54 protein-coding genes and 2 pseudogenes (1 of these 56 cut by a window edge) are annotated in these 55,927 nt (G+C 61.6%); 30 read left to right on the forward strand and 26 right to left on the reverse strand.

What is annotated here, in order from left to right; genetic code table 11:
* Positions 1–51 precede the first annotated feature (51 nt).
* From rocD to CDA63_RS01840, 4 genes are all read left to right on the forward strand, one after another.
* Positions 52–1,314, forward strand: a complete 1,263-nt coding sequence (rocD, locus tag CDA63_RS01825) for an ornithine--oxo-acid transaminase (RefSeq protein WP_088462728.1) — start codon at positions 52–54, stop codon at positions 1,312–1,314.
* Positions 1,315–1,558: 244 nt separating this feature from the next.
* Positions 1,559–1,786, forward strand: a complete 228-nt coding sequence (locus CDA63_RS01830) for a hypothetical protein (protein WP_126546688.1) — start codon at positions 1,559–1,561, stop codon at positions 1,784–1,786.
* A 159-nt stretch (positions 1,787–1,945) separates the two neighbouring features.
* Positions 1,946–2,341 carry a DUF2147 domain-containing protein gene (locus CDA63_RS21190; RefSeq protein WP_242434513.1) on the forward strand — a complete coding sequence of 132 codons (396 nt, stop codon included), beginning with the start codon at positions 1,946–1,948 and terminating at the stop codon, positions 2,339–2,341.
* 207 nt (positions 2,342–2,548) lie between these two features.
* Positions 2,549–3,160, forward strand: coding sequence for a hypothetical protein (locus tag CDA63_RS01840; RefSeq protein ID WP_088462730.1), 612 nt, complete (start codon positions 2,549–2,551; stop codon positions 3,158–3,160).
* Between the two features lie 98 nt (positions 3,161–3,258).
* Here the strand turns inward: CDA63_RS01840 and CDA63_RS01845 are convergent, their stop codons facing one another.
* On the reverse strand, positions 3,259–5,298 hold the full coding sequence (locus tag CDA63_RS01845; protein ID WP_088462731.1) for a M1 family aminopeptidase: 2,040 nt from the start codon (positions 5,296–5,298) through the stop codon (positions 3,259–3,261).
* 149 nt (positions 5,299–5,447) lie between these two features.
* Here CDA63_RS01845 and CDA63_RS01850 point away from each other — a divergent pair, with 149 nt between their 5' ends.
* A complete protein-coding gene (locus CDA63_RS01850) occupies positions 5,448–6,965 on the forward strand; it encodes a hypothetical protein (RefSeq protein WP_126546689.1) in 1,518 nt (505 codons plus the stop codon).
* Positions 6,947–7,693, forward strand: a complete 747-nt coding sequence (locus CDA63_RS01855) for a gliding motility-associated C-terminal domain-containing protein (RefSeq protein ID WP_126546690.1) — start codon at positions 6,947–6,949, stop codon at positions 7,691–7,693. Before CDA63_RS01850 ends, CDA63_RS01855 begins: the two co-directional genes overlap by 19 nt.
* A gap of 116 nt (positions 7,694–7,809) precedes the next feature.
* Here the strand turns inward: CDA63_RS01855 and CDA63_RS01860 are convergent, their stop codons facing one another.
* The 3 genes from CDA63_RS01860 to CDA63_RS01870 all read right to left on the reverse strand — a co-directional run bounded on the left by CDA63_RS01860 (position 7,810) and on the right by CDA63_RS01870 (position 9,217).
* Positions 7,810–8,454: a cytochrome c oxidase subunit 3 gene (locus CDA63_RS01860; RefSeq protein ID WP_088462734.1), complete on the reverse strand. Its 645-nt coding sequence runs from the start codon at positions 8,452–8,454 to the stop codon at positions 7,810–7,812.
* A 184-nt stretch (positions 8,455–8,638) separates the two neighbouring features.
* Complete coding sequence (locus CDA63_RS01865; protein WP_088462735.1) at positions 8,639–8,923, reverse strand: hypothetical protein; 285 nt, start codon at positions 8,921–8,923, stop codon at positions 8,639–8,641.
* Between the two features lie 54 nt (positions 8,924–8,977).
* Complete coding sequence (locus CDA63_RS01870) at positions 8,978–9,217, reverse strand: hypothetical protein (RefSeq protein ID WP_088462736.1); 240 nt, start codon at positions 9,215–9,217, stop codon at positions 8,978–8,980.
* A 299-nt stretch (positions 9,218–9,516) separates the two neighbouring features.
* Between CDA63_RS01870 and CDA63_RS01875 the strand changes: the two genes are divergently transcribed.
* From CDA63_RS01875 to CDA63_RS01890, 4 genes are all read left to right on the forward strand, one after another.
* Positions 9,517–10,191 (forward strand): TapB family protein, encoded by a 675-nt coding sequence (locus CDA63_RS01875; protein WP_088462737.1) that lies wholly within the window; start codon positions 9,517–9,519, stop codon positions 10,189–10,191.
* 35 nt (positions 10,192–10,226) lie between these two features.
* A complete protein-coding gene (locus CDA63_RS01880; protein ID WP_088462738.1) occupies positions 10,227–10,733 on the forward strand; it encodes a DUF4920 domain-containing protein in 507 nt (168 codons plus the stop codon).
* A gap of 141 nt (positions 10,734–10,874) precedes the next feature.
* On the forward strand, positions 10,875–12,989 hold the full coding sequence (gene ligA / locus CDA63_RS01885; protein WP_088462739.1) for an NAD-dependent DNA ligase LigA: 2,115 nt from the start codon (positions 10,875–10,877) through the stop codon (positions 12,987–12,989).
* A gap of 71 nt (positions 12,990–13,060) precedes the next feature.
* Positions 13,061–13,492, forward strand: a complete 432-nt coding sequence (locus CDA63_RS01890; protein ID WP_199797477.1) for a rhodanese-like domain-containing protein — start codon at positions 13,061–13,063, stop codon at positions 13,490–13,492.
* Between the two features lie 92 nt (positions 13,493–13,584).
* On the opposite strand, the gene CDA63_RS01895 is transcribed toward CDA63_RS01890, so the two are convergent.
* The gene (locus tag CDA63_RS01895; RefSeq protein WP_088462740.1) at positions 13,585–14,520 is read right to left on the reverse strand and encodes a polysaccharide deacetylase family protein; all 936 of its coding nucleotides are present in this window, start codon (positions 14,518–14,520) and stop codon (positions 13,585–13,587) included.
* Between the two features lie 127 nt (positions 14,521–14,647).
* Here CDA63_RS01895 and dapA point away from each other — a divergent pair.
* Together dapA and CDA63_RS01905 are read left to right on the forward strand one after the other, a co-directional pair.
* A pseudogene (dapA, locus tag CDA63_RS01900) lies at positions 14,648–15,516 on the forward strand (4-hydroxy-tetrahydrodipicolinate synthase).
* A gap of 11 nt (positions 15,517–15,527) precedes the next feature.
* Entirely contained in the window at positions 15,528–16,079 is a 552-nt protein-coding gene (locus tag CDA63_RS01905; RefSeq protein WP_088462741.1) for a prolyl hydroxylase family protein, read from the forward strand.
* Between the two features lie 8 nt (positions 16,080–16,087).
* On the opposite strand, the gene CDA63_RS01910 is transcribed toward CDA63_RS01905, so the two are convergent.
* The gene (locus CDA63_RS01910; RefSeq protein ID WP_242434514.1) at positions 16,088–16,888 is read right to left on the reverse strand and encodes a (Fe-S)-binding protein; all 801 of its coding nucleotides are present in this window, start codon (positions 16,886–16,888) and stop codon (positions 16,088–16,090) included.
* 73 nt (positions 16,889–16,961) lie between these two features.
* Entirely contained in the window at positions 16,962–17,816 is an 855-nt protein-coding gene (locus tag CDA63_RS01915) for a hydroxymethylglutaryl-CoA lyase (protein ID WP_088462743.1), read from the reverse strand.
* A 126-nt stretch (positions 17,817–17,942) separates the two neighbouring features.
* Between CDA63_RS01915 and CDA63_RS01920 the strand changes: the two genes are divergently transcribed.
* From CDA63_RS01920 to CDA63_RS01945, 5 genes and pseudogenes are all read left to right on the forward strand, one after another.
* The gene (locus CDA63_RS01920; RefSeq protein WP_088462744.1) at positions 17,943–19,280 is read left to right on the forward strand and encodes a M23 family metallopeptidase; all 1,338 of its coding nucleotides are present in this window, start codon (positions 17,943–17,945) and stop codon (positions 19,278–19,280) included.
* 256 nt (positions 19,281–19,536) lie between these two features.
* Entirely contained in the window at positions 19,537–19,989 is a 453-nt protein-coding gene (locus CDA63_RS01925) for a thioredoxin family protein (RefSeq protein ID WP_088462745.1), read from the forward strand.
* 190 nt (positions 19,990–20,179) lie between these two features.
* A pseudogene (locus CDA63_RS01935) lies at positions 20,180–21,123 on the forward strand (FAD:protein FMN transferase).
* A 47-nt stretch (positions 21,124–21,170) separates the two neighbouring features.
* On the forward strand, positions 21,171–21,419 hold the full coding sequence (locus tag CDA63_RS01940; protein WP_088462748.1) for a DUF4266 domain-containing protein: 249 nt from the start codon (positions 21,171–21,173) through the stop codon (positions 21,417–21,419).
* A gap of 101 nt (positions 21,420–21,520) precedes the next feature.
* Positions 21,521–22,813 carry a DUF3570 domain-containing protein gene (locus CDA63_RS01945; RefSeq protein ID WP_088462749.1) on the forward strand — a complete coding sequence of 431 codons (1,293 nt, stop codon included), beginning with the start codon at positions 21,521–21,523 and terminating at the stop codon, positions 22,811–22,813.
* 206 nt (positions 22,814–23,019) lie between these two features.
* On the opposite strand, the gene CDA63_RS01950 is transcribed toward CDA63_RS01945, so the two are convergent.
* From CDA63_RS01950 to CDA63_RS01965, 4 genes are all read right to left on the reverse strand, one after another.
* Positions 23,020–23,562, reverse strand: a complete 543-nt coding sequence (locus tag CDA63_RS01950) for a hypothetical protein (protein WP_088462750.1) — start codon at positions 23,560–23,562, stop codon at positions 23,020–23,022.
* A gap of 329 nt (positions 23,563–23,891) precedes the next feature.
* The gene (locus CDA63_RS01955; RefSeq protein ID WP_088462751.1) at positions 23,892–24,347 is read right to left on the reverse strand and encodes a hypothetical protein; all 456 of its coding nucleotides are present in this window, start codon (positions 24,345–24,347) and stop codon (positions 23,892–23,894) included.
* Positions 24,348–24,352: 5 nt separating this feature from the next.
* Entirely contained in the window at positions 24,353–24,616 is a 264-nt protein-coding gene (locus CDA63_RS01960; RefSeq protein WP_088462752.1) for a hypothetical protein, read from the reverse strand.
* Positions 24,613–26,304 carry a S8 family serine peptidase gene (locus CDA63_RS01965; RefSeq protein ID WP_088462753.1) on the reverse strand — a complete coding sequence of 564 codons (1,692 nt, stop codon included), beginning with the start codon at positions 26,302–26,304 and terminating at the stop codon, positions 24,613–24,615. Before CDA63_RS01965 ends, CDA63_RS01960 begins: the two co-directional genes overlap by 4 nt.
* Before the next feature lie 1,003 nt (positions 26,305–27,307).
* Between CDA63_RS01965 and CDA63_RS01970 the strand changes: the two genes are divergently transcribed.
* Positions 27,308–27,541: a hypothetical protein gene (locus CDA63_RS01970; RefSeq protein ID WP_088462754.1), complete on the forward strand. Its 234-nt coding sequence runs from the start codon at positions 27,308–27,310 to the stop codon at positions 27,539–27,541.
* Between the two features lie 203 nt (positions 27,542–27,744).
* Here CDA63_RS01970 and CDA63_RS01975 read toward each other — a convergent pair whose 3' ends face one another.
* The 3 genes from CDA63_RS01975 to CDA63_RS01985 form a co-directional block, all read right to left on the reverse strand.
* Positions 27,745–29,136, reverse strand: a complete 1,392-nt coding sequence (locus CDA63_RS01975; protein ID WP_088462755.1) for a M20/M25/M40 family metallo-hydrolase — start codon at positions 29,134–29,136, stop codon at positions 27,745–27,747.
* A 67-nt stretch (positions 29,137–29,203) separates the two neighbouring features.
* A complete protein-coding gene (locus tag CDA63_RS01980) occupies positions 29,204–29,776 on the reverse strand; it encodes a SixA phosphatase family protein (protein ID WP_165768153.1) in 573 nt (190 codons plus the stop codon).
* A gap of 105 nt (positions 29,777–29,881) precedes the next feature.
* On the reverse strand, positions 29,882–30,877 hold the full coding sequence (locus CDA63_RS01985) for a DUF1028 domain-containing protein (protein ID WP_088462757.1): 996 nt from the start codon (positions 30,875–30,877) through the stop codon (positions 29,882–29,884).
* 199 nt (positions 30,878–31,076) lie between these two features.
* Between CDA63_RS01985 and CDA63_RS01990 the strand changes: the two genes are divergently transcribed.
* Together CDA63_RS01990 and CDA63_RS01995 are read left to right on the forward strand one after the other, a co-directional pair.
* A complete protein-coding gene (locus CDA63_RS01990; RefSeq protein WP_088462758.1) occupies positions 31,077–32,123 on the forward strand; it encodes an ABC transporter ATP-binding protein in 1,047 nt (348 codons plus the stop codon).
* A 70-nt stretch (positions 32,124–32,193) separates the two neighbouring features.
* The gene (locus CDA63_RS01995; RefSeq protein ID WP_088462759.1) at positions 32,194–33,753 is read left to right on the forward strand and encodes an ABC transporter permease/substrate-binding protein; all 1,560 of its coding nucleotides are present in this window, start codon (positions 32,194–32,196) and stop codon (positions 33,751–33,753) included.
* 15 nt (positions 33,754–33,768) lie between these two features.
* Here CDA63_RS01995 and CDA63_RS02000 read toward each other — a convergent pair whose 3' ends face one another.
* Positions 33,769–34,497, reverse strand: a complete 729-nt coding sequence (locus CDA63_RS02000) for a TIGR04283 family arsenosugar biosynthesis glycosyltransferase (RefSeq protein ID WP_088462760.1) — start codon at positions 34,495–34,497, stop codon at positions 33,769–33,771.
* 163 nt (positions 34,498–34,660) lie between these two features.
* Here CDA63_RS02000 and CDA63_RS02005 point away from each other — a divergent pair, with 163 nt between their 5' ends.
* The 3 genes from CDA63_RS02005 to CDA63_RS20730 all read left to right on the forward strand — a co-directional run bounded on the left by CDA63_RS02005 (position 34,661) and on the right by CDA63_RS20730 (position 37,174).
* Positions 34,661–35,341, forward strand: coding sequence for a response regulator transcription factor (locus CDA63_RS02005; protein WP_088462761.1), 681 nt, complete (start codon positions 34,661–34,663; stop codon positions 35,339–35,341).
* Between the two features lie 259 nt (positions 35,342–35,600).
* Positions 35,601–36,932, forward strand: a complete 1,332-nt coding sequence (locus CDA63_RS02010; RefSeq protein WP_165768154.1) for a sensor histidine kinase — start codon at positions 35,601–35,603, stop codon at positions 36,930–36,932.
* Positions 36,933–37,003: 71 nt separating this feature from the next.
* Positions 37,004–37,174 carry a hypothetical protein gene (locus CDA63_RS20730; RefSeq protein WP_165768155.1) on the forward strand — a complete coding sequence of 57 codons (171 nt, stop codon included), beginning with the start codon at positions 37,004–37,006 and terminating at the stop codon, positions 37,172–37,174.
* 75 nt (positions 37,175–37,249) lie between these two features.
* On the opposite strand, the gene surE is transcribed toward CDA63_RS20730, so the two are convergent.
* Positions 37,250–38,131, reverse strand: a complete 882-nt coding sequence (gene surE / locus CDA63_RS02015; RefSeq protein WP_088462763.1) for a 5'/3'-nucleotidase SurE — start codon at positions 38,129–38,131, stop codon at positions 37,250–37,252.
* Between the two features lie 127 nt (positions 38,132–38,258).
* Between surE and CDA63_RS02020 the strand changes: the two genes are divergently transcribed.
* From CDA63_RS02020 to CDA63_RS02030, 3 genes are all read left to right on the forward strand, one after another.
* Positions 38,259–38,957: a hypothetical protein gene (locus CDA63_RS02020; RefSeq protein WP_088462764.1), complete on the forward strand. Its 699-nt coding sequence runs from the start codon at positions 38,259–38,261 to the stop codon at positions 38,955–38,957.
* A gap of 146 nt (positions 38,958–39,103) precedes the next feature.
* A complete protein-coding gene (locus tag CDA63_RS02025; RefSeq protein WP_242434515.1) occupies positions 39,104–39,544 on the forward strand; it encodes a DoxX family protein in 441 nt (146 codons plus the stop codon).
* A 156-nt stretch (positions 39,545–39,700) separates the two neighbouring features.
* Entirely contained in the window at positions 39,701–41,434 is a 1,734-nt protein-coding gene (locus CDA63_RS02030) for a M14 family metallopeptidase (protein WP_088462765.1), read from the forward strand.
* Between the two features lie 144 nt (positions 41,435–41,578).
* On the opposite strand, the gene CDA63_RS02035 is transcribed toward CDA63_RS02030, so the two are convergent.
* The 7 genes from CDA63_RS02035 to CDA63_RS02065 all read right to left on the reverse strand — a co-directional run bounded on the left by CDA63_RS02035 (position 41,579) and on the right by CDA63_RS02065 (position 51,272).
* Positions 41,579–42,370, reverse strand: a complete 792-nt coding sequence (locus CDA63_RS02035) for a hypothetical protein (RefSeq protein WP_088462766.1) — start codon at positions 42,368–42,370, stop codon at positions 41,579–41,581.
* 139 nt (positions 42,371–42,509) lie between these two features.
* The gene (locus CDA63_RS02040; protein ID WP_088462767.1) at positions 42,510–43,754 is read right to left on the reverse strand and encodes a bifunctional 3,4-dihydroxy-2-butanone-4-phosphate synthase/GTP cyclohydrolase II; all 1,245 of its coding nucleotides are present in this window, start codon (positions 43,752–43,754) and stop codon (positions 42,510–42,512) included.
* 279 nt (positions 43,755–44,033) lie between these two features.
* Positions 44,034–45,245: a glycosyltransferase gene (locus tag CDA63_RS02045; protein ID WP_165768156.1), complete on the reverse strand. Its 1,212-nt coding sequence runs from the start codon at positions 45,243–45,245 to the stop codon at positions 44,034–44,036.
* Positions 45,229–46,452, reverse strand: coding sequence for a glycosyltransferase family 4 protein (locus tag CDA63_RS02050; protein WP_126546691.1), 1,224 nt, complete (start codon positions 46,450–46,452; stop codon positions 45,229–45,231). The genes CDA63_RS02045 and CDA63_RS02050 overlap by 17 nt, the downstream gene beginning before the upstream one ends.
* Positions 46,453–46,644: 192 nt before the next feature.
* A complete protein-coding gene (locus CDA63_RS02055; RefSeq protein ID WP_088462770.1) occupies positions 46,645–47,727 on the reverse strand; it encodes a potassium channel family protein in 1,083 nt (360 codons plus the stop codon).
* A 165-nt stretch (positions 47,728–47,892) separates the two neighbouring features.
* Positions 47,893–49,959, reverse strand: coding sequence for a DNA primase (dnaG, locus tag CDA63_RS02060; protein WP_088462771.1), 2,067 nt, complete (start codon positions 49,957–49,959; stop codon positions 47,893–47,895).
* A gap of 50 nt (positions 49,960–50,009) precedes the next feature.
* Entirely contained in the window at positions 50,010–51,272 is a 1,263-nt protein-coding gene (locus tag CDA63_RS02065; protein WP_088462772.1) for a hypothetical protein, read from the reverse strand.
* 149 nt (positions 51,273–51,421) lie between these two features.
* Between CDA63_RS02065 and CDA63_RS02070 the strand changes: the two genes are divergently transcribed.
* The gene (locus tag CDA63_RS02070) at positions 51,422–52,525 is read left to right on the forward strand and encodes an Mrp/NBP35 family ATP-binding protein (RefSeq protein WP_088462773.1); all 1,104 of its coding nucleotides are present in this window, start codon (positions 51,422–51,424) and stop codon (positions 52,523–52,525) included.
* Between the two features lie 148 nt (positions 52,526–52,673).
* Positions 52,674–52,973, forward strand: coding sequence for a NifU family protein (locus CDA63_RS02075; protein ID WP_088462774.1), 300 nt, complete (start codon positions 52,674–52,676; stop codon positions 52,971–52,973).
* A gap of 254 nt (positions 52,974–53,227) precedes the next feature.
* Here the strand turns inward: CDA63_RS02075 and CDA63_RS20270 are convergent, their stop codons facing one another.
* Both CDA63_RS20270 and CDA63_RS02080 read right to left on the reverse strand, forming a co-directional pair.
* Positions 53,228–53,719: a hypothetical protein gene (locus CDA63_RS20270; RefSeq protein ID WP_206780447.1), complete on the reverse strand. Its 492-nt coding sequence runs from the start codon at positions 53,717–53,719 to the stop codon at positions 53,228–53,230.
* A gap of 212 nt (positions 53,720–53,931) precedes the next feature.
* Positions 53,932–54,705: an oxygenase MpaB family protein gene (locus CDA63_RS02080; protein ID WP_088462775.1), complete on the reverse strand. Its 774-nt coding sequence runs from the start codon at positions 54,703–54,705 to the stop codon at positions 53,932–53,934.
* 159 nt (positions 54,706–54,864) lie between these two features.
* Here CDA63_RS02080 and CDA63_RS20735 point away from each other — a divergent pair, with 159 nt between their 5' ends.
* Positions 54,865–55,023, forward strand: coding sequence for a hypothetical protein (locus CDA63_RS20735; protein WP_165768157.1), 159 nt, complete (start codon positions 54,865–54,867; stop codon positions 55,021–55,023).
* A 35-nt stretch (positions 55,024–55,058) separates the two neighbouring features.
* Here the strand turns inward: CDA63_RS20735 and CDA63_RS02085 are convergent, their stop codons facing one another.
* The gene (locus tag CDA63_RS02085) at positions 55,059–55,556 is read right to left on the reverse strand and encodes a hypothetical protein (RefSeq protein ID WP_088462776.1); all 498 of its coding nucleotides are present in this window, start codon (positions 55,554–55,556) and stop codon (positions 55,059–55,061) included.
* Between the two features lie 273 nt (positions 55,557–55,829).
* Here CDA63_RS02085 and fahA point away from each other — a divergent pair, with 273 nt between their 5' ends.
* Positions 55,830–55,927, forward strand: partial view of a fumarylacetoacetase gene (fahA, locus tag CDA63_RS02090; protein ID WP_088462777.1) — the beginning only. The gene runs 1,195 nt beyond the window's last position; only the first 98 of its 1,293 coding nucleotides appear in the window; it begins with the start codon at positions 55,830–55,832; its stop codon lies off the right edge, out of view.

The raw sequence follows: 55,927 nt of genomic DNA on the forward strand, positions 1-55,927 counted from the left end.
GGCGGGTTTTGCGTAACTTTGGGTATATCACTTTCTAACCCCGCCCTACTTATGTCTACCACCGCCCAGCCCACCACCAACGCCACCACCCGCACCCGCAGCCAGGAAATAATGGCACTGGAAGACCAGTACGGGGCCCACAACTACCACCCGCTGCCCGTGGTGCTGAGCCGGGGCGAGGGTGTGCATCTTTGGGACGTGGAAGGCAAACATTACTTCGATTTCCTGTCGGCCTACTCGGCCGTGAACCAGGGCCACTGCCACCCCCGCATCATCGGGGCCCTTACCGAGCAGGCTCAGAAGCTCACGCTCACGAGCCGGGCCTTTTACAACGACCAGCTGGCGGGGGCCGAAAAGCAGCTCTGCGACCTGTTCCGCTACGACAAGGCCCTGCTAATGAACTCCGGAGCCGAGGCCGTGGAAACGGCCCTTAAGCTGGCCCGCAAGTGGGGTTACCAGGAGAAGGGCATTGCGCCCAACCAAGCCCGCATTCTGGTGGCCGAAAGCAACTTCCACGGCCGCACCACCGGTATCATTTCCTTCAGCACTGACCCCGACTCGACCACCGGCTTCGGCCCCTACGTGCCCGGCTACGAGGTAGTGCCCTATGACGACCTGGAGGCGCTGGCCGAAGCTTTAAAAGACCCGCACGTGTGCGCTTTCATGGTCGAGCCCATCCAGGGCGAGGCCGGCGTGATGGTGCCTTCCGAGGGCTACCTGTTCAAGGCCGCCGCCCTGTGCCGCGAGCATAACGTGCTGTTTATTGCCGACGAAATCCAGACGGGCCTCGGCCGCACTGGCCAGTTGCTAGCCGTGTGTTACGAGGGCGTCCACGCCGATATCCTGATTCTGGGCAAGGCCCTGAGCGGAGGCGTGCTGCCAGTGTCGGCGGTACTGGCCCGCGACGAAATCATGCTCACCATTCAGCCCGGCCAGCACGGCTCCACTTTCGGCGGCAACCCGATGGCCGCCGTGGTGCTGCGCGCGGCGCTTGATGTGCTGCTTGACGAGAAGCTGATTGACAACGCCCGCGTGTTGGGCGAAGTGTTCCGCGAGCGGATGCGCCAGGTGCAGGCCAAGCGCCCCGAAGTAGTGCAGCTCGTACGCGGTAAGGGCTTGCTGAACGCCGTCGTGATCAAGCCCAGCGCCGACGGCCGCACGGCCTGGGACGTGTGCGTGAGCCTGATGGAGCGCGGCGTGCTGGCCAAGCCCACCCACGGCGACATCATCCGCTTTGCCCCCCCACTGGTCATCACCGAGGAGCAGATTCATGAGGCCTGCGACGTGATTGAAGAAGTAATTATGGCCTTCTAAGTAGGGTCTGGGCCACTGGCTGGAGCTGCCCGCTAGCCAGCCTCCATATTTCCCCCGCTAAGCGGTTCGCCTTTTTGGTGAGCCATTCGGCGAGGGCAATGTGCTTTTTGCCGGTCAGCCATTACCGTCGCCGATGATTTAAAGGAACTCACAGCGTAAGGCCCGGGGTTGGGCGAGGAAGCTGGCGCGGCGGTTGGTCGCAGCGCTACTTTTGTCCTGTTACCTCCCTCCAAAACCTGTCCCGATGCGTGCTCTCCGAATTCTGTTGCTCTGCGGTATTGTTGCTTCGATGGCCAGCTGCCAGACCAGCCGTTTGGCCGTAGCAGCTCGTTCGGCCGGTTCGCTCATAACCTACCCCACCGCTGCTGCCGATTCGGCCGGCACGGTGGTACTACTCCACGACTCGCAGGGTCCCCAGGGCACGCGGGCCGTACTCTCGGCGGCGGAGGCGGTGCCGTTCCAGCAGCAGTAACCACATCGATTCGGCGCGTTTTATTTCTTGATTTTCTGTCTGCGGCGTGCTTCCCATAACTAGGAAGCCGCCGCCGCAGTGGTTTTTTAGGCAAGCGGAAGCACGCCAATTAAGGAGCGGCCGTTGCGGGTAGGTAGGGTTTGTTTCTACCTTGCCGCCATGCAAGCACTTTTCCGGCTCCGTTGGTGGACCGCTGCGCTGCTGCTGGCCGGCGGCTGCCGCAGCGAGCAAGCGGCTTTTTCGTTTCGTCCGGCCCCGGCCCTCAGCAACCCGGCCCTAGTTATCGGCAACCTGGCTGCGGCTACTACGGCCCCAGCGGATACCCAGAACCCTAACCCCAAGTTGCGCAGCCGGCCCCGCCTGGGTATGGTATTTATGCAGGGCTTCGAGTACGACGAAGACAACAAGTGGGATGATGGCAAAATCTACGACCCCGAGACTGGTAAAACCTACTCCTGCTACATCAAGATGGAGAATGCCAACACCATGGAAGTGAAAGGCTACATCGGTTTCTCGCTCATCGGTAAGTCGCAGACCTGGACGCGGGTTAAATAGGCAACCTGCTACTGTCGCTTCGGCGGGGTTTCCGGCAACGGGAACCCCGCTTTTTTTGCGCGGCTCCGGCTACTCGTTAGGCTATGGCCAGCGGGTTGTTCGGCACGGCTTTGGCAGTCGGCCGCCGCCGTTGGGCCGGAAACCATTTGCTGGAGCCCTTGTTACCTCTGAAAGACCCAATCTATTTTGCTCGACCTACTTAAACGGATGTTATCCGGCTCTCCTCCCGTTTCGGCCGACTGGCAGCCGCTGCACCGTTCCCCGGCGCAGGAACGGGTACGACAGCACTGGCTGAGCGAGCAGGTGTACCTGAACTGGGCCGGTCCTTACTTCAAAGCGTATCATTACCAGAAGGCTGGCCTGCCCGGAGCCCGGTTCCGGGTGCAGTTGGCCCGCAAGGAAGGCCAACGCGGAGCCGTGTTCCTCTACGACCCAAGTATGGGCCCCGGCAACTTTCAGCATTTCTTCGATTTTATCCGCGACCGGGTGCTGGCTTTGGGTTACCAGCAGGGCGCGGCCGACCAGCGCACCATTGAGCACGAGCAGTACGCCGAATCGACCCAAAAGTATTTCCTTAAGCCCCAGCCCCACGACTGCACCGCTACCGGCCGCTGTAACCAGCGCTTCGGCAACGTGACGGTGGACTTGGTGAGTATCAATGGGCAGCCTGGCTTTATCCGGCTGGTCAACAACCCTTTCGTTGATACTATTTTTACCCCCGCCGGTACCTTCGACGAGCTGGTTGATTCTGTATTCAACTTCCCGCTGGCCCCGCCCGAGGTAGAGGCGTTGATTGGGAAGTATAAGAAAGGCGTTTAAACACGCAGATTGAGCAAGAAGAAATGGCCGCTGAATGCCCCGCTCGGGAGTTGTTCAGCGGCCATTTCTCCTTGCTCAATCTGCGTGTTTAAACGCCCCTACTCTGCTCGCACGAATCTGACGCGGGCCACGGAGCCATCGGGACTGAGCAGGCGCAAGTGGTAAAGGCCAGGGGCCAGGCTGACGGTTACCAGCACCGGGTTGGCGGCCAGCACCATTTGACGCAGCACCACGCGGCCGGTGGCATCCACGATTTCGGCTTGGGCACGGGCGCCGCTGAAATCGGCCAAACGAAGCTGGTCGTGACAGGGGTTAGGGTACACGCTGAGTTGGGCCAACGTGGCGGGCGCGGTGGTGGCCGTTATCAGCCCGCCGTCGCGCACAACGGGGTTAGCGGTATTGAGCAGCCACTGGTCGGGGTCCACTTCCACCTTGGTAACTGAACGCGACTCGGGCACGGCGGCCGAGACTACCGGCTGGTATTGGGCCAGGCGTAGCGTACGGGTGGTACCATCGGCGAAGGTCAGGCGGTAGTCGATTTCGGTATTGAAGAAGGGCGTAACCATGGGCATGGAGGTGGTTTCGGTGTTCTTGAGGTACACCAACCCGTTGGCCTGGTTCCAGCTCACATCAAAAATTGGGTAGCCTTCGCCCCGAAACCACTGGTCGAAGAAGTACTGCAACGAGCGGCCGGCTTCGGCCTCGAAAATCCGCTGTAGGTCGCGGGTGCGGGCGGTGCGGCCGCCGTAAGTGGTTTGGTAGGTGCGCAGGGCCCGGAAGAACTTCGCATCGTCGTTGAGCAAATAGCGCAACATATGGATGACGGTCGCGCCCTTTTTATAGCTAAGCCGGGAGCTGAAAATGCGGCTGGTGCTGGTGGTATCGGTTACGAACACGCTACCGCCGGGCTGGCTCAGGGCGCTGGCATGGGCCTCGTCGAGCCAGGCGCGGGTGAAAGCGGGGGTGGAGAATTTATTGAGCGAGAGGTATTCGCCGTAGGAAGCAAAGCTCTCATTGAGCCAGATGTCTTGCCAAGCCCCGCAGGTTACGTTGTCGCCGAACCACTGATGGAACAGCTCGTGGGCCGTGAGCGTGAAGCCAAAGCTGTCTTGGGTCGTCATGGTCTGGTGCTCCATGCCGCTGCCAACCCGCTCCCCTCCGAGAGGGGCCATGCTATGACCGTACTTCTCGTCGGCGAAGGGATAGAGGCCGACCAGGTCGGAGTAGTATTCGAGGAAGCCGGGCGTGCGGTCGATGGCGACGCGGTAATCAGCGAGGGCCGCCTCGTTGTACACGTAGTTCACGATCGGGATGCGGGGGCCGCCGGCGGGGTTGGCGTAGTTCACGTACTCGACGTATGGAGCGACGGCCACAGAAATCAGGTAGTAATCGATGGGGTAGCGAGACTTCCACTCGTAGCGCACCTCGTTGCCCGGCAGCGGCACCACCCGCCGCAGCACGCCGTTGGAGCCCACCTTATTGGAGCTGGCCGTGGTTACCCACACCTCCGACGAGTCGGCTTTATCGGTGAGCACCTGCTTGCAAGGCCACCACTCGTAGGCGTTGTAGGGCTCGGAGAGGCTCCAGGTAGTGCTCACGTTGTAAGTGGGGGCCACGCGGGTGTTGAGGGCGTTGCCGATGGCGGCCGCGTTGCTGTTGGGCGCGGTGCCACGGTAATAAATCAGGGCCCGAAACAGGGTATTCGGACTCACGGCCTGCCCCAGGCCCACCGTCACGTCGCCGGGGCCGCGGCGGGTAAGCCCCGGGCTGCGGCGCCCATCTACCACTACCGAGTCGATGGTGTAGGTGCTGTAGAGCTCGAAGGCCAGCGAGTCGAGGGCCTGGGTGCCGGTGCGGGCCTGCAGGGTTACTACTCCGCTCACGTCGCGGGTGGTGTTGGTCAGGCGCAGGTCGAGCTTGTAGTAGCGCACGTCGTAGTGGTCCATTTTCTGGCGGTGGCCGGGGCTGGCGTAGGCCGGGCGGGCCGCGCCCGGGCTGCTGTGTACCCGGGCACAGGCCTCGGCGGCCGAGCCATCGAGGTCGGCGGAAACGGCCTGGTAGGTGGGTAGCTGGGCCACGGCGGGCGGGCCGAAGGCGAGTAGGGCGGCCACAGTCAGGACAGAGAAAAACAGGCGCATAGCGGGGCAGTAGGTAAGCAGGCGGGAACTCCGCTTTAAGGTACGACGGCGGCGGCAGAAAATCGGGCAAACCGGGGGCGGTTTAGGCGGCTGGTTTCCGTATCTTGGTAGCGGTGTTCTTTTGCCGCTTGCTTCCTAACTGCTTCTGCATGGCTCTTTCTACTTTCCGGTTTTTTATGCGCGGCGGCGGCCTGGTGTTGCTGCTATGGCTGTTGGGGCTGAGCCCGGCCCGGGCTACGCACATCGTGGGCGGCGAAATGGACCTGCAGTACCTGCGCGACGACCAATACCAACTCACGCTCACGCTCTACTTCGATGCCGTGAACGGCAGCCCTGGCGCCCTCGACAACGACCTGATGGCCAGCATTTTTGAGAAGGGCAGCAACCTGCGCAAGTTCGACATCCTCCTGCCTCTCACCACCAACACGCTGGTGCAGTACACCAACCCGGCCTGCTCCTCGCCCTCGCTCATCACCCGCAAGCTCATCTATACCCGCACCATCACGCTCACGGCCCAGAGCTACGCCAACCCCAGCGGCTACTACGCGGCCGTGGAGCGGTGCTGCCGCAACCAGGGCATCAGCAACATCGTGAACCCCGGCGGGGCGGGCCAGGCGTTTTACCTGGAGTTTCCGCCCGTGGTGCGCAACGGCCAAGCATTGCGTAACTCCACACCCCGCATCTTCCCGCCCCTCAGCGACTATGCCTGCCGGGGCGAGCTGTTTTACTACAGCTTTGGGGGCGCCGATGCCGATGGCGATTCGCTGGTTTATGATTTAGTAACACCTTACAATGGCTCCTCCAGCACGGCTGTGCCTAAGCCCGGGGTGGCCTCGGCGGCCCCTTACAATCTGGTGCAGTGGATGCCCGGCCTGAGTGCGACCAACCAGATTCCGGGCAACCCCACGCTCAGCATCGGGCGCCAGTCGGGCCGGCTCGAAGTGCGGCCCACCCAACTCGGGCTATTCGTGTTCGGGGTGCGCTGCACCGAGTACCGCAAGGGCGTGCGGCTGGGCGAAACCCGGCGCGACTTCCAGCTCAAGGTCATCCCCTGCCCCACCAACGCCAGGCCCAAAGCCCTGCTCCAACTACCGGGCGGCGGCAAAAAACTCTACCAGCCCGGCCGCGATACGCTCCGGCTCACGCCCACCGGCAACCGTTGCGTTACGCTGGCATTCACTGACCCCGACCCTGCCTCGGCCCTTACGTTTTCGCTGAGCCCGGTCAACTTCACCGGCCCACTGCCTACCCTGAGCGTGGTGCAGGGCACGGTGCGCACGCCCGGCCAGCCCGATACGGTGGTGTCGCAGCTCTGTTTTCCGGCCTGCCTGAACACCAAGGGCAAGGTGTACCTGCTCGATGTGATTGTGGCCGACAACGGGTGCAGCCTGCCCCAGCGCGATACGGTGCGGGTAGCCTTCACGGCCGCACCCCTGCCCAACGGCCCGCCCCAACTGCTGAGCACGGCCGCCCTGCCCCTGCGGGCGCGGGTAGGCGACGTTATCACGTTCGATCTAACGGCCACCGACCCCGACAACGACCCGCTCACGCTCACCATGACTGGCCGGGGCTTCGCACCCGCCAGCCTCGGGGCACCTTTGCGGTGGGCGCCAACGGCAACCAGCTGCGCGGCCGTTTCAGCTGGACCGTGGATTGCCGGGCCGTAGACAAGCCGTTGTATGAGTTCGAGTTTCGGACTGCATCTTCGTCTTGCGGCGAGGAGCAGGCCGTGAGCATCGTGGTTCCCATCCAGATTGACTACAGCAACGCGCCCCCGGCCCTGACTACCACCTTCCCGCCGCTGGTTAGCACCGACTCGGTTACGGTTATTCGACTGCCCCTGGGCGGCATTTATGAGGCTGCCCTCAGCGGCCTCGATACCGACAATGACCCGCTGGCCCTAATGGCCGAGGGCAGGGGCTTCGAGCTGGCGGCCGCCGGCATGAGCTTCGTGCCCCGCAACGGTACGGGCACCGCCACCGCCACTTTCCGCTGGGTGGCCGATTGCCAAGCCGTGCGCCCGGAGGCCCTGAGCGTGGTATTCACACTGCGCGAAACCACCTGCCGCCCCCAGCCCCGCCGCCGCGTTGTGCGCTTCGAGGTGATGGCCCCCGAGGAGCGGCCGTTTCAGCCGGTCAACATCATCACGCCCAACGGCGACTCGCGCAACGATGTGTTCACGCTCGATAACACGAAAAGCAACCTGCCGCCCGACTTCTGCGACTTCCGCTTCGCCAACCTCCAGATTTTCACCCGCTGGGGCAACCGCATCTACCAAACCACCAACCGCACCTTTAGCTGGGACGGTGGCGGCCAGCCCGCGGGGGCTTATTTCTACCTCATCGAATTCACTAATGGCAAAAAGTACCGCGGGGCCGTTACCATCGCCCGGTAAGTACCCGCGCTGCTAGTAGTAGGCAACGTCTTTTTAACCAGGAAGCTCCTAATGCCGGTTGGCGTTAGGAGCTTCCTGGTTAAAAAAGACGTTGCCTACTGAGTGCGCAGAGCCAGCTAATAGAGGAACAGAAACGCCGCGAACAGGGCAATCCAGAGGCCATCGATGAAGTGCCAATAAATGGTAATTATGCGCAACTGGAGCCGGCGGTAGGGGTTGCGGATGAACACGAGGCTGCGCACGGCGTCGCGTTCGGCGTAGTGCGTGCGGAGTAGCAGCGTGAGCAGAAACAGCATGCCCCCCAGCAAGTGAGCTACGTGCAGGGCCGAAATCAGGTACACGAACGTACCGCTGGCCATGCCGTCGAAGAAGACGCCTTGCGCCATTAGTTCGCGCCAGCCCAGCACTTGCAGGCCGGCAAAAATGCTACTCAGCAGCAGCGTAGCCCCCAGGCAGCGGCGCAGCGTGGCCAGGTCGTCCTGGTCATAAAGGCGGCGGGCCTGAGAAATAACGTAACTGCTGATGAGCAGCACAATGGTGCTCAAAGAAAAGAAGCGCGGTAGCGGATACACATTGCCGGGCAGGCCCGACCGGAGACGCGTGAAAACGTAGGCCCCCACCAGCACCGCAAACAGCACCGTAGTACCCACCAGCCCCACGTACAACAGCATGAGCATGGGCGGCACCCGCTCCATGCGCTGCAGGGAAGAAATCGGGCGGTTAGACCCCACTTTTTTGGAACGGTCGTGGTCGGAACTCATGGGCGGGAAAACGGAGTAGCGTGCGTAGTAGCAAACCAATTAACCAGCCTTTAGTTCAGGCGGGTGGGCGGGCCGGAAGCGAGTGAACCCTCCGAACAAGATACGCAAAAAGCCCTGCGGGGCCGGTACGAATTTCGGGCAATTCGAGCCGGCCCCGCAGGGCTTAGGGATGAGAAACTGAGGGTCAGTCTTTACGGAAAAAGGAGCCAATTTTGCCGAATACCGCATTAATAGTGATTTTCGGGCTTCGGCCCGTACCGAACGTGACGTGCGTTTTGCCTGCCACCCGCAGGTCCAGCACCAGACTCAGCTGCCGGGCCAGGTCGTGGAGTTGCTGCATGGGGTCGGGGGCGTTGGGGTTCTTGGGTTTGGGCGGGGCGTGGGGGTCCTTGGGCGGGCCGCTGGTAAGCTTATCGAAGACGCGCTGACTAGGGAAATTTACGATCAGGTAGCCCCCCGACCCCGCCACCTGAATCTCGTCGCCATCGAACGTAACGACCAGCCGCGCTCGATATCGAGGCCGCTAGCCAAGAGGATCGGGGTTGGGGCTGGCGGGGGGCAGCATGCCCGAGGGCGGGTTCTCGCCCCGGGTGCGGATGCGCAACGAGCCGTTCAACCGCCAGGTAGTGGGCGTGGCCGGGCTTTGCGGGTTGGGCACTTGGAGCTCCATCTGCTCGAAATTAAGCGCCAGCTCGACGCCGCCCGAAAGCTTGGAGAGCAGCGAGGCGGCCGTATCGGCCCAGGAGGTAGGTTGGTCAGGCATGTGTAGGAAGTGAGAAGTGAGAAGTGAGAAGTGAGAAGTGAGAAAGTAAACGCCACTGGCGGCCCCAAGTTACATTTTCGGGCTGGCAAGGCTTTTGCCTAACTGGGTTTACCAGCGGTAAAATCCTAAATTGTGGCGGCTGCGTATGCTGGCTTCCTTGCTGGCTTCCCTTTTTTTCTCTTTTCCATGTCCCGACTTCTGCTTGCCGCTGCTGTTTCAGCCGGCCTATTGGCTGCCGCGCCCCTGCGGGCCCAGACCCCGACTGCCCCCGCCCCGCCCCTTTCGGGCTCACCGATAATATGGAGCGGGTGTTTGAACTCCGCGACGCGAAGGGCAAAACCACTGGCCATATCCGGCAACGGGTTGTGAGCCTGGGCACCGAACAGAATAAAAAGGAAACGCTCACTACCGCGACAGCCCTGCTCAAAAGCGGGTCCTACGATGAGCGCAACCGGCTGCTCTTCCTGCGCGACCTCACCTTCCGCTGCCGCCGCGACACAGCCTTCACCGATGGTCTCGCGCAACTCAACCCCGACCAGCTCAGCTCGTTCCGAGACCGGATTTTCACGTATTCTCCTACTCCCCTGGCTTGGCCCAACCAACCTGCCGTGGGCTCCGAACTACCCCAGGGTGGCATTTCGGTAGACGTCCGCAGCTCGGCCGTGGATATTGCGCAGGTGTACACCACTGTACGCAAGCGCCGCGTAACGGGCCAGGAGCCGGTTACAACGCCCGCTGGCACCTTCGAGTGCTATAAGGTAGAAGCCGAGCGCGAAAGCGGCACCATTGCCCGCGCCGACATCAAGCTGCGCACGACCGTGCGGGTAATCGATTACTACGTGCCGGGCATGGGCATCGTCAGGTCGGAGGTGTACGATAAGAAAGGCAAGCTGGAACAGGTTCAACTCCTGACGGCCGTGCACACGGCGGGGGGCGAGGTAGAGAAGGCGAAGTACAAAGTCAAAAAGTCGTAAATTAGGGGCTTCCACCGCCCTAACCTGCTCTTACGATGCGCTTTCTGTTTTTGGCATCCATCCTGTTGCTGGGCGTGTCCTCCTGCCAACAGAATGCCCAACCCGCTGCTACTGGCGCTACCGCCACCCCAACGGCCCCGGCCACACCCACTGGCCAGACCTACGGGGCGGCCATCAGTGCTGAGGGAGCACAGCCCATTTCGGCCCTTAGCACATTGCTCGGCACCCAGGATTCGGCCCAGGTGAAGCTGGTGGGTACCGCCCACGAGGTGTGCCAGGCCAAGGGCTGCTGGATGACCATGAAGCTGGCCGACGGCCGCGACATGCGCATCAGGTTTAAGGAGTATGCGTTTTTCGTACCCAAAGATATCAGCGGCAAAACCGTAGTTATTAATGGCTGGGCCCACCGCGAAACCGTGCCCGTTTCCGATTTACGCCACTTTGCTCAGGATGCCGGCAAGTCGGCCACTGAAGTAGCCGCCATTACGGAGCCCCAGCAGCAACTCAATTTTGAGGCCGACGGGGTGCTGGTGAAAGAGTAAGGATTACCGTTCATTAGCGAGCAACAATAAGAAGCTAAAGCCGTGCGACTAGCCCCAACGGGAAGTTGAACGGCTTTGGCTTTTTACTTTTTCTCTTTGACCTGACTCCCGTAGCTTGCAGCCTTAACCTGCCCCGCCCCCATGAGTTCCGACATTCAGCAGCGCATCAACGCCCTCACCGAGCAGCTTCACCACCTCAACTACCAGTACTACCAGCGCGACGAATCGGAGGTATCGGACCAGGAGTTTGACGCTTTGCTGGCCGAGCTGGCCCGGCTGGAGGCCGAGTATCCGCAGTTCGCGCAGCCCAACTCGCCCACCCAGCGGGTGGGGGGCACCATTACCAAGCAATTCCCCTCGGCCGAGCACCGCTACCCTATGCTCAGCCTGGGCAACACCTATTCCGAAGCCGACCTGCGCGAGTTCGACGAACGGGTGCGCAAGGGCCTGGAGGGCGCGGAAATGCAGTACGTCTGCGAGCTAAAGTTCGACGGCGTGGCCATGAGCCTGAGCTACGAAAACGGCCAGCTGACCCAGGGCGTCACGCGGGGCGACAGTACCCGCGGCGACGTGGTGACCAGCAACGTGCGCACCATCCGCAACCTGCCGCTGCACCTGCGGCCCGCCGGCCCGGCCCAGCCCACTGAGTTTGAGGTGCGGGGCGAAATTTTCATGCCCCTGCCCGTTTTTGAAGAGCTCAATGAGGAGCGCGAGGCCAACGGCGAGGCCCTGCTGGCCAACCCGCGCAACGCTGCCAGCGGAGCCCTCAAGCTCCAAGACTCGGCTCAGGTGGCGGCCCGCAAGCTGCGCTTTTACGCCTACGCCTTTCTCATGCCCGGCCGCAGTCAGTTTGCCACCCACAGCGCCTCGCTGGAAGCGCTAAGCACCTGGGGCCTGCCCGTATCGGATACCTGGCGGCGGTGCGCCACCATCGAGCAGGTGCTGGATTTCGTGCACGAGTGGGACAAGAAGCGGTTCGGGCTGCCGGTAGCCACCGATGGCATTGTGATTAAGGTGGACGATTTCCGCCAGCAGGAGCTGTTGGGCTACACCTCCAAAAGCCCCCGCTGGGCCATTGCCTACAAGTACCCCGCCGAGGCCGGCCGTACCCGCCTACAGGCCATTCAGTACCAGGTGGGCCGCACCGGGGCCGTAACGCCGGTGGCGTTGCTGGAGCCCGTACCGCTGGCCGGCACCGTGGTAAAGCGCGCCTCCCTACACAACGCCAACCAGATTGCCGCCCTCGATTTGCGCCTCGGCGACATGGTGTTCGTGGAAAAAGGCGGCGAAATAATTCCGAAAATAACGGGCGTCGATCTGGAAGCCCGGCCTACGGGCAGCCAGCCCATCGTGTACCCCACCGAGTGTCCGGCCTGCGGTACGCCGCTCATCCGGCCCGAGGGCGAGGCTCATTTCCGCTGCCCCAACGACCGGGGCTGTCCGCCCCAACGCAAAGCCAAGCTCGAACACTTCATCTCGCGCAAGGCCCTGGATATCGACGGACTGGGCGCCGAAACGGTGGGCCGGCTCTTCGACCTGGACTTCGTGACGGACGCGGCCTCACTCTACGAGCTACCGGCCAAAGCCGCCGAGCTGGCCCAGCTGGAGCGCATGGGCGAGAAGTCGGTGCAACGGTTGGTGGCGGGCCTCGAAGCCAGTAAGCAGGTACCGTTTGATCGGGTGTTGTTCGGGCTGGGCATTCGCTACGTGGGCGAAACGGTGGCCGATAAGCTGGCTACCCACTACCGCACCGTGGAGGCGCTGGCCGCCGCCACAGCCCCCGAGCTGGCCGCTGTGCCCGAGGTGGGCGGCGTTATTGCCGAATCGGCGGCGGCGTGGTTCCAGGAGCCCGCCAACCAGGATTTACTGGAACGCCTGCGGGCGGCCGGCGTGCAGCTGGCCCTGACCGGCGAAGCGCCCCAGCCCCAGAGCGACCGGCTGGCCGGCCTCACATTCGTGCTTTCGGGCGTGTTCGAGCAGCATAGCCGCGATGAACTCCAGCACCTGATTGAGCAGCACGGCGGTAAAATCACGGGCAGCATCAGCAAGAAGCTCAGCTACCTGGTGGCCGGCGACAAGATGGGCCCTGCCAAACGCGAGAAGGCCACCAGCCTGAAAGTGCCCATCATTGGCGAAACCGACTTGATGGCTATGCTCCCAGCAGCTAGCGAGTCGTTGGCGCCACCCACCAGCGAGGCCAGCGCCGCTCCCGCCCACCCGGCTCCGGGCACTCTCACGCAGGGCTCGTTGTTCTAAGGTTGGCGGCCCGGCCGCGTACCGTACCTGAACAGTTACATCTCCCTGTATTCCTCCCTAAACTCTTTTCTATGCTTCGCCATTTGCTGCTGATTACCCTGGCCTTCGCGCCGCTAACCCTGATGGCTCAGACGTCGGCGTTGCCGGCTGCACCGGCCGCTGCGCCCAAGCCGCCCGTTGTCGGTGCTATTTCCGTGGCGGCGGTGCCCGTAACGCCGGTAATGCAGGTAAAGAAAACCCTGGCTCAGTCCAATGTCGTGCTGCTCGATGTGCGCACGCCTGAAGAATTCGCCACTGGCCACCTGCCCGGGGCCGGCAACCTCGATTTCCGTGCCCCCGACGTAGCTGAGCAACTCCAGAAGCTCGACCCCAACAAAACGTATGTAGTGTACTGCGCCAGCGGTAACCGCAGCAATAAAACTGCTCTCCTTATGCAGGAAAAAGGCTTCAAGCACGTCGTAAATGCCGGGGCCTATAAGGATCTGAAGGACGACATCAAGTAGACGCCTGACGCGTCGTAAAAGGCAACGCCGTTCGACTAGCCCTAATGGGAAGTCGAACGGCGTTGCCTTTTACGACGCGTCAGGCGTCTACTTTAGAAGCTCTGTACCATGCTGTTGTGCAGGGTGCGCGGGCTCCAGTAGCCGCTGGCAATGATGCGGCGGATGGTGAACAGTGGGTCCTGCTGGTCGCGCTTTTCGGCCAGGATGAAGGCCGCATCCATGCCGCGCTTCTTGAGCTCAGGAATGGCTTCCTGATTCCAGAGGCCGAAGGGGAAGGCAAAGTAGTTGATTTTCTTGCCCGTGATTTCTTCGAGCTGCTTGGTCGGCTTCTCGATTTGCGTTACCCAATCCTGGCCCTGGTATTTTTTCACGTTGTGGTGGTCCCAGGTGTGGGAACCGATGACGTTGCCCTCGTCGGAGAGCTGCTTCACCTGCGCCTTGCTCATGTAGTTGGGGCGGCCCAGGCTCACGGTCATGATGAAATACACGGCCTTGAAACCGTACTTATCGAGCGTGGGGCGGGCCACGGTGAACTGATCGAGGTCGGTGTCGTCGAAGGTGAGCATGACGGGCTTGCTGGGCAGCGCCGCGCCGGTGATCAGGTAGGCGTAGAGCTGATCGGGCAGAATGCTGTGGTAGCCCGAGTCGGCCAGCATCTTCATGTGAGCCTTGAACTGATCGACGGGAATGATATAGTCCTTAGCGTTTTTAGAGTCCTTGGCCCGCCAGTCGCGGATCTGGTGGTAGCACAGAATCGGCACCTGGGGGCGGGCCGTAATGGTGGCGGCATCGGCCCGCTGGCCGGCCGGAATGCTGGCCGGGCTGCCGGCGCTGTTCATGGTGGCGGCCGTGGCGTTGCCGGTGGTGGTGGTTTCGGCGGTTTCGGCCGAATCGGCGGTCATGGCCGCGGTGGCGGCGTTAACGGCGGTATTTTCGGTGGCGGCGGCGGTTTTAGCGTCGTTGCAGGCGGGTAGCACGGCCAGGGTTGCCAGCGCGGCGGCCAGCAGGGGGTACTTGGGAAAGCTCATGGAAAGAAATAACACGGCCCGGATGGCAGCGGACCGAACTTTGAAAAAATGACGGGCCGACCTTCCTGCCGGCGTCTGTATCTTCGCCGCGGGTCTTCCCTTCACAAAGCAACCGCTTATTTCCCGCATGGACAAATTCCGTGGCACCGGCGTCGCCCTGGTTACGCCCTTCCTCCCCTCCCCCGACCGCGCCGTAGATTATCCGGCCCTACGCCGCCTCATAGATTTTCAGCTCGACGGCGGCGTGGAATACTTGGTCATCAACGGCACCACTGCCGAGTCGCCGACCCTTGCCACCGACGAGCGGGCCGAGATTATGCGCCTGGCCCGCGAGCACACTGCCGGCCGCGTTCCGTTGGTATACGGCTTGGGCGGCAACGATACGGCCGCCCTGGTGCGCACCATCGAAAGCACCGATTTCAGCGGCTACGACGCCCTGCTTTCGGCCTCGCCCTACTATAACAAGCCCAGCCAGCGCGGCATCATCGCCCACTACCAGCGCGTGGCCGACGCCAGCCCGGTGCCCGTGATTCTCTACAACGTACCCGGCCGCACCAGCTCCAACCTGACGGCCGCCACGACTCTGGAGCTGGCCCAGCACCCCAACATCATCGGCATCAAGGAAGCCAGCGGCAACCTGGAGCAATGCATTGCCATTGCCGCCGCCAAGCCCGCCGATTTTCTGCTGATTTCGGGTGATGACATGATGACGACCTCCCTCATCAGCTTCGGTGGCGCGGGCATCATCTCGGTGTTGGCTAACGCCTTCCCCCGCCGTTTCTCCGACATGACCCGCGCGCCCTCAATGGTCAGTTTGCCGAGGCCAGTGAGTTGCTATTCGGCTTCGTGCCCCTCAACCCACTCATGTATGAGGAGAGCAACCCCGTGGGCGTGAAAGCCGCCCTGGCCGCCCAGGGCTTGTGCGCCGACGCCGTACGGTTGCCATTGGTGGAGGTAAGTGCAGAGCTCAAACAACGGATTCAAAACGCCATGTAAACTAGCTACCGATGAAACTCACGCAGATTGCCGATTCCATATTTACCATTGAAGAGCTGATGACTCGCAAGGAGTGTCTGGAAAATATTGCGTTGAGTGAGGGCATTGGCTACGAACTGGCCAAGGTAAATACCTCGGCTGGTAGCAGGGTGCGGACGGATATACGCAATAATAACCGGGCTTTTTACAACAACGAGGAGCTAGCCCAGAATCTATGGAATAAAGCCGCCCCATTTGTACCTAGCCAACTCGGCAACAGCACGGCCATTGGCCTAAACGAGCTATTCCGCTTCTACCGCTACCAGCGCGGCCATCAGTTTAAAGGGCATTACGACGAAAGCTACATTCGCAACGAGCATGAGGCCAGCTATTACACCTTCATGGTGTACCTGAATGACAACTTCCAAGGCGGTGATACCACCTTTCGAGGTTTGCGCATTGTCCCTCGGCAAGGTATGGCGCTTATCTTCCTTCACAGCCTATACCACGAAGGTAGCGAGGTAACGCAAGGCGTCAAATACGTACTGCGTTCGGATGTCATGTACCGGACGGCTCTTGAGTAACCCGCACGTTACCAACCACTAGCCAGCACATCGGCCACGTGCAGCGTCTTGATGGGCTTTTTCTCGCGGCGGATGTAGGCATCGAGGTGCATGAGGCAGCTCGTGTCGGTGCTGATGAGGTAGTCGGCGCCGGTGGCCAGGGCGTGCTCCACTTTCTGCTCGGCCATGGCTACCGATATGGCTTCGAATTTCACGGCGAAGGTGCCGCCGAAGCCGCAGCAGGTTTCGGTTTCGGCCATTTCGAGGCGCTCCAGGCCGGGCACGGCATCCAGAAGCTGGCGCGGGGCCTCGCGGATGCCGCACTCGCGCAGGGCCGCGCAAGAGTCGTGGTAGGTATACTTGCCCGTTAGCTTCGCCTGCGGGACGCTGGCAATGCCCAGCACGTCCACCAGAAACTCGGTTAGCTCGAAGGCCCGGCGCTGCACGCCGTGGTAGCGGCCGGCATCGGGGGTGTTCTCGAACAGCTCGGCGTAGGTGTTGCGCACCATGCCAATGCAGGAGGCCGAGGGGCTCACGATATAGCGTTCCTGCTCGGTCGGAAAGTCAGCCAGAAACTTGCGGGCCACCTCGCAACTCTCGGTTTTGTAGCCCGCGTTGTAGGCCGGCTGCCCGCAACAGGTTTGGTTGGTGTTGTAGTGCACCTCGCAGCCCACGGCCTCCAGCACCTTCACCATATTCATGGCCGTGTGCGGGAAAAGCTGGTCTACGAAGCAGGGAATGAAGATATCGACGGCGGTGGGCATGGGGCAGAGGATAATTGGAAGGATAAAATCGTCTGTCATGCTGAGCAGCGCGAAGGACCCTATCATGCCTGAATGAGTTGACTGTGTCAAGGTCTTCAATCGTGATAAGGTCCTTCGCGCTGCTCAGGATGTCAGACAACTAATGCCCTGCAAAGATGCGCTGATTCAACCGCATGGCTTCGTTCAGCGCCTCTAGGTTCACGCCCGGCTCCAGCCCAACCTGGGTCGAAAACTCCAGGAGCCGCTCGCTGGGCATGTTGCCGGTGAGTTCGTCGGTGGCCATTGGGCAGCCGCCGTAGCCGCCCAGCGCCCCGTCGAAGTGGCGGCAGCCAGCCTCGTAGGCGGCCTGCACTTTCTCATGCCAGGTGTCGGGCGTGGTGTGCAGGTGGGCCCCGAAACGGATGTGCGGGTAAGCGGCCGTCAGCTCGCGGAAGGCAGGGCTGATGGTGGCCGGTGTGCTGGCCCCGATAGTATCGGACAGCGCCACGATGCCCACACCCAACCCATCCAGCTTCTGGGTGAACTCGCCCAGCACGGCCGGGCTCCACGGGTCGCCGTAGGGGTTGCCGAAACCCATGCTCAGGTACACCACCTGCTGCTGGCCGGTGCGGGCGCAGATGTCCTGCATCCGGGCCACATCGTCGAGGGCCTGGGCAATGCTTTTGTTGGTGTTACGCTGCTGAAACGTTTCCGACACCGATAGCGGGAAGCCGATGTAACGGATTTGCGGATGGCTGGCGGCCGTTTTGGCCCCGCGCAGGTTGGCTACAATGGCCAGCAGCATGGTGCCCGACTGGCTGAGGTCGAGGCCGTCGAGCACTTCGGCCGTGTCGGCGAGCTGCGGAATAGCCTTGGGCGAGACGAAGGAGCCGAAGTCGAGCACGTTGAAGCCCACTTTGAGCAGGGCGTTGAGGTAGTCGATTTTGTCGGCCGTCGGGATGAACTCGGGCCAGCCCTGCATGGCGTCGCGCGGGCATTCGGTGAGGTAGAGCATGGGGTAAAGATAAGCGGGGAGGCGATGAATGAGTGGCTGGCTCGTGCATTCCCCCATTCAGCCCGTCGAACTACTCGACCCCGGCCGGGGTTTACCTGGCTCCGCTATTTCTGCTGACGTTGTCCTATGCCGCACCGCCTTCGCGCCCTGCCCGTTCTTGTTGTTGTTCTACTGCTGAGTGCCTGTAGCCAGACCAAAACCCTGCGGGGCTTGTTCCAGCAAGCCACTCCCCACGAAACCTACGCCCGCCGCCTTGGCCAAGCCGGGCTGGCCGAAACGGCTCTGGGCCGCGACTGGCTCCGGGCCGCCGACCAGGCCCTGCGCGATTCGCTGACCGTAAAGTTGCCCTACCAGGAATCGGGCTTTTTCCCTACTGACCGGGCCGTGGCGCTGGGCCTGCGCTACGGCGTGCGCACCGGCGAAACCATCCACGTCAGCCTTACGCTGGCCCCCGGTACGGCCCCGCCCAAGGTTTTTCTGGATGCATTTGAGCTAAGCCCCGACCGGGTCACCGCGCCCCGCCACCTGCTGGCCGCCGACACCGCCGACCTTTCCTTTCGGTACGTGGTGGAGGCCGACCGCCAGCACCTGCTGCGGGTGCAGCCCGAGCTGTTGCGCGGGGGCCGCTACACGCTCAGCATCCGCCGCGAGCCCAGCCTGAGCTTTCCGGTGCAGGGCAAGTCCGATAAGGCTATCGGCTCGTTCTGGGGCGCGGGCCGCGACGGCGGGGTCCGCCGCCACGAGGGCGTGGATATTTTTGCGCCCCGGGGCACGCCCGCCCTGGCGGCTGCGGCCGGCATCGTTACCCGCGTGAACGAAACCAACCTGGGCGGCCGGGTGGTGTGGCTGGCCGATGCCGCCCACGGCCAGCACCTCTACTACGCCCACCTCGATAAGCAGCAAGTGCAGCCTGGCCAACGCGTGCGTATTGGCGACACGCTGGGCCTGGTGGGCAACACTGGCAACGCGAAAACCACCCCGCCCCACCTGCACTTCGGCGTGTACCGCAACGGCGCCCTCGATCCGCTACCGTTCGTGCGGGCGGCCGACGTGCTGCCCACCCCACCCCGCAAGCTACCCGCCGAGCTGGGCCAGTACGTACGGGCCCGCGAAACCCGCCTAGTATTGCGTCGCACCCCCGCCACCAAGGCGGCTACCGCCGCCACTACCGAGCGCCCGACGCCGCTACTGGTGCTGGGCACGGCGGCGGGTTGGCTGCGAGTGCAACTGCCGGGGGGCCGGAGCGGCTTCGTACTGGCCACCGCCGTGCGCCCCGCCGCCCCATTGCGACGCGAGAAGCTAGCGGCCGAGGCCGAATTGCAATCCTTTCCGCTGCCCGGGGCACCCGCCGTGGCCGAGCTGCCAGCCCAAACGGCCGTGGCGGTGCTGGGCGAGTTCGGGGGCTACCGGCTTGTGCGCCAGGCCAACGGCCGCACGGGCTGGGTGCTGGTAAAGCCCGCTTAGACTTCAGTTTTCAGTTGCCAGTAAAAGGTACGCCGCATGAGTGGCCTGCATGGCTGGTTTGCACAGCCTTTTGTCCTTGTGTTTTCTTCACGGGGCCTTCATGCAGCAACGCGTACGTTTGAACCGGTGATTGGAGTAAAAACGCGGGGCAGCTTTTTCGGAAGCTGTTCCGCGTTTCCTTTTCCCCGGCCCGGTAGTTGCCTCGTATACAGTTCAGGTTGACTATTTTTCTTTTCCCTTCTGACTCTTACATTCCATGCGAACCATACTTTTTTCCGCTGCTTTTTCGCTGACTTTACTTGCCACCGCTCCTGCTACGGCCGCCACTTGGAACAGCACCCTCGATGCGGCCATGGCGCAGGCCAAAGCTACCAACCGGCCCGTGTTGGCCGTTTTCTCGGGGTCCGACTGGTGCAAGCCCTGCATCATGCTCAAGCAGGAAGTATTCGACAAGCCCGAGTTTGAGCGCTTTGCCCAGAACAAGTTCGTACTGGCCCGTTTCGATTTTCCGCGGGGCAAGAAAAACAAACTCCCCGCCGACCAGACCAAGCAAAACGAGTTGGCCGCCTCCAAGCTAAACCAGGAAGGCTCCTTCCCGCTGGTCGTCCTAATTTCGCCCGAAGGCAAAGTGTTGGCCAAAACCGGCTACCGCCCCGGCGGCGAGGCTGCCTACGAGGCCCACCTCAACTCCCTGTTGGCCCGCAAATAAGCCGTTTCTTCGCACCGGCTGGTACGGCATTTCCGCCATACCAGCCGTTTTTTTGGGTCAGCTTCCCTCCCATCCTATGTCTGTTGCCCGGTTACTCTGCTTTTTTGGGTTGCTGCTTCTAATGCTGCCGTTGCTGCCAGCACAGGGAGCGGCCACCCACCCACGCAATTTCAGCAAGGAAGCACACCTGATGGGCTCCCACTTCACCTATACGGTGGTGGCCAACAACGACACGTTGGGCTGGACTGCCCTAAATGCGGCCATTGCCGAAACCCGCCGCATCGACCGGCTCATGTCGTTCTGGGATTCAACTTCCCAGATTACCCAGGTAAACCGCGCCGCCGGCCTGCGCCCGGTCGTCGTCGATCAGGAAGTATATGACCTAATTGAGCGGACGCTGCGCATTTCGGCCCTGAGCGGCGGGGCGTTCGACATCACGTTTGCTTCGGCTGATAAGATTTACAAGTTTGACCGCCAGGAACACCCGCTGCCCGCCCCTGCTGTGATGCAGCGGCCGTGGCCCGCATCAACTACCGCAACGTCGTCCTCGACCCAGCCCGGCACACGGTTATGCTCAAGGATAAGGGTATGCGCATGAACCTGGCCGGGGTGCTGCAGGGCTACGGTATCCGGCGGGCCCGGCAGGTGCTCGACAAGCTCGGCATCAAGGGCGGCCTGCTCAACGGCTCGGGCGACATCCTGTGCTGGGGCCGCCAAGCTGACGGCTCGCTCTGGCGCGTGGCCATCGGCGACCCCGACCACCCCAACAGCATTTCCAGCTGGGTGCAGGTAACCGATGTGGCCGTGGTAACGGCCGGCAACTACGAGCAGTACTTCACTTCCGGCGGCAAGGTCTACGGGCACATCATCAACCCCGCCACCGGCCTGCCCGCTACGGGGTTGCGCTCCGTCACCATTATCTGCTCCGATGTAGAGCTGGCCGACTGCCTCGATGAAGTGGTCTTCGTAAAAGGTCCGGTGGAAGGGCTGGCCTTCATCAACCAACTTAAAGGCGTTGACTGCACCCTGATTACCGACGACAACCGTACGTTGGTTTCCAAGAATATGCAGGTTAATTATTACCGTAACGATGCCCCCGCAACGCCGGTTACGGCCCCGGCAACCCAGCCTTAGCCCAGCCGTTTGCCGTTTAGCTCCCCAACTCGCCTTCTCCACTCCCCATGCATCAGTTTCTACATTCCTTGCCGCTACGCCGCCCCCTGCTAAGCTTGGCCGGACTAGTGCTGGCGGCGGGCGGCCTATCGGGCTGCGTGTCGGTGGCGGCCTATGAGAAAGTATATCTCAACGATGAGGACATGAAGCTTGCCAACAAGCGGGTGGAAGTGTATGAAACCAACTTCGAATCGTACCGCGAAGGAGCTGGCGGTGCCAACGGAGGCAAAGTTGGCGGCGGCTGTGGCTGCAATTAGCTGTTAGCTGTTAGCTGTTAGCTCAAAACGTTATCCTGACGCGCTGAATTGCCTTTCTGGCGTTCTGGCGTTTCCTTTCTCCCCTTCTGCTCCCCTCGCGCATGTCTTTATTTACTCGTTTTTTTCGTCCGGCCCGGCTGTTACCGGTGGTGCTGGGCTTGTTGCCGGTGCTGGGCTGGGCCCAGGGAGGCATTACGCCCAACCGGATTGATGGCTCAGGCGTGCCGCTCACGCCCCAGACCAACGCGGCCAACGCCCAGGTGGGTGAAACAGAAATCAATATTCTGGGCAGCTACTACCAGCAAGACGGCACCCACGGGGCCGTGCAGGGCGGGCGCGGCACCGAGTACCTCACCGACGTCACGCCCACCATTATCCTCAACATCCCGCTCGACACCGTGAGCCGGCTCACGGCCAACATCGGGGCCGACTTCTACGCCTCGGCCTCCACCGACCGCATCGATGGCGTGGAAGGTCTCTACCTATCTACCCCTTCTGCCCACGATGCCCGCATTCACGCCGACTTCGGCTACTCGCGCGAGAACCGGGCCCAGCACCGCATTGTGGGTATTGGCGGCGGCGTGTCGAAGGAGTACGACTACTTCTCGGTAAACGTGGTGGGCTCCTACGCCAAAAGCTCGCGCGACGGCAACCGCGAGTTCAGCGTGGCCGGCCAAGTGTACCTCGACCAAGCCAAGCTTATTTACCCCACCGAGCTACGCACCGGCCAGCAGCTGGTTCCTACCGATAAGCGCCAGAGCTATAACCTCTCGCTGGTCTATTCGCAGGTGATCAGCCAACGCCTGCAACTGGCCGTCAGCACCGAATTGGTGTACCAGCACGGGCTACTGAGCACGCCTTTTCACCGGGTCTATTTCCGGGAGCCCGGCATTACGGCCCCTAAGGTGGAGCAGCTACCCCAGAACCGCTTCAAGTACCCGGTAGCATTACGGGCCAGCTACTTTGCTTCCGACTTTGTGCAACTGCGCGGTTTTTACCGCTTCTACAACGATAACTTCGGCATCACGGCCCACACCTTCGAGCTAGAAACACCCATCAAGGTGACGCCCTTCTTCGTGCTCTACCCCTTCTACCGCTTCCACCACCAGACGGCGGCCAAGTACTTCGCCGCTTACGCCCAGCATTCCGTAGCCGACGAGTTTTATACCTCCGATTACGACCTGTCGGCTTTCACGGCCAACAAGTACGGCTTGGGCCTGCGCTACTCACCGGTGTACGGTATCAGCCGCTTCAAAACGCCCTTCAGCGATGGCCAGGGCGGCCGCAAAGTAGCCAAGTTCAAGTCGCTCGATGTGCGCTACGCCTATTACCAGCGCAACATCAACTTCAACGCCAACCTCATTAGCTTCGATCTGGCCTTTACGATGCCGTAAGTGAGAAGTGAGAAGTGAGAAGTGAGAAGTGAGAAGTGAGAAGTGAGAAGTGAGAAGTGAGAAGTGAGAAACGGTACGGGCACCTACTGCGTCCTGGCTGTTTTTGGAAAGCATTTTCCCGACCACATACCGCTTACGACTGCAAAGGTCACCAATGCAAAAGCGCCCCCAGACAGATGCTGCGCTTTTGCATTGGTGACGCACCTTTACTCGGCGATGACGACGGCCCGACTCAGCTTCTTGGAATAGGCCAAGCGCCGTTCCCGGCCATCGGCCGAAGGGTAATCGAAGCCCACGGCCTTGGAGTCACCTTTCACCGACGTCCACGACTGAGCATCGACGTTTTCGGGTTGGGTAGCGGCCTTGGGTACGGCGGGCTGCACAAATCGGTCGTCGCGGAAGAAGTTGTTCATGCCCTGCAAAATGGCAATCTCCCGGTCGCGCACAGTCACGGTCTGGGCATCAGCTAAATCCTGGTCACGGATGAGAGCCGTAGCCGGCATGCTTTCCTTGCGGAGCGTGTCGCCGGTGCTGCTAATGATGATGAAGTACGCCTCCGAGGTCGAAATTTTAGGGCCGCGCAGCTGCAGAACGAAGTTGTCCTTGGTTTTGGGAGAGGAGAAGGTGTGGCTGGCATTTACAGTGCGGAGCACCGTGCGGGCATTCACGCGGCCCCGGTTGGCTTCAGTCGGAGGCGTAAATAAGCGGTCAGCATTCTTGGAAGTCCCCACCTCACGCTCCGTGTTCAAACAGGAGGTCAGTTGGAATAAGCAAAAGACTCCAATGGCGGGGAATAAAAAGTTTTTCATGGAAAAAGAATATACTATCGGCAAATCGGTTCGGCAAAATACAAAACCTTACGCAAGTCCGGAAACTTCCACCCTCTACGTAGCGAAGAGTTTCCAGGCTAACACACATATCCCGGCCGGCAAGTTCAACAGGGCCTACCAGTTCAGCAGCACGGTCGGGCGGTGCCACATGTGGCAGTTACCCATTCGCGCAGACACGATTATGCGGCTGGGCTATCTACGCAATAAGCCCCCAAAAAGACTGTCGGAAAAGCTTTTTTTTCGGTTTATTAGAAGATCCCCAGTTCCACCCCTACCAACCAACGGGGTAGTTCCGGATACGTGGGGTCGGCGGCAGTGCTGAAGGTATTGGCCAGCCGGTAGCGGGCCACGGCGGCGTAGCGGCCCGAGCCCAGGCGGGTTCCCAGGCCCCAGCTCCAGCGGCGCAGGTAGTCGGGGCGCTGCTCTTTTACCAAAGTGCGGGCACTGCCGTTGGCCCCGGGCCGGTCTTCGTAGGTGTGGGTGGTGCTCAGGGCCCAGCTGCCCCAGGCGCTCAGGTCGAGGTAGTGCCCAATGATGTTGCCGCGCCGCCCGAAATTCAGGCGTCCGAAAGGCTCCAGTTGCACCTGCCCCAGGTTCAGGGCCTCGCGGTAGTGGGTGGCGGTATTGGGCAACAGCTTGGTGCTGTTTTGCCGCAGTTGGTATTGCAGGCGGGCGTAGCGCACATCGAGGCCCGCCGCCAGCATGGGGCTCAGCCGCCACTTGTTACGCAGGCCCAGGAAAAACTCGCCCGACTCCGGATAGCGCAGATTGGCCCCGGGGCGGCCGGCCAGCCTACCACGGGCGCGAAGCCCAGGAACAGGTGCTGGTAAAAGGCCCGGTTGGGTCCGTAGCGGGCGGGCACCGAGTCGGCGGCCGGGTCGGCGCGCAGCAGTACCCGCTGGGCGAGTCCGGGCCGGGCCACCAGTAGGGCCAGCGTCAGCAGCAGCAGCGTGGTCGGAAGGGTTGGCTTCATAAGGCAGGAAAACTGGCCGTGTAGCCCCGGTAATGCACCCGCACCGAACCGCCGGGCGGCACCTGCGCCAATGGCACCCGCAGCACGGCCCGCTGGCTGACTTCGAGCACCTCGTAGCGCACCAGTTGGCCCCGGGCATCGCGCAGCTGCCAATAGAACCCGGCGGGCGGCCCGGGGGCCGGCGGCAGTTCTGGAGCAGCCTCGTTGGCCGGCCCTGCAGCGGCAGCTGCCAGCAGCGGTTGGCCCCGCCCCACCACCCGTACCGAATCGGCAAACAGGGGTAGTGCACGGGCCGGCACAAAGGCGGCCGCGGGGCGGATAATTACACTTAGAACGGAATCGGTGGAAACGAAATCGAAGGTAGGGGTTGGAGCTGTGGCTACGCCGGCCGTGAAATAGGTGGCCTGGGGCAAGCCGTAGCCGTGGGCGTAATCGAAGTACGGATACAGCTGGCCAGCCTGCTGCAGCCGGGCAAACAGTGCCATAACGGGCAAATCGCGCTGTTGCTGCCAGGCGCAGGCCGCGAAGCCCGCCACCAGGGGGCTGGCAAAGGAGGTGCCTTCGGTTCGTTCGAACCCGCCCGGCACGGCCGTAACGGCCACCCCAAACGCGGCTACGTTGGGCTTGAGCCGCCCGCCCGGGGCCGGGCCGTAGCTGCTGAAATCGAGGTGCAGGTAGGTAGACGGATCGAGCCCGCCCACGGCCAGCACCGAGTCGCCATCAGCGGGCGTGCCCACAGTGTGCCAGGCGGGGTCGTCGCCGGCATTGCCGGCAGCATTCACCACCAGCATGCCTTTGCGCACGGCCAGCTCGGCAGCCCGGGCCACGAGGCTGGTGCGGCCGTTCATCTGCTCGGGAAAATACCGGGCGTCGGTGTAGCCCAACGACGAGTTAATGATATCGGCCCCGAGGCGGTCGGCCCACTCGGCGGCGGCCAGCCAGGCTTCCTCTTCGGCGTACCGTTCGCGGAACATCTGCTCGGTGCGGGCCAGCAGGAATTCGGCCCCATCGGCCAGCCCCAGGTAGGTACTATCGGGCAGTTGGCCGGCGATACAGGAAAGCACTTCGGTACCGTGGTTGCCACCCCGGAACACATTAGGCGAACGGCGCAGGAAATCGTAGGTATCCACGATGGCCCGGCGGCGGCGCAAATGCGCGAAGGCCGGGTGGGTGTCGGTCCCGTTGAAGCCCACATCGAAGATGGCAATGCGCAGGCCCTGGCCCCGTAGGCCGGCCTGCCTGAAATCGGCTGCGCCCAGGGAGGCAGTTTGCTGGCGGGCCAGCGCCTGATCGGCGGCCGAGAGCGGGCGCGGGGCCAGCTTCGGCGCAGGGCCAGACGAGTGGCGGGCGGCGACCATCAGCGGAGCCTCGGGCCAGGCCACTACGGCCCTTATGCCGGGAAACTGGCGTAGCCGGACTACCTGAGCGGGCGTAGCCCGGCAGGATACGGCATTGAACCAGCGGCTAACCAGCGTGAGCGTATCGGTGGCGGCTTGCACCCGGGCCAGGTAGTCGGGGCGCACCGGAAAGTCGGTGCTGTCGCAGGCGGGCAGGTGCTGGCGGTGGCGGCGGGCCTGAGCCTGGGGGCTGAAATAGGCGGCTGGCCGCAACGTCTGGCCCGCTTTATCGCGGAACGTGACCCAGTAGCGGGCGGACGAAGTCGGCTGGGCAGCAGCTGGGCCCGACACTCCCCAAGTCAACAATCCGGCAATCAACCCGAAAAACAAGTAGCAGCGCAAGCGGAATCGGGGGTTAATGGATTTTCATGGCCTCTAAGGTACGATAAAGCGCCGGGCCGTGAGGCATGGCAGCGACTGATCAACTTCCTACAAATACGCGGTATTCTCAACCTGAATATGCCGGTTAAAGCGCGGGTTATCACCCGATTACAAAAACCATTTTAGTGTAATTATTACTACACTAACATTGCATTGGCTACTCGTATTCATCGAAATTCAGGGAATTTCATGAATACGCAGAAACACTAATTGCAATTCCAAGATCAGGCTTTTTGGGTAAGCTCGCTGGCAATAAAATGGATGAATAATGCCCGTCCAGCGAAATTTAGTTGTGATTTTCTCAGGTGCAGACTAATCGGCACACAAATGATTGCTCTTACTTGCTTAGCTAGCCAATGTATGAGATAATGAACCGATCCAATAGCACCGTTAAAAGCACGAAGCCTCAAGTGGTAGCGGTAATATAAATCAAGTACTTATTTACAGCCAGTCGCAGCTTGGTTCAAGCCCAAGACGCAACACCCGCCGCTAACATTGTTAACAATAATTTTGAGTGTATTACAGAATCGGGAATGCAACAGTCACCACCGAGTACTATATGAAAGATCCTCACCCATAGCAGTTTCAAGCACCGTAGCACCCATTGCCTACGTTTACGGCTTGCCCGTGGCCTAAAACGATTGAATCAGTTGATGAACCTATGGGTTTTCGTTGCGATATTATGCAAATGGGCGAGTGGATCTGATTATGTCCAACTCTAAAATAAGGTCGTTAGCAGACCTAGATGCTTATTTCAGAATGGGCACTTTATTCTTATTTTCGGAATACAAAGTATCCAAACTCTTTTTTCAGCCGTATTGCTAAATCATCATACCCATAGTAGTTGTTGAATTAGAAATAAAAACTCAACTTTGGGCTTTACTTCATCTTTTCAAAAATTAACCTCTTTCTAATGGCAACTGCTGATCTGAACAAGCTGCAACAAATTCTGGCCAACGCCGAAGATAACGACGCCGTACTCTCGCAAATCCGCAAGCAGGTATCAAAAATCAGCAGCATGGTCGAAGACCTGAACGCGATGCTGGACCCCGGCTACAAAATCGAGAAAAAAGAACGCAAGCCCCGCGCCGCCAATGGTACGGGCAAAGGCCCAGGCCGGCCGCGCAAAAACGCCGTAGCGGAATAGTTTTCCGGCACTGCGCCCCTAATTAAAACAGCCCGGTTACCTTTTCAGGTGGCCGGGCTGTTTTAATTACTGATGTTACGCACCGATTGCGCTCCAGCTTCAGAAACCCACTTCAGCTACTTCTGAAAAGGGCATTTGCGGGCAGCCTGCTAAGGTGGTGCGTAACATCAGTTAATTAGGGGCGCTGGGAAACAGGCAGGCGGCTACAAACCGTACTTGCTCAACAGATATATCAGGGCGGCCATGCTGGCTCCGCCCAATTCCAGTTCGCGGCGGTTCACCTTGTCGAAGGTATCGGCGGCGGTGTGGTGGATATCGAAGTAGCGTTGCGAGTCGCAATCGTAGCCAATGAGGGCCTTTACCTGGTCCTGGAGGGGCTCGATGTCGGTGCCGGAGTGGCCCACCACGAACTGGCCACTGTTATAGGGCACGAACAGGGGCTGCCAGGCCTGGATTTTGCGCACCACGGCCGGTGCGGCCTCAATATTGAAGCCCCGGGGCGTAAAGCCGCCGCCGTCGGACTCCATGGCGGCCAAGTGGTTCTCCTTATTCTGCTTGGCCACCTCGGCGTATTTGGTGCCGCCGCGCACGCCGTTTTCCTCATTCATAAACAGAACAGCCCGCACCGTGCGTTCGGGGCGCAGGCCGGTGGCTTTGAGCAGGCGCAGCACTTCCATGCTCTGCACGCAGCCCGTGCCATCGTCGTGGGCACCCTGGCCCAGGTCCCAGGAATCGAGGTGCCCCCCCACGCTGATGATTTGCTCGGGGTACTTCGCCCCCTTTATTTCCCCGATGACGTTGTAGCTTTTCACCTCGGGCAGCGTCTGGCAGCTCATTTCCAGCTCCACCGTCAGGGCTGCATCGGCCCGCAGCAGCTGGCTCAGTTCATCGGCGCCATTGGTGCTGAGGGCGGCGGCGGGCACCTGCACCACGCCGTCTTCGTAGCGCATGGTGCCGGTATGGGGGAAATCGTCGTGGGCCAGCGTAAGGCTGCGCACAAGCGCACCCACGGCCCCGCGCTTGGCGGCGGCGGCGGCCCCGCTACGGCGCTGGTCGCCGGCTTCCCCGTAGGCCCGGCCGGTTTCCACGTAGCGCGGGTTCATGGGACGGTTGAAGAACACGAACTTGCCCTTCACCTTCTCGGCAGGCAGTGCCGCCAGCTCGGCCAGGCTCTGCACCTCCACCACGCCGGCCCGGAGCTTACCGCCGGTGCCTACTGAGCCACCCAACGCGCATACGTTGAGCGCCACGCCTTTGCCCCGGTCGGCCCTGATCTGGGCTTTTTCCTTGGCCCCACGCACCCAATGGGGCACCATCACTTCCTGGAGGTATACCCGGTCGAGGCCCAGCTTTTCCATCGTGGTTTTGCCCCATTGCACGGCCTGCTCGGCCGAGGCCGAGCCGCTGAGGCGGCCCCCGATCTGGCCCGTGAGGTAGCGCAGGTTCTCGTAGCTCTCCCCCCGAGTCAGGGCTTCATCGTAAATCCGGCGGATGGCCACCGAGTCGGTTTTAGCTTGGGCCGAAGCGACCATAGGCGCGGCTGGCAACAGGGCCACCGCCAGCCACAGGGCACGGCGGAAAGAAGGTATTCGCATAAATGGAATCGGCAAAAACGGAAAATGAATCAGCGAAAAAGCGCATGCCCCAGATTGGCGGCAGCTATCAGGGCGTCATTTGCTGCCCGTATTGGTGGGCCTGGGCCGTGGCGGGCTGGGCTGGGTTGAGGGGCAGATGTACTTCGAGCAGGTAATCGTAGGCGGCATCGGGGATGGTGGGCACGGGCCGCGAGGCCCCCAGCGCCTCTACCGTTTCGAGGATGGTATTGGAGTGGCCTACCACCAGCACGGCCTGGCCAGGATAGTCGCGGCGGATGCGGGCGGCCAGTTCGGGCAGCTGGCCGGCATCGTAGAGCTGCACCGGCAGGCGGCGGGCATCGGCTAGCGGCTGGGCCGTGGCGCGGGTGCGGGCCGTATTGGTGCTGAATACGGCACTCAGGCGGGTCTGGCGCGGAATAACGGCCATCAGGGCCTGGGCGCGGGCCTGGCCAGCGGCCGTCAGGGGCGGATCGGCCAGGTCGGGGGTGAGGTCCTTTTCGGCGTGGCGCACTACGTACACCCGGGTTTCGGGACCAACCGAGCCGGCAACGGGAACCGGTTTGCGCACGCAGCTGCCAGCGGCGAACAGCAGCAGCAGTAGCACAACAACCAGCCGGGTAAGCGAGGATAAGCGGGGCATCGAATCAGGCATCTGGGAACAAAGAATCTGTAAAGGATAGCGAAGCCAGGCCGTGCGGGTTTGGGCCAGCGCCCATTTGCCCAGCTGCCACGGCGCTTTCAGCTGTTATTTCGCGCTTAGCACTTGCTTTAGTTCGTCGGCGGTGAGGGTAAGCAGGCCCACTTTGGGCAGGCGCTCGGTGAGCGTGCGCCAATTTGGCTCCTGCTTGAAAATGGGCCGGAGCAGCTTCAATGCCTCGGGCAGGCGCTGCTTATTGGCTAGGCTGATGGCATGCCAGTATTGCATTTCCAGGTTCTGAGGGAAGAGCTTCTCGGCCGCCTCGTACTCACGGATGGCCCCGGGCACGTCGTTTTTCTCCACCGCCAGGTCGCCGGCATTCATATGCTCGTAGGCCCGGCGCAGGCGCAGCAGCCGGCCCAGCTCGCGCAGGGGCTCGGCGCTATCGTCTACCCGCAGGTCCACGAGGCGGTCGGTCCAGGGCTCGGTGCTGGCCTGGCCCCGCACCACCAGTAGGGCCGCCGACTGCCGGCCCCGAATGTCGCCGCCCGCGCCTTGGGCCCCTTCCAGGGCCGCGAGCAGGCGTTCGGGCAAAGGCAGCTGGGCGTTGGCCTCGAAGGCCTGGGCCATGGCGGCGGGCACTTTTTCGGTGAGCATCATATTCGACTGCACCGAAAACTGCTTGCCCTGCTGGTGGCCGGCGTAGTCGATGCACTTGGCCCCAGTGTGGGTGGCCACCCGGCCTTGGTTATCCACGATGGCCACTTGGCGCACGTCGCGGCCCTCATCGGTGCGCAGCAGCTCATCGAGGGCCTGCTGGGCCGATTTGCCGCTTTTGAGCAATGCCAGCCCCCGGGGGCCGAACGACTTGTTGGTGAACGACTGGGTGGCCACCGCCCCCACCCCGGCCTCGGCCCAGCTCACGCTGGTGCCCACCGAAAACCAGTGGCTCTGCACGGCCACAGCCAACTCGCCGGTAGCAGGGTCGCGGGCCACAATGCTGTAGGTATGGGCCAGCGGGTCGGTGGCGCGGTATATCTGGGCGGCAGCGGGTTGCAGCAGGGCCAAACACAGGGCGAGGGCGGGGAGCAGGAAACGGTTCATTGCCTAAAGCTAAGCCAGAAACCGGGCGCGGCGCAAGTTTATCCGGCTTTCTGGGCTGATCGGGGCGGCTTCTTGGGCTGACTATCGGGCTGATCGGGGTCGGGCGCCGCAACTTTCGGCCGCTTAGCGGGTAGTATTCCTCCGGTCCGGGAGGGCCCGCCCCGTCCCGCCGTTTGCTTTCCGGTTATCTTGATGCCCTATGCCCACGACCGACCCCGTTATCGAAGCCCGCAACCTCACCAAGCATTATGGGCCCCACGCGGTGGTACAGGACGTGTCGTTTAGGGTAGCAGCGGGCCAGACGCTGGTGCTGCTGGGGCCAAGCGGCTGCGGTAAAACCACGCTGCTGCGCATGCTCAACCGTCTCGTGGAGCCCGACATCGGCGTGGTGCTCGTGAATGGGCACGATGTGCGCGACCAGCCAGCCGAGCAATTGCGCCGGGGCATGGGCTACGTGATTCAGCAAGTGGGCTTGCTGCCCCACTACACGGTGGCCGAAAACGTGGCCGTGGTGCCCCGGCTGCTGGGCCACGCGCCCGCTGCCATAGCGGCGCGCACCACCGAGCTGCTGGGGCGTTTGCACCTGCCCCCCGAGCGGTTCGCCGGCCGGTACCCGCGGCAGCTTTCGGGCGGGCAGCAGCAGCGGGTGGGCCTGGCCCGGGCGCTGGCCGCCGACCCGCCCATCATCCTGCTCGACGAACCCTTCGGCGCCCTCGACCCGATTACGCGGGCTAGCATCCGCCGCGAGTTCCGGGAGCTGCCCGAGCTGCGGCGCAAAACGATGGTCATGGTCACCCACGACGTGACGGAAGCCTTTGAGCTGGCCGACCAGATTTTGCTGCTCGATGCCGGGCAGGTGCAGCAGCTCGGGACGCCCCGGGAGTTGCTGCTACGGCCGGCCAACGACTTCGTGCGCCGCTTCTTCGCCGCCGAGCAGTTGGGCCTGCAACTCCGCGCGTTGCGGCTGGCTGACATAATGGCCGAGCTACCCCAGGCAAGCGATACAATCATCTTAACATATTCTGAATCAGATACACAACCACTTTCACTTACTGCAACGATTCAGGAGGCATTAGCGCAACTCGGCCAAGCGGCAGTGCCATCATTAGGCGAGTCAGCAGAGGCCCGCGTGTGGGTGCGGCCCACCGAAACCGCCGCCCCGGCCGACTTCCTGCCCCTTACCTACGCCACGCTCATGGCCGCCTTTGGGTACGCCGTCCGGCGGCTGGGGATTGAACAGCCGTAGGGGCAGGGCTTAGCTTCGCCCCTACTCGTTCTGTTCCTCACCTCCTCATCTCTTCACCCCATCATCCGCTTTGACCATCCTCTCCGAACTCCTCACTTTCTGGCAGGCCCAGGCCGACAAGATCGGGCAGCAGACCCTGCAACATATCGGGCTCACGGCAGCTTCCTTGGTGGCGGGCGTGGCGGTGGGTGTGCCGCTGGGGCTACTGCTCACGCGCCGCCCTCGCCTCGCGCCCTGGGTACTGGGCGGAGCCGGAGTGCTACAAACTATTCCGAGCATCGCGCTGCTGGGCTTCCTGATTCCGGTGCTGGGCATTGGGCCGGGGCCGGCTATTCTGGCGTTGTTCCTGTACTCGCTACTACCCATTGTGCGCAACACACTGGCGGGCGTACGGGGCGTAGATGCGGCCGTGGTGGACGCCGCCCGGGGACTGGGCCTTACCGATTGGCAGGTGTTGCGCCGGGTGGAGCTGCCACTGGCGTTGCCGGTACTGCTGGCCGGTATCCGCACGGCGGCCGTGATTAATGTGGGGGTGGCCACGCTGGCCGCCTACATTGCGGCGGGCGGACTGGGCGAGTTCATTTTCGGCGGCATTGCCCTGAATAATCCGGCCATGATTCTGGCCGGGGCCATTCCGGCCGCCGTGCTGGCATTACTCTTCGATGCCGCTTTGGCGGGGGTGCAGCGCCTGAGCGGCCGCCGCCTGGCCTGGGCCGGGCGGGCGCTGCTGGTGGGCCTACCCCTGCTGGCGGGCCTCTACCTGCTGCCTCGGGCCGCCTCCAAGCTGCTGGCCGGCTTCAGCCCCGAATTCGTGGGCCGCTCCGACGGGTTGCCGGGCCTACGCCGCACCTACGGCCTCCACCCCGCCTCGGTGGTACTGGCCCCGGCCCTGGTCTACGAGGCCGCCCGTACCGGCGACGTGGACCTGATCGACGGCTACTCCACCGACGGCCGCATCAAGGCCTACGACCTGCGCGTGCTCCGCGACGACCGCCACGCGTTTCCGCCCTACCAGGCCGTGCCCGTGGTGCGCCGCCAGACGCTCGACGAGCACCCCGAGCTGGTTCCCGCCCTGGCCCGCCTCGCCGGCCAGCTCTCCGATTCGGTGATGACGGAGCTGAATTACCGGGTCGATCTGAAGCACGAAACGCCCCGGGCCGTAGCCCTCGACTTCCTGCGCCGCCGGGGCCTCTGGCACGAGCCGCTGCCAGCCACCGGGGCCACCATCCGGCTGGGCTCCAAAATTTTCGGCGAGCAGTATATTCTGGCCGAGCTCTACGCGGCCCTCATTAGGGGCTACACCCACCTGGGCGTGGAGGCCAAAACCGGCCTGGGCGGCACCAGCATCTGCGCCGACGCGCTACGCACTGGTGCCATCGACCTCTATCCCGAATACACCGGCACCGGCCTGCTGGTGGTGCTGCAGCCCTCGCCCGCCGTCCTCGATTCGCTGGGGCCCGACCCGGCCGCCGTGCTCGGCTACGTGCGCCGCGAGTACCGCCGCCGCTACCAACTGGAGTGGCTGGAGCCGCTGGGCTTCAACAACACCTACGCCCTGCTCATGCGCCGCCAGCAAGCCGAGCGGCTGGGCATCCGCACGGTGTCGGAGCTAAGCGCGTATTTGCGGTAGGCGAAAACGACTCCTTCACAGCTTGTCCGACCGCACGAGCCGGCGGTATAGGTCGGCCAGCCGGGGTTGCGGCGCCCCCAGCCGGTAGAGCACGTTGAGCAGCAGAAACACGCCCTGTAATCGGTAAACCCCGTTTTCGCGGTATTTACGGGCCGAGGTGACGATGTAATTCGGCAGCACCCGGAAAGGCCCCTGCTGCCGTAGCCGCCGAGTGATTTCCTGGTCTTCGAACACGAGCAGCTCTTCGCGGTAGCCGCCGGCCCGCCGGAACACCTCGGCGCGGGCGAACAGACTTTGGTCGCCGTAGCGCACGGCCTCTACGTTGAAGCGCGTGAACCAAGCGTTGGCCCGCAAAAACCAGTGCGGCTCGTCGAAGCGCAGGCGGTAGCAGCCGCTGCCGTACCCAGCCGCCACGGCTTCGCGCAGGTCGGGCAGCAGCGTGGCGGGCGGGTGCGTATCGGCGTGCAGGAAGTACAGGATTTGGCCGGTGGCGTGGGCGGCGCCGTGGTTAAGCTGGACGGCCCGGCCCTTGCGCGGGCACGGCACCACCCGGGCTCCGCGGGCAGCGGCTTCGGCGGCGGTGCCATCGGTGCTACCGCCGTCGGCCACCACTATTTCTACGGTTTTGCCACCACCGCCGAGGCCGCGCAGGTGGTCGAGCAACTGGCCGATGTGGCCACCCTCGTTGAATGTGGGAATGATGATGCTGACGGAAAGCGGCGGCACGGCAGGGCCGGAAGGCATGAGGAGAACAGAAGGCGGGCCTCAACTTACGGAATCCGGGGCGGAGCGCCCAAAGCGGGCGGCGGTTTTCCGGTTGCGACCCTGCTGTTTGCTGGGCGCGTTCATGCGCTCTTCACGGCCTGGGTGCGTATGTTGCATCTTCATTTAGCTCCGCCCCCTCATTATGCACGTACTCATTGTCGAAGACGAGAAAAGCCTGCACCAAGAAGTGCAGCAGTTTCTGCTCCAGTCCCAATACCTCGTCGATTCGGCCTACACCTACGCCGAGGCATCGGAGAAAATCTTTGTCAATAGCTACGATTTCGTGCTCCTCGACCTAGGCCTGCCCGGCGGCGACGGCCTCGACCTGCTGCGCGAAGCCCGCCGCAACGACCGACAGGAGGCTTCGTTTATCATCCTCACGGCCCGCGGTGGCATCGACGACCGGGTGAAGGGCCTTGATTTGGGAGCCGACGACTACCTGCCCAAGCCGTTTTCGCTGCTGGAGCTGCAAAGCCGGATGCACGCCATTACCCGCCGCAAGTTCGGCCTCAAGCGCCAGGAGCTCACCTTCGGGGCCGGCTTCGAGCTCGAAGCCACCGGCCGCACTATCCGCCACGAAGGCCAGGACATTGCCCTCACCAAAAAGGAGTTCGACCTGCTTCATTATTTGCTGCTGCACAAAAACCGCGTGCTTACCCGCCTGCAGCTCGGCGAGCACCTCTGGGGCAACGTGCTCGAAGACGACTCCGACTCCAACTACATCGACGTCCACATCAAAAACCTGCGCAAGAAGCTCAGCCAGTTCGCCCCCGCCGACTTCCTCGAAACCGTCCGCGGCATCGGGTATCGGATTGTGGGGTAGGGAGTGGCTGAGAAGTGAGAAGTGAGAAGTGAGAAGTGAGAAGTGAGAAACGGTACGCGAGACCGGCGTATAAGGGTCGTCATGCTTGATCTGGCGTCCGCGCAGTCGAAGCATCTCTCCCGCAGCGGTAATCTTCACATCTGATGGGCACCACAACGAAGCGGGAGAGATGCTTCGGCTGCGCGGACGCCAGATCAAGCATGACAGCATCATTGCAAACCAAACGCTTTCCAACCCTTCATCTTTAACGCAACACGGCATGCGCCTCGAAGCGAAACTGGCTCTGTTTAATGCCTTGTCGAAGCTGCTGCTGGTGCTGCTGGGGGTGGTCGTGATTCCGCCCATTGTGGGGCGGGTGGCGGTAAGCCACACCGATGAGCGGTTGCAGGAAAAGCGCCAGGAGGTGCTCGACCTCATCCGGCGCGACGGTATTTTGACCTTCGTGCAGGGCGAGGAATACGCCGATTACAACATCCTTAAGCAGGAATACATCACCCTTACGGCCCTGCCCAACACGCCCCAGGCCCAGCATGCCCCCCACCCGCCGCGTATTTTCGTCGAGCCCCGGCAGGTCGATAACCAAATCGAGGACTTTCGCATCCTGAGCCAGCAGTTCAGCTCCAACGGCCGCAACTACCGTCTCGAAATCGGCTCCTCGCTGGCTACAGTGGAGCTGCTGACGGCTACGCTACGGCGCATGGCGCTGTGGGTGCTCGTGATTGGGGCGGCCCTCACCATTTTTACCGATGCGGCTTTTGCCCACTACCTGCTGCAGCCGCTGCATCGGCTAATTGCGCGCAAGCTCGAAGGCGTGCATCATCCCTCGGCCTTCTCCTACGAACCCCTGACGACCACCACGACCGACTTCCGCCGCCTCGACGACAGCCTCAACGAGATGATGCGCCTGATTCAGTCGGCCTTCGAGAAGGAGCGCGAGTTTATGAGCAACGTTTCGCACGAGCTGCTGACGCCAGTGAGCATTCTGCAGTCGAGATTCGAGAACATGCTCCAGGACCCCGAACTGGGCCACGCGTACTCGCTTAAAATCGTAGATTCACAGAAGACCCTCTACCGGCTGCGCAACACGGTAAAAACGCTGCTGCTCATCGCCAACATCGAAAACGAGCAGTACCTGCGCGAAGACACGGTATCCCTGGCGGCCGTGCTGGCCGACGTGACCAATGAACTGGACGACCGGCTGGCCCAGCGTGAGGTTCATTTGCTGGAAGATTTGCGGCCCGATTACGTGCTGCCCCGGGCCAACCGCACGCTGCTCTTCACACTGCTCTTCAATCTGATCAGCAACGCCATCAAATACAACCGCTGGGGCGGCAGCATTACGGTAACGGGTCGCCCCCACCCCCAAGGTGGCTACCGGCTGGCCGTTACCGATACCGGCCCGGGCATCGCGGCCCAGCACCTGCCCCATTTGTTCGACCGGTTCCGGCGGTTTCAGGGTGGCGCCTCGGCTCCCGAGGGCTACGGGCTGGGCCTACCGATTGCCAAAACCATTGCCGAATTCCACAAAGCCCCGCTTACCGTGGAGTCGGAGGAGGGCCAGGGCACCACATTCGCACTTTGGTTTCCGTGAGTTAAGCCGTTCACGCGGGCTTCATTTGGGAGCGGGTATTTTTGGATAGGCTCCGTTTTCCCGCCCCCATTATGAAGAAGCTGCTACTCCTGCTGGCCCTGCTGTTGGGCATTCTCTGGCTGCTTCACCAGTGGCTCCCGCCTGCGCTGCCAGCTTCCCGGCACCTGGCGGCCGTGCCCGTCATCCGCAAGCCCGACCACGCCACCACTGCGCATCCTAAGCGCGTGTCGCTACCTCGGTAAGGGGTGGTCAATGAATGAAAAGGAACGTCATTCAGCGCAAAGCCAAGAATGACGTTCTTTTTTACCCAGTTGCCGCTATCCCAACCCTTCGGGCGATTTGCCGGGCATGGGGGCGGCGCTGCCGGGGGCGGCTACGGGCAGTGGCTGGCCCCGGGGGGCAGGCATGGGGCTCATATCCCAGTTTTCGTTCATCTCGTGCAGGGCCTTGCGCGAGGTTAGGTCGTACTGGCAGGGCACGATGGACACGTAATTATTGGCCAGCGCGTACTCGTCGGTGTCCTGGCCCTTATCCTCGTTCACGAACGAGCCGATGAGCCAGTAGTAAGGGCGCTGGTAGGGGTCGTAGCGCAAATCGAATTCTTCCTGCCACTTGGCTCGGGCCTGGCGGCAGAGGCGGGCGCCGGCAATAGGCTGGTCGGATTTCTTGGGAATGTTCACGTTGAGGGCCGTACCGGCGGGGATGCCGTGCCGCAGCGCCTGGCGAGCCAGCAGCTCCACCCACTCCTCGGCGTGCGAGAAATCGGCGTCGTGACCATAATCGCAGAGCGAGAAGCCGATGGCCGGTAGCCCTTCGATAGCCGCCTCAATGGCTGCCGACATCGTGCCCGAGTACAGCACGTTCACGGCCGAATTCGAGCCGTGGTTGATGCCCGATACCACCAGGTCGGGGCGGCGGTCCTTGAGCACGTGGTGCTTGGCCAGCTTCACGCAGTCGGCGGGGGTGCCACTGCACTCGTAGGCTTCAATGCCTTCAAAAATAGGGTTGGCATCGAGGCGCAACGGCTGGCCGATGGTAATGGCGTGGCCCATGCCCGACTGGGGCGAGTTGGGCGCCACGACGACGACCTCGCCGAGGCGGCGCATCACACGCACCAGCACGGCAATTCCGGGGGCGGTAATGCCGTCGTCGTTGGAAATCAGAATCAGCGGTCTTTTGGCTTGCGAAGTCACGGACAACAGGGAATAGATGGAACGGCAGGGAAAGTAACGCAACGGGGCGGCCGGGCGGCCCCATTGGGCTGGCTAACGGCAGCCAGGGGCCGGATGTTTTCAACTCCCGGTTTCCGAGTGCGTATAGCCCCGGATGCTGACTACTGTTTTATTTTCGCGGCGAAGCGCCGCTGCGCTGCTGGCGGGCCTGCTGCTGGCGGGCTGCGACGGGGCCGCCCCTGGTACCCAAACCCCAACTGGCCAGGCCGCTCCGCCCTTCGTGGCCGAAAGCGGGCAGCCGGTCGGCACCCCGGGCGCCGACCCGGTGGCTCGGCAGGCCAACGCCCCGGCCGCTTCGGGTGCCCCCCTCCCCGACTCGTTGCACCTGCTGAGCCCCAGCCAGGCCGGCCCGCTACGGCTGGGCCTGACCCAGAGCCGACTCGAAGAACTGGTGCCAGCCAGCCGGTTACGGTCCATTACCTACACCGAAAAGGGCCGCACGTTGCCCGCCTACGAGCTAGTCGACGCTACCAACTCCGACGCTCCCGTTACCCGCCTCTATCTCACAACGGCTCCGAACCAGGGCCAGAAAGTACTGCACCGGATGCTCATCACCGACCCGCAGTACCGCACGGCCGAAGGTATTGGGGTGGGCTCGCCGTTCGGGGCGGCGCGCCAGAACCTGGGCTTCACCCGCCTGCGCAACACCCCCGCCGGACTAGCGGCCGTGTCGGGCGAGGTGCGTCTGGCCTGGCTGATTGACCCCAACTCGCTGCCCGCCGGCGCCGACCAGACGCTGCCCGCTGCCGCCGTACCGCCGGCGGCCCGCATCACCGGCGTGCTGCTCTACTAAATGGTCTTTGCGGGCTGGCCAGCCGGGTTTGCGCGGGTACGGGTATTGTACACTGCAGCAAATAATGTACTTTGGCCGAACTATATACGGGCTACCGTATTGCTTTTGTCGAACCACTTGCTCCCGGCCCAGCTGGCTGCCCGCTCATGGCTTTGTTTGAAAATCGTTACCGCACCCACGATTTGGGCCTGCTACTGCTTCGTGTAGGCATTGGTTTCATGTTCACCATTCACGGCTACCCCAAGCTCACGGGCGGCCCGGCGGCCTGGGCCGAAATCGGGGGTGTTATGAAGCTGGTGGGGCTGAACTTCGCCCCGGCTTTCTGGGGCTTTCTGGCTGCCTTCGCGGAGGCCATTGGCGGGCAATTACTGGCCGTGGGCCTGTTTTTCCGCTGGACCTGTGCGCTGCTGTTAGGCACCATGGTGATGGCGACCATTATGCACCTGAGTAAGGGTGACGGCTTCAATGAATACTCCCACGCCCTCGAATCGAGCTTCCTGTTCCTGGGCCTTGCCTTCGCCGCCCGGGCCGATTTAGCCTCGACCAGCTCCTGTTCCCGGCCGCTCGGAGGCTGTATTAGCGCATAGGCATTGGAGCAGTAGGAATTCGCTGTGGCCCGGACTTCAGTCCGTAGCTCAATAGCGACGAAGAGCAAGTGCATCGGCTACGGATTGAAGTGCGGGCCATAGCCGGGCAGAAATGCGACGGGTTAGCCATCTTTGCCGACACGCTACTCCTGTCCTATGCTCCTGCTGTCCCTGTTCTCCCTGCTGCTGACCGCGCCCGCTACCCCGGCTCCCGACTGGCGCACGCCCTTCGAGCGCGGCAACGGCAACACCACCGCCACCTACGATGAGTGTATTGCTTACTACCAGCGCCTTGATGCGGCTTACCCCGAAATCCAGCTGAGCGAGGCGGGCACCACCGACAGCGGCCGGCCCCTGCACGTGGTAGTGCTATCGGGCGACGGCGACACGGACCCGGTTTCGTTGCGGGCCAAGGGGCGGCGCATCGTGTTTATTCAGAACGGCATCCATCCCGGCGAACCCGAGGGCATCGATGCCAGCCTGATGCTGACCCGCGACTACGTGCAGCAAAAGGCCCTGCACCGCCAGCTCGACGATGTGGTGCTGGTTATTATTCCGATTTATAACGTGGGCGGGGCCCTCAACCGCAACACCGGCACCCGCACCAACCAGAACGGACCCGAGAGCTACGGCTTCCGGGGCAACGCCCGCAACCTCGACCTCAACCGCGACTACATCAAGCAGGATTCGCGCAACGCCCGCTCGTTTGCGGCCCTGTTTCAGCGCTGGCAACCCGATGTGTACGTGGATACCCACACCTCCAACGGGGCCGACTACCAGTACACGCTCACGCTCATTGCCACCCAGAAAGACAAGCTCCACCCCGCCCTCAGCCAGTATATGCAGCAGGAGTTGCTGCCCGCGCTCTACGGCGGCATGGACCAAAAAAAGTGGTACCTGACGCCTTACGTCGACTTCGCGGGCCGCACGCCCGATGCCCGCGGTCTGGTGGGCTTCCTGGAAACCCCGCGCTACTCGACTGGCTACACCACGCTGTTCAATACCATCGGGTTCGTGACTGAAACCCACATGCTGAAGGCCTACACGCCCCGGGTGCGGGCCACTTACGACTTCCTGAGCCTGCTCATCGGTACGGTGCAGCGGCAGCGAGTTGCCTTGGCTGCGGCGCGGGCCACGGCCACTTTGCAAACCCAGCAGCAACAGCAGTTTGCCCTGGGCTGGCGGCTCGATACCACGGCCGCCGAACAGTTTACGTTCCGGGGCTACGCGGGCAAGACCAAAACCAGCGACGTTAGCGCTCAGCCCCGCCTTTACTACGACCGGCAGGCTCCCTACACCAAACCGATTCCGTACTACAATACCTTCCGGCCCACTACCACGGTGCAACGGCCCCGCGCCTACGTAGTACCCCAGGCCTGGGGCGAAGTCGTGGAGCGCCTGCGCCTCTCGGGCGTACAGCTGCGTCCGTTGTCAATGGATACGGTTATCAACGGCGAAACCTACTACATCGAGGATTACAAAACCGGCTCCCGGCCCTACGAAGGCCACTACCTGCACACCGGGGTGCAGGTGCGTACGGTGCAGCAGCCCCGCTCCTTTCTGCGCGGCGACTATTACGTTTCGCTCGACCAGCCCGCCGCCCGCTACCTCATCGAAACCCTCGAACCCCAGGCCACCGACTCGTTTTTTGCCTGGGGCTTTTTCGACAGCATGCTCCAGCAGAAGGAGCACTTTTCCGATTACGTGTTCGAGGACCTGGCTGCCAACCTGCTCCGCCAGCAGCCCGCCCTCCGCGCCCAATTCGACCAAAAGAAGCAAGCCGACCCAGCCTTTGCGGCCAGCGGCCCCGCCCAGCTCGACTGGATTTACCAGCAGTCTGACCACTACGAGCCTAGCTACCTACGCTACCCGGTACTGCGGGTGCGATAGGGTCGATGAATAATTAACCCTGTAAATGTGCTGTCATCCTGAGCGGCGCGAAGGACCTTGAACTATCCTATAACGCCGGCCAACAAGGTGGTTCAAGGTCCTTCGCGCCGCTCAGGATGACACCTTATTCACTGCAACTTCTATTCACTCATTCGCACCCAACGAATTTGCATAATTCACCAGATACGCCAGGTCGCGGGCGTCGGTGTAATTGAGGTTGTTGGTTTTGGCGTACTGGGCCAGTTGGCGGGCGTGGGTGCGGAAGTAGCTGGACAAGTCCTTTTTAGGGTTGCGCAAGGGCAGCACATTGCCGTTGGGCAGGCCCAGGTAGAAGTTGTCCTTGATATCGGTGTAATAGCCCATGGGGCGGCCGGGCGGCATACCGCCGTAGCCGCCCATACCGTAACCGTAGCCACTATTGGTGATGGGCCGTTCTACGAGACCCTCCCGGCGCAGCAGAATGATGGGGCCACCGCTGAGCTGCTCGAAGAAGCCGGGGGCCCGGAAGTCGCTGTAGTCATTGTCGCGGTTCCAGCGGTAGGTGCGGAACACGCGCATCAGGGTCGTATCGGGCCGCTCGCGGCGGCGGGGGGCGGGCGCAGTGCCGAAGTACGGGTTGCCCGAGTAGTAGCCCTGGCGCATCGAGTAGAAGTCGTCGTAATAATACTGCTCGCGGCGGCGGTCGTACCGCTCGCCCCGCACGGCGAAACTCTGCACGTTCACGGCCGGCAGGGTGCGCACGGTGTTGTCGGGCAGGCTCATCGTCAGCATGTCTTCGCCCCGGTGCAAGGCCAGCGGTCCGCTGATGGTATCGCCCGAGCTCAGCAGCACGCTGGCCTGATTGAACTGCTGGGTGAACCCCTGGCCGGTGCGCTGGGCCTGGGCGGATAGCGGCAGCCATAACAGCAGCAGCGCAAAGTAGAGCAGCTTTTTCATGGGAGGGAAGTTATACTTGTGCAACGGCGTTTAAGCCCGCCGTGTTCTGCCGGCGCGGCCCTAACGCCAACCGGCCCAACCAGCCGAAGCTGATTGGGCCGGAAACCGGGGGCTCCTGTTCGGAGCGCTTACGGCAAGGTTACTTCACGGCTGCCGCATCCTGCGGAGCAACGGCCGCCTCTTTTTCGTGCAGAATCGTGTGGCCCAGCTTGTCGCGCTTGGTGGTCAGGTACCGCTCGTTGTGCTCATTAGGCTCCACCTCAATGGCCACCGATTCCACCACTTCCAGGCCGTAGCCCATCAGGCCGGTGCGCTTGCGGGGGTTGTTGGAAAGCAACCGCATCTTACTGATGCCCAGGTCGCGCAGAATCTGGGCGCCCACGCCGTAGTCGCGCTCGTCCATGCCGAAGCCTAGCTCCAGGTTGGCTTCCACGGTGTCGCGGCCCTGCTCCTGCAGCTTGTAGGCTTTCAGCTTGTTGAGCAGCCCGATACCCCGGCCTTCCTGGTTCATGTATACAACTACGCCCCGGCCCTCGCGCTCAATCTGCTGCATGGCGTGGTGCAACTGGGGGCCGCAGTCGCAGCGGCAGGAGCCGAAAATGTCGCCCGTGACGCAGGAACTGTGCACCCGCACCAGCACCGGCTCGGGACCCGAGATATCGCCCTTCACCAAGGCCAGATGGTGGGCCTGGTTGCTGCGCTGGGTGTAGGCAATCAGGTCGAAGTCGCCGTAGGCGGTAGGCAGCTTCACCGAAATCTCGCGGGCAATCAGGCTTTCCTTTTCGAGGCGGTATTTGATGAGGTCCTGAACCGAAATCAGCTTCAGGTTCCACTTGTTGGCAATTTCGCGCAGTTCGGGCAGGCGGGCCATTTCGCCGTCTTCCTTCAAAATCTCTACCAGCACGCCGGCTGGCTCGAAGCCTGCCAGCCGCGAAAGGTCGATGGCGGCTTCGGTGTGGCCGGCACGGCGCAGCACGCCGTCTTTGCGGGCTTTGAGCGGGAAAATATGGCCCGGCTTGCCCAGCTCCTCGGGCTTGGTGTCGGGGTCGATGAGGGCCAGAATGGTTTTGGAACGGTCGGAAGCCGAAATACCGGTGGTTACACCGTTCTTGAGCAGGTCGATGCTCACGGTGAAGGGGGTGGCGTGCAGGGCCGTATTGCGGCCCACCATCAACTCCAAGCCCAGTTCCTCGCACCGCTGCTCAATCAATGGGGCGCAAACCAGCCCCCGGCCGTGGGTGGCCATAAAGTTGATGACTTCTGGCGTAGCGCAACGGGCGGCGCAGATAAAGTCGCCCTCATTTTCACGGTCTTCGTCGTCGACTACGACTACCACTTTACCGGCGCGGATATCGGCAATGGCCTCTTCAATGGAATCAAGCATGGATCACGGATTAGCGCGGATTTTAACGGATTTCACGGATTTTTTAGCGCCCTGCGGGCTACCGTGCGTGCTGCTACAACTAGTAGCGGCGGCGCGAAGTTACGAACTCGCTCCGCAGCTTGGGGTGATGTTGTGAAATGCAGCACGTCGTTCAGTGCGCCGCGAAGAACCGACGGGGCTAAAGCATTTCTGCCGTTGGAGTTAACATTGCCCGCCCGATTCTTCGCGGCGCGCTGAGCGACGTGCTGCATTTCACTTCTCAGCTCTCCCTCTAATTTCTCACTTTTTTCCCTGAAACCGGGCGGTGGGCTCCCAGACGGCAGAGGCGCGGCCACCGCCGCGCAGAAAACGCCAGAAACCAAGTAGCAGGGCCGCGTTCATGGAGTAAAAGTGCGAGATGAAGCGGAGCAGGCGCCAATGCACGCCCAAGTGGTGCAACAGCGCATCGAGTAGCGGCAGCAGCAGGGCTCCGAGCTGTCCGGCCAGTAGCAACTGATAGAACCAGCCGCCGCCCCGGGCCACCAGCAGGGCGCTACTCAGCAGCATGAGCACCAGCAGCAGCGGCGTAAGCCAGCGCAGCACTTTGTGCGACCAGTAGGCAAAGCTCGCGCCCCGCCAGGGTGGCCAGAGCAGCTGCCGGAATGCCACCAGGTTCTGGAAGTTGCCGGTCGAGATGCGGGCCTTACGCCGGAACTCCTCCGGCAACTTATCCGAAACGTCTTCGTGGCAGACCGCCTCCAGCTCGTTGATGGCCTGGTAGCCATCCTGGAGCACCGCCAACGAGATGAAAAAGTCGTCGACGATAAAGGAGCGCGGGGCTGGGTGGTAGCAGGCGCGGCGCACCGCGAAGCAGCCCCCGAAGGCCCCAATCATGCTCCCCCACACCAGTCCTTCCTGATACTTGATGCGGTTTTCGCGTTCCAGATAAGCTTTTTCCTGCCCCGAAATACCCTCGCGACGGTGGTCGGGGTTGAGGATATGCCCGCCAACCTGCCCGATGGCCGGGTTGCGGAAGTGCTTGACGAGCTGGTAAAGCGTGTCGGGCGTGAAGAACACGTTGGCGTCGGTAAGTACCAGCACCGGCGCGGTGGCCTCCCGCGACAGGGCTTCTATGATGCCCGGCTTGCCGGTGCGCTGCCCGAACGGCCGAAACCGCAGGCCCGGATGCTCGGCCGCAAGGCGGGTAATGAGGGCGTTGGTGCGGTCGGAGGAATTGTCGGAGCCGATATAGAAAGTGAGCTTGTCGAGCGGATACGTGGTGGCGAAAGTGGAGCGAATCTTCTCCTTGATAACCTGCTCCTCATTATACACCGCAAGCAGAATGTCCACGGCCGGGAGCTCGGGGCTGGCGGGGGCGTACACGTTGGCATTCTGGCGGCGGCCCCGGGCCAGGCGGGCCAGCAGCAGCGGAAACAGCACGTAGGTATGGGCCACCAGCAGCAGGCTGCCCCAAAGCACGGCAGCCGCTAGCACGTCAATCAGCGGCAACACGAGCAGGTAGCAGAATGGTGTATAAATCGAGGAAGCTCTCCACCACCCGGGCATTGTCGTAGCGGCGGGCGACGGTGCGGGCGGCTTCCTCACCAATGGCCGCCGCGCCCAGCTCGCCGTGGTAGTAGCGGCCCAACTGCGCCAGCCATTCGGCCGCCGAATCGGCCAGCACGATATCAAAACCAGACTTTACGTGAATGCCCTCGGCCCCGAGCGACGTGCTCAGAATGCAGCGCCCCAGGGCCATGCCCTCCACAATTTTAATGCGCATCCCGCCCCCGCTTAGCAGCGGTACCAGCATCAGCCCGTGCTGCTGCATAAACGCCGCCGCCGACTCTACGAAGCCGTGCACCGTAACGCCGGGCACCTGCAAACTGGCAAACCGCGTGGGCAGGTTTTTGCCGGCCAGATGCAGCTCCAGCGCCGGAAACTGCCGCCGGGCTTCGGGCCATACTTCGCGCAGAAACCAGTCGAGCCCCTCCTGGTTGGGCAGCCAGTCGAAAGAGCCAATCATGCACAGCGTGCGCGGGCGGGGCCGCAGGGCAGGGTCGCGCCGGAAGCGGGTCAGATCGACGCCAGCGGGCACGAACACCACCGGCTCGGGGCAGCCCAGCTGGCGCAGGCGCTGCTGGTCGGCCTCAGTAATGGCCGCCACGGCGTCGAAGCGGGGCAACACCTGCTGCTCGAATTCCTGCAGCCGCCGGGCCAGCGTTTGCAGGTACCACCGCTTAAGCGGGTTGCGCGTGTTTTTAGCTAACTGCTGCCAAATCGTATGCTCCAGGTTATGCGCCCGCAGTACGACCGGCAGCGTGGGGGCCAGCCGCTTGAGCACCGCCACGTACCAGGCCACGAATGTGCCCTCCACCTGCACCACATCGAAGTGCTCCTGCTCCAGCAGTTCCACCAGCCGCGCCTCCACGGCCGGACTCACGAACCGCTCCACGTTATAAGGCAACATGCTGGACAACAAGTTTTTCAGGGCCTTCACCGGCGACAGGCGCGTGTCTACGGCCACGGTTACCAGGCGCATGTTGGGGCCAAGGTGGTCGAGGACGGTGGCGGGCTGCTCGTGCTTGGGCGTATTGAGAGCCAGCACCGTTACGCGGTGTCCGGCGCGGGCTAGCCCAGCAGCCACGTCGTACATGGCAATGGCCCCGCCATCGGTGGGCGGATACGGAACGCGCGGACAGATTTGGAGGATATGCACGAAGGACAACGGGCAGCAGGAGTGCGCAAAGCTACGAAAGAAGCGGCCGTGCCCTAGTTGGCAGTTGGTAGGAGGACTGTCATTCAGAGCGCAGCGAAAAATCTCGCATGCTGACGTTGTAATGACTTCCAACGGCCCGCGCGAGATTCTTCGCTGCGCTCTGAATGACGGTCTTACTACCAACTGAAACCACTACCCCCGAAACAGGTCGAGCAGTTTTACAATCTGGTCTTCAGTGCCCAAAAACAGAAATACGTCGCCGCGACCGGGAATAATGTCGGCGGAGGGGCTGATGGTAAACTCGCCCGACTGGTGGCGCAGGCCAATAACGGTGGTGCCGGTGCGGGAGCGCACGTCCAGCTCGCGGATACTGCGGCCCTGCAACTCAGCGCGTAGCTCTTCGGTGCGCATTTCCTCCAGGCGCAGCCGGTGCGGCCCCAGCCCCGAAATCATGTCGAGAAACCGGATGACTTCGGGGCGCATGATGAGGTTGGCCATGTGGGATCCCCCGATTTCGTCGGGCATCACGACCGAATCGGCCCCGGCCCGGATGAGCTTGGTTTCGGAGCTTTTGAGGCTAGCCCGGGCCACGATGGTGATGTTGGGAGCCAGCTCGCGGGCCGTGAGGGCCACGAACACGTTGTCGGCATCCTTGGGCAGGGCCGTAATCAGGGCCCGGGCCCGCTCGACGCCGGCCGCCCGCAGCGTGTCGTCGAGGGTGGCGTCGCCGCGCACCACCGAGATGTTCTCGTTCTGGGCCGCCTCGTCGGCCACGTCTTCCTGGAGCACGGCTTCATCCAGCTCCACCACTACCACCTGGGCCCCACTGGCGCGTAGCTCCAGGTAGGCTTTGCGGCCGTTGCGGCCGAAGCCGCACACAATCACGTGGTCGGAGTAGCCCCGGATTTCCTGGTCGTTTCTAAGCATGGCGAACATGGTGCGCAGGCCTCCGTCGAAGATGTAGGTGGTGAGCACCGACAACAGGTAAGCCAGGATCAGCAGATTGAAAAAGATGTAAACCGACACGAACAGCCGCCCTTCCGGCGACAACGGGTGCAGTTCCCCGTAACCCACCGTCGAAACGGTAATCATGGTCATGTAAAAGGCATCGAGAAACGAGAATTTCTCAATCCACATAAACCCGCCAATGCCCACGGCCAGCCCCGTTACGGTAAGCACCAGCGCCCCCACAAAGCGGCTCAGGTTGAAGCGTCGCCAGATGTCGCGCAGATAGTGCGACACGCCGGGCCGGGGGGGCTTGATGATCGGGGGCATAGGGTAAGCTGACTTTTTGAGCTGTTAGCTGACAGCTACTAGCTGTTAGCCTTGAGAGTGGGGACACAGAGCGCGCAAGCAACCGGTCCGCAAGAACGATATGTATGGGCGCAATGGCAAAGCATTGAATAATACTAGCCTCAAACGCTGAACGAGTGTAGCGCGCTACAAACTCAGGCGCGGAATCACGGTGCCGAGCATACCGGCCAGCTGGTTATCCATCTGCTTGAGCAGGTGAATGGTTTGCAGGTTTTCCATCATTTCGGCCTCGTCGGTGGGGTGGCGCAGGGCTTCGAGGCGTACGGCCAGCTCGCGCTCCACGTTCACTTTGTTGAGGCGCAGGATGGCGTTGTCGCAGGCCGGCTGGAGCACGTCGAGCTCCCGGGGCACGTAAATCTGGTGGGTGGTCCAGTTGGGGCTCAGCTCGTACTTCTCGGTGGCCAGCTCGGCCACCACGCTCCTAATATCGGACCGGCCGTGCTGGATGAGCGTGCGTACCTCGGGCCAGCGGCCCTGGTTGAGCTCTTCGCGGCATAAGTGCAGCATATCGGCGTAGATGCCGGTTTTGAACGTCGTATCGTCGAGCTGGTCGAGCAGGTACTGGGCCACGCTCACGTCGGGAGCCAGGGGCTGGGCCGAATACAGCAGCAGCAAGCGCACCACCTCCCGCTCGCACCGCTCCAGTATGTCGGGCACGGGCTCCATGTCCGGGGCCGGGGCCGCGCTGCCGCCGGCCAAATCCTCGGGCGAAGCGCCGTACATGAGAGCTTCGGCCTCTTCTTCGGGGCTGAGTTGATTGTTGCTTGTTGGCTGTCGGTTGTTGGTCTGGAAGCTGGCCCCGCTCCCACCACCGCTCTGGCCGCCGCTCCCGCTGTTGCTCTGGCCGCCGGCGGCTTTACCGGTGGCGTTGCGCACGAGCTTGTTGTACTCCGTGATGAGCACCTGCTCGTCGATACCGAAAGCCTGAGAGGTCTGCTGCAAAAACACCTGCCGCTTAATCGGGTCGGGCACTTTGCTGATGCTTTGCAGCACCTCGCGGATGGCCTCGGCCTTCTTCACCGGGTCGTGGGCGGCCTCGCGGCTCACGAGGTCAGTCTTGAACTGGATGAAGTCCTGGCTAGCCGTTTCCAGGTGGTCCTTGAAGCGCTGGTCGCCGACTTTGCGGATGTAGCTGTCGGGGTCGTCGCCGTCGGGGAACATCACCACCCGTACATTCAGGCCGCCTTCGAGCAGCATATCAATGCCCCGCAGCGAGGCCCGGATACCGGCCGCGTCGCCGTCGTAGAGCACGGTCACGTTGTCGGTGTAGCGCTTGAGCAGGCGAATCTGCCCGTCGGTGAGCGAGGTACCCGAGGTAGCCACCACGTTCTTGATGCCGCCCTGGTGCAGGCTCAGCACGTCGAGGTAGCCTTCCACTAAGTAGCACTGCTCCTCGCTGCGGATCGGCTGCCGGGCCTGGTAGAGGCCGTAGAGCACGTCGGATTTGTGGTAAATCTCCGATTCGGGCGAGTTGAGGTACTTGGCCGTTTTGTCGTGGGGCTTGAGCGTACGGGCGCCAAAGCCAATCACGCGGCCGCTCACGTTATGAATCGGGAACATCACCCGGCCCCGGAACCGGTCGTAGCGACGGCCGGTGTCCTGGCCGTTGTCGTCTTCGCGCACCACCACGAGGCCGGTTTTCTCCAGGTATTTCTGCTCGTAGCCCGCCGCCGTAGCCGATTTGAGCAGGTTATCCCACTGGTCGAGCGAGTAGCCCAGCTCGAAGGTGCTGATGGTGGTCTGGTTGAGGCCGCGCTGGCGCAGGTAGCTCCAGCCCACGCTCTGGCCCTCCTCGTCGTGCTCCAGCAGGCGATGGTAGTGGTCCTTGGCCCAGTTGGACACGATGAACTGGGAATCTTTTTCGTTCTGGGCCAGCTGCTGCTCGGGGGTTTTTTCTTCCTCCTGAACGTCGATACCGTACTTTTTGGCCAGGTATTTCAGGGCCTCGACGTAACTGGTGCCCTCAATGTCCATGATGAACTGCACCACCCCGCCGGCCTTGCCGCAGCCGAAGCACTTATACAGCCCCTTGGCCGGAGCCACCGAAAAGCTCGGCGACTTCTCGTGGTGGAACGGGCAGCAGGCCCACATATTCTGGCCCTTCTTCTTGAGGCTCACGAAGTCGCCCACCACCTCCACAATATCGGCGTGGTGGATAATCTGGTCGACGGTTTCTTTGGGGATGCGGGCCATAGGAAGGCAAAGGTAGCACCCGCAGTTCTAGCCCTCTCCGTAAGCTGCTGCTAAAAGTTATGGCTGGCCGTGGTTTCGGGGATGATTACCACGTAATCGTAACCCAGAATCGTGGCTTCCAGCTTAGCATTGCTAACGCTGAGCCTATTGCGCAGCAGCGCCTGGCGCAGGGGGCGCACATCGAACACCTGCCAACTGGTGCCAGCCGGAGTGGCGGCCATAAAGGGCAGCACCATCCCGGCGTCGGCGTGAGTATACGGATGCACGTTCTTGCTGAAGTCGTCGGGGTTGAAGCCGCCCGCCTGCGTACCCTGCTTGCCCATGATGAAGATATGCAGGCTTTTCTGGTCGTGGGCGTCAGCCAAGCTCGTGGCCAGGTTACCTATGTCGTACATATCGCCCCAGATGCTTCGGCCCCGGCCCAGGTGGTAGGCCCCGAACTTGAACAGCGTAGCGGGCAGCGGCTGGCCGGGCTGGTCGTAGGGGCGCAGGGCAGTCAGCAGGTTGCGCTTCATCAGGTTGATGCGGGCAGTGTGCGACCCCGGCTGGCCCTGGCTGCTGGCCCGGTAAATGTCGGCGCTGGCCAGATACGCCTCCACCATCTGCCGGGCGGGCGGCATTTCCGACTGCACCAGTTCGCGCAGCTTATTCAAGCGGGCAGCCGGCGCGTACATGCTCAGGCTATCGAGCCTGGTCTGCATGGCCCGGTAATCGGTGGCCTGGCTGGCCGCGGCCTGGCGCTGTAGTGCCGCCCGCACGGATTTGCTTTTCACCTGGTCGGCCAGCATCTCCAAAAACCGGCCCGAGGAAAAGAGGTTCATCTGGTCGAGGCCTACAATGGCCGTTTGCTGCGCCCGCAGCGCCTGGGCCAGCTCAAATTCCTCCTGCCAGCTATAAAAGGAAAGCGACATCGGGTGCTGCTTGCTGAAGGCCGTGGGCAGCCCCGGCTGGGCTGCCAGGCGGTTCAGGTCCTGGGCTTGGTACTGGTCGATTTCGGCCACGAATACCCGGGGCTTCAGCACGGCGGCCACCGCCTGCGTTAACTGCGGAATCTGGGCCATGCCGTGGTCTTCACCAATGAGCACGAAGGTACTTTGCCCGATGTCCTGCCGTAGTTTCTCCCATCCCGGCCCGCTGAGTTGGGGGCCTTGCGCCGTCAGGGCAAACTGGTTCTGGCGCACCAGGCGTTGCAGGGCGGTATCGGCTGGGGCGGTTGTCTGCGCGTGAGTGTTAAGAGCGGCAGTCAGCAGAAAAGCCGACAGCACCAACCAGGACCAGCGGCCTGCCAAAACCCGCACCAGATAGTTGGACATAAGAAATTCGCGTAGGGAATACAGAAAGGGGAAAAGGGGGCTGGAAAGATAGTAAGACTTACTGCACAGGCGCGGCTTTCCGCACGGGACCAACCGCCGCCCCGGTTTCCGGGTTATCTTTGCACTTCGTTACCTACTTGCAAATACCTATGGCCCCCATCACCAAAGAAGCCGTTCTCAAAGCCCTCAGCTACGTGGAGGAGCCCGATCTGGGCCAGGACCTGGTCACGCTCAACATGATTGAGGACGTGGCCATCGATGGCCACACTGTCTCGTTCACCGTCGTGCTCACCACCCCCGCCTGCCCGCTCAAGCAGCTCATCCACGACGCCTGCGAGCGGGCCATCCATACGATGGTGGACCAGGACGCGCAGGTAGTCATTGTGATGACTTCGCGGGTGACGACCATGCGCCAGAACCGCGACATTCTGCCCGGCGTCAAGAACATCATTGCCGTGGCCTCGGGCAAGGGCGGCGTGGGCAAAAGCACCGTTACGGCCAACCTAGCCATTGCGCTGGCCCAGAGCGGGGCCCGCGTGGGCCTAATCGATGCCGATATCTCCGGCCCCAGCATACCGCTCATGTTCGGGCAGGAAAGCGCCCGGCCCCACATCTTTCAGGGCGAGGACGGCAAGAACCGCATCCAGCCCATTGAGGCCCACGGCGTGAAGCTGATGAGCATCGGGTTTCTGGCGCCCGCCGAATCGGCCATCGTCTGGCGCGGCCCGATGGCGTCGTCGGCCCTCAAGCAGTTCATCACGGAAGTGGATTGGGGCGAGCTGGACTACCTGCTGCTCGACATGCCCCCCGGAACCTCCGACATCCACCTGACCATGGTGCAGACCGTGCCCGTGACGGGTGCCGTCATCGTGACCACGCCCCAGAAAGTAGCGCTGGCCGACGCCGAAAAGGGCCTCCAGATGTTCCGGTTGCCCCAGATCAACGTACCGGTGCTGGGCATCGTCGAGAACATGGCTTGGTTTACGCCCGCCGAGCTGCCCGATAACCGCTACTTTATCTTCGGCGAAGGCGGCGGCAAGGGCTTGGCCGAAAAGCACGAAGTACCCCTGCTGGGCCAGATTCCGCTGGTGCAAACCATCCGCGAAAACGGCGACCAGGGCACGCCCGCCATCCTGCAGCAAGACACGCCAGCCGCCATCCTATTCGGGCAGTTGGCCGAGGAAGTGGCCCGCCAGATCAGCATCCGCAACGCCGTGGCCCCCAAGACCAACATCGTGGAAATGAACCGGTAACCATCCGGCCAATGCCTCCTGAACTTCTGCCTGCCCCGCTCGGTTTAGGATTGCGCGGGCGGAAAGTTCTACCTTTATATTATTGCCGCCCGCGACCCGATTTGCACCAAGCCGCGCCGTCCGAGGCCGAATCAGAGAAAACCGTAGCATGAACGTAGCCCCCGATACTGCCGAAACCCACCCCCTCCTGCCCCGCGTCGAGCAGGCCCTGGACGGCATCCGGCCCTACCTGGCCGCCGACGGCGGCAACGTGCGGGTGCTGGAAATCACCGACGATATGGTGTTGCGCCTGGAGCTACTCGGCGCCTGCGGCACCTGCCCCATGTCGGCCATGACGCTGAAAGCCGGCGTGGAGGAATCGGTGAAGAAGGCCGTGCCCGAAATCCGGTCCGTGGAAGCCGTGAATGTCACGCCCATGAGCGAGCAGCCCGCCGGCCAGGTCCGATAAGACTCATTTCCCGAGTGCCAAAAGCAGCGCCCCGCTCCTACCGGTTTTCCGGTTGGGGCGGGGCGTTGTGGTTTTGGGGAGTTTGCGTGTTACGACGTTTAAGTATTTGCGAAGGCAGTGGCATTCATTGTACAAATGCTGAACCCTTATTCTTTTACTTAATAAAGATATATTGTTCAGCCGTTATTCTGAAGCCCTGCTTTTGCAAATATTGATGTTGTGTGCTTTTTTGTCGCACATATTGCAAGGTGAATTTATCGATTATAATACCAACGTCTTCCTTCAACGGTCTTACAGTATTTTTTAAAATCTTGCCTTAAAATTGAGGCTCCTATTGTTAGGCTAACATTTGTATCTATTCCAAACTTTTTATCTAACACTCTAAGTAGATAGTTAACCATATATGGATGAGCAAAGTCAGAACGCTTAACTTTTATTCTCATATCGTTGATTGTATAATAGTAAATCCAACTTGTTATTATTGTCTGCACTAAATACTTTTGCTCGTCAGTGGTTAACTCATATAAATTTTTGTCAATAATAATTGGCAAAAAGTTCAGGTTTAAGTGCTGAATAAAATCGTTATAAATTATTTGAAATGCATCAATTGTTAAGTTACTAAACAAACAATTTACATTTTCGTTTTTAACTCTTAGTGTATCGCCTTCATATGTCACTTCAAATATTTGTGAAGTATCCACCGTAGCTTTCGAAGGTTGATAAAAATAAATGTCGTTGGGATTCACCTTATTATTCAGTCCGAAAATGTTCATCGTTTACGGGGTTTCTATAATAGCACACAACACCCCGATACCCGCAACTACACAAGACCTGAGTTGCGTAAAGCGAACCAACAGTAGCACGGTACCCGCAACTGTAAGTTGCGGGTACCTGATAAGGGAGTAGCCGCTCAAGGTAGCACGTTCATTCTATTTTGCCAATTCAGTTTTTTCGTCCGTCACGCAGCCACTACCGGCACCACATCCAGCGCCTGAATCTGAGCTTTATAGGCGGTGGGCAGCAGGGCTTCGCGGGCCCACTGGCTTAGGCCGAGGCGCTGGGTGCGGCGGTATACCGGCAGCAGCAGGCGCAGCCCCCTGCCCTGGCCCAGCCGGAGCAGCTGGCTCACCAGCGGCGGCACCACCAGGCCCTGGGCGGCCAGCAGCAGGCGGTAGCGCACGGGGCCGAGGTGGCGGCGGTATTGCTGGTAGAGGTCGGTGGTATAGCGGCTCGGGGCCAGGTCGTGCTCCATGTGCTGCTGGCGGGCGGTTTGCCAAGGCCCGTAGGCCAAGGGCACCTCCGGGATGCCCATGCGCTGGCCAACGCGGCCGAACACTGCCACTACCTCCTGCTTTTCGGCGGTGGTCAGGGGGCGCTCAAGGGTTTCGAAGGCGCGGATGGAGTAGTCGATGAGCATAAACAGCACGTCGCGGTAGGCCCAGGCGGGGATGCGCTGGCCGCGCTTGGCCTCCACCCCCGCGTGGATGGCGGCAATGGTGTCGATGGCCCGCTCGGCGGCCGTTTGCTCGGCAAACACGATCTGGCGGGCGTATTCCACCGTCGAGAACAGACGGGCTAGCGGGTCGGCGGGCAGGCGGCCGGTGAAGTAGAGCCAGTCCACGGCTTTGTTGACGGCAAACTCGGCCGCCGCCCCGGCGAAAATGAACAGGATGGTGTCGGCCTTCCCCCAAATGGTACGCACGACGGAGCCTTGCGGCACAAAGTATTCCATAGCAACCAGACAAACGCCCCGCCTCACCCAACCGTTCGGGTAGCCCAGCGGAGCTTGATTCGGCCGGCAAGTTATAAAAGTACTTTGTATTACAAAGTTTAAGTAGCTTTATGCGGCCTTCCTAACCGGTATCGGAGCCGACTTCTGCACGCCACTCCCTTGTTGCTTCCACCCGATTCTGCTACCCGCCGCCGGGCATGGCTCCTGCTGCTGGCGCTGCTCACGCTACTGCTGGGGCTGTGGTTCAGCCCTCACGCAACCTCCGTGGCTCGGCGCTACTTGTTATTCTGGCTGGTGGCTCTGCTGCGGGTGGCATGACCCTCGGGCTAATGGTAGCCGTCCAAATCGGCATCTTATCCGACTATCAGCAGTAATACTTTATTTTCATTTTCAACTTTAGCTAAGTTGCTATGCAATATTTTTATTGCGCTAAGACTCATCCTCGCAGTTTCCTCGTCATAGTCACCTGAAAAATCCTGGTTGAACTTTTGCAATTCTCTTAATGAAAAATAATCAGGATTTATTTGACTCAAAAATGCGACTCTCTGTTCGTGAGAAAACAAGAAATGTGAACTCCTCCTTTTATCAACAAGATATTTTGCAGTGATATCGTATTTATTTTCCAGCAGGTTAATGTTCTTTTCTTCTTGCAAAAAAACAAGCAAATTTCCGTAAACATAACCTGACCCGTTAAATCCCTCTAACCCTTCTGCATTATTTTCTAAAAAATCATAATATATATCTACCACATTTTTACTGAAGAAAGCTTTCTTAACAGTTATTTCGGCACTGCGTTTTAAACCGTCAAGTTTAGAAACATCCACCAAATAGAATAAAGATGATGCGGACATAATAAGTCATTTTAGATGAAGAAATATGGGTGGCAAGTAGAAACCACCTGTAACAGCTTTATTTATACCCCCTTGCCTTTGCCTTAACAACGTTAATACAACCAACGGCATCCCTAATGTCGCTATTACCCCACGCGCAACGATAGCTACTACAGTGCGGGAGCAACGGCTCAAGGTAGCAGCTTTACGGAATTTCCCAGTGCCACCCTGCCATCTGCCTCATTCAGCCAGCTATTCTACCTTTGCCCCGATATCCACCTACCTCCTACCCGTATGATCAACCCGAACGACCCGAGCTTGCATTCCTGGATTGATATTGCCCCCGAAAGCGACTTCCCCATTCAGAACCTGCCGTTTGGGGTATTTGAGAC

Origin of the sequence: Hymenobacter amundsenii, from assembly GCF_002204745.1 — a bacterium.
In the GTDB taxonomy this organism is placed as follows: Bacteria; Bacteroidota; Bacteroidia; order Cytophagales; family Hymenobacteraceae; genus Hymenobacter; species Hymenobacter amundsenii.

Excerpts from the sequence above, each read along its gene's own strand:
- CDA63_RS01905 (WP_088462741.1), top strand. The coding sequence starts at position 15,528 with ATGAAACTCACGCAGATTGCCGATTCCATATTTACCATTGAAGAGCTG.
- CDA63_RS01915 (WP_088462743.1), bottom strand. The coding sequence starts at position 17,816 with ATGCTCTACCTCACCGAATGCCCGCGCGACGCCATGCAGGGCTGGCCC.
- CDA63_RS02085 (WP_088462776.1), bottom strand. The coding sequence starts at position 55,556 with ATGTCCGCATCATCTTTATTCTATTTGGTGGATGTTTCTAAACTTGAC.
- CDA63_RS01870 (WP_088462736.1), bottom strand. The coding sequence starts at position 9,217 with ATGCCTGACCAACCTACCTCCTGGGCCGATACGGCCGCCTCGCTGCTC.
- dnaG (WP_088462771.1), bottom strand. The coding sequence starts at position 49,959 with ATGGCCCGCATCCCCAAAGAAACCGTCGACCAGATTATCCACCACGCC.
- CDA63_RS01860 (WP_088462734.1), bottom strand. The coding sequence starts at position 8,454 with ATGAGTTCCGACCACGACCGTTCCAAAAAAGTGGGGTCTAACCGCCCG.
- CDA63_RS01925 (WP_088462745.1), top strand. The coding sequence starts at position 19,537 with ATGCGAACCATACTTTTTTCCGCTGCTTTTTCGCTGACTTTACTTGCC.
- CDA63_RS02065 (WP_088462772.1), bottom strand. The coding sequence starts at position 51,272 with ATGTCCAACTATCTGGTGCGGGTTTTGGCAGGCCGCTGGTCCTGGTTG.
- CDA63_RS01990 (WP_088462758.1), top strand. The coding sequence starts at position 31,077 with ATGCCCACGACCGACCCCGTTATCGAAGCCCGCAACCTCACCAAGCAT.
- CDA63_RS02030 (WP_088462765.1), top strand. The coding sequence starts at position 39,701 with ATGCTCCTGCTGTCCCTGTTCTCCCTGCTGCTGACCGCGCCCGCTACC.
- CDA63_RS02070 (WP_088462773.1), top strand. The coding sequence starts at position 51,422 with ATGGCCCCCATCACCAAAGAAGCCGTTCTCAAAGCCCTCAGCTACGTG.
- CDA63_RS02075 (WP_088462774.1), top strand. The coding sequence starts at position 52,674 with ATGAACGTAGCCCCCGATACTGCCGAAACCCACCCCCTCCTGCCCCGC.
- CDA63_RS01880 (WP_088462738.1), top strand. The coding sequence starts at position 10,227 with ATGCGCTTTCTGTTTTTGGCATCCATCCTGTTGCTGGGCGTGTCCTCC.
- CDA63_RS01980 (WP_165768153.1), bottom strand. The coding sequence starts at position 29,776 with ATGCCCCGCTTATCCTCGCTTACCCGGCTGGTTGTTGTGCTACTGCTG.
- CDA63_RS20730 (WP_165768155.1), top strand. The coding sequence starts at position 37,004 with ATGAAGAAGCTGCTACTCCTGCTGGCCCTGCTGTTGGGCATTCTCTGG.
- CDA63_RS02025 (WP_242434515.1), top strand. The coding sequence starts at position 39,104 with ATGGCTTTGTTTGAAAATCGTTACCGCACCCACGATTTGGGCCTGCTA.
- CDA63_RS02000 (WP_088462760.1), bottom strand. The coding sequence starts at position 34,497 with ATGCCTTCCGGCCCTGCCGTGCCGCCGCTTTCCGTCAGCATCATCATT.
- CDA63_RS01955 (WP_088462751.1), bottom strand. The coding sequence starts at position 24,347 with ATGCTGGCGGCGGGCCTCGATGTGCGCTACGCCCGCCTGCAATACCAA.
- CDA63_RS21190 (WP_242434513.1), top strand. The coding sequence starts at position 1,946 with ATGCAAGCACTTTTCCGGCTCCGTTGGTGGACCGCTGCGCTGCTGCTG.
- CDA63_RS02080 (WP_088462775.1), bottom strand. The coding sequence starts at position 54,705 with ATGGAATACTTTGTGCCGCAAGGCTCCGTCGTGCGTACCATTTGGGGG.
- CDA63_RS01890 (WP_199797477.1), top strand. The coding sequence starts at position 13,061 with ATGCTTCGCCATTTGCTGCTGATTACCCTGGCCTTCGCGCCGCTAACC.
- CDA63_RS01850 (WP_126546689.1), top strand. The coding sequence starts at position 5,448 with ATGGCTCTTTCTACTTTCCGGTTTTTTATGCGCGGCGGCGGCCTGGTG.
- CDA63_RS02035 (WP_088462766.1), bottom strand. The coding sequence starts at position 42,370 with ATGAAAAAGCTGCTCTACTTTGCGCTGCTGCTGTTATGGCTGCCGCTA.
- CDA63_RS02055 (WP_088462770.1), bottom strand. The coding sequence starts at position 47,727 with ATGCCCCCGATCATCAAGCCCCCCCGGCCCGGCGTGTCGCACTATCTG.
- CDA63_RS02040 (WP_088462767.1), bottom strand. The coding sequence starts at position 43,754 with ATGCTTGATTCCATTGAAGAGGCCATTGCCGATATCCGCGCCGGTAAA.
- CDA63_RS01845 (WP_088462731.1), bottom strand. The coding sequence starts at position 5,298 with ATGCGCCTGTTTTTCTCTGTCCTGACTGTGGCCGCCCTACTCGCCTTC.
- CDA63_RS01920 (WP_088462744.1), top strand. The coding sequence starts at position 17,943 with ATGCCGCACCGCCTTCGCGCCCTGCCCGTTCTTGTTGTTGTTCTACTG.
- CDA63_RS02005 (WP_088462761.1), top strand. The coding sequence starts at position 34,661 with ATGCACGTACTCATTGTCGAAGACGAGAAAAGCCTGCACCAAGAAGTG.
- CDA63_RS01910 (WP_242434514.1), bottom strand. The coding sequence starts at position 16,888 with ATGATAGGGTCCTTCGCGCTGCTCAGCATGACAGACGATTTTATCCTT.
- CDA63_RS01840 (WP_088462730.1), top strand. The coding sequence starts at position 2,549 with ATGTTATCCGGCTCTCCTCCCGTTTCGGCCGACTGGCAGCCGCTGCAC.
- CDA63_RS01985 (WP_088462757.1), bottom strand. The coding sequence starts at position 30,877 with ATGAACCGTTTCCTGCTCCCCGCCCTCGCCCTGTGTTTGGCCCTGCTG.
- CDA63_RS01970 (WP_088462754.1), top strand. The coding sequence starts at position 27,308 with ATGGCAACTGCTGATCTGAACAAGCTGCAACAAATTCTGGCCAACGCC.
- CDA63_RS01940 (WP_088462748.1), top strand. The coding sequence starts at position 21,171 with ATGCATCAGTTTCTACATTCCTTGCCGCTACGCCGCCCCCTGCTAAGC.
- CDA63_RS01830 (WP_126546688.1), top strand. The coding sequence starts at position 1,559 with ATGCGTGCTCTCCGAATTCTGTTGCTCTGCGGTATTGTTGCTTCGATG.
- CDA63_RS02010 (WP_165768154.1), top strand. The coding sequence starts at position 35,601 with ATGCGCCTCGAAGCGAAACTGGCTCTGTTTAATGCCTTGTCGAAGCTG.
- CDA63_RS02020 (WP_088462764.1), top strand. The coding sequence starts at position 38,259 with ATGCTGACTACTGTTTTATTTTCGCGGCGAAGCGCCGCTGCGCTGCTG.
- CDA63_RS01945 (WP_088462749.1), top strand. The coding sequence starts at position 21,521 with ATGTCTTTATTTACTCGTTTTTTTCGTCCGGCCCGGCTGTTACCGGTG.
- rocD (WP_088462728.1), top strand. The coding sequence starts at position 52 with ATGTCTACCACCGCCCAGCCCACCACCAACGCCACCACCCGCACCCGC.
- CDA63_RS01895 (WP_088462740.1), bottom strand. The coding sequence starts at position 14,520 with ATGAGCTTTCCCAAGTACCCCCTGCTGGCCGCCGCGCTGGCAACCCTG.
- CDA63_RS01875 (WP_088462737.1), top strand. The coding sequence starts at position 9,517 with ATGGAGCGGGTGTTTGAACTCCGCGACGCGAAGGGCAAAACCACTGGC.
- CDA63_RS01960 (WP_088462752.1), bottom strand. The coding sequence starts at position 24,616 with ATGAAGCCAACCCTTCCGACCACGCTGCTGCTGCTGACGCTGGCCCTA.
- CDA63_RS01975 (WP_088462755.1), bottom strand. The coding sequence starts at position 29,136 with ATGCGAATACCTTCTTTCCGCCGTGCCCTGTGGCTGGCGGTGGCCCTG.
- ligA (WP_088462739.1), top strand. The coding sequence starts at position 10,875 with ATGAGTTCCGACATTCAGCAGCGCATCAACGCCCTCACCGAGCAGCTT.